At 66.8% G+C, this 43867-nt stretch carries 33 protein-coding genes and 4 pseudogenes; 24 read left to right on the top strand and 13 right to left on the bottom strand.

Translation table 11 applies throughout. From position 1 onward, the window contains the following. Positions 1 to 846: pseudogene (locus ABD993_RS32865) on the top strand (IS256 family transposase); the annotation flags it as partial. Positions 847 to 1686: 840 nt separating this feature from the next. Here ABD993_RS32865 and ABD993_RS32860 read toward each other — a convergent pair. Continuing rightward, on the bottom strand, positions 1687 to 2955 hold the full coding sequence (locus ABD993_RS32860; protein ID WP_345426945.1) for an acyl-CoA dehydrogenase family protein: 1269 nt from the start codon (positions 2953 to 2955) through the stop codon (positions 1687 to 1689). Positions 2956 to 2986: 31 nt separating this feature from the next. Beyond that, positions 2987 to 4105 carry an acyl-CoA dehydrogenase family protein gene (locus tag ABD993_RS32855; RefSeq protein WP_345426943.1) on the bottom strand — a complete coding sequence of 373 codons (1119 nt, stop codon included), beginning with the start codon at positions 4103 to 4105 and terminating at the stop codon, positions 2987 to 2989. 229 nt (positions 4106 to 4334) lie between these two features. Between ABD993_RS32855 and ABD993_RS32850 the strand changes: the two genes are divergently transcribed. From ABD993_RS32850 to ABD993_RS32800, 11 genes and pseudogenes are all read left to right on the top strand, one after another. Then, positions 4335 to 6755, top strand: coding sequence for a CaiB/BaiF CoA-transferase family protein (locus ABD993_RS32850; RefSeq protein WP_345426941.1), 2421 nt, complete (start codon positions 4335 to 4337; stop codon positions 6753 to 6755). Between the two features lie 291 nt (positions 6756 to 7046). Then, positions 7047 to 7850: an enoyl-CoA hydratase/isomerase family protein gene (locus ABD993_RS32845; RefSeq protein ID WP_345426939.1), complete on the top strand. Its 804-nt coding sequence runs from the start codon at positions 7047 to 7049 to the stop codon at positions 7848 to 7850. 62 nt (positions 7851 to 7912) lie between these two features. Further along, complete coding sequence (locus ABD993_RS32840; protein ID WP_345426937.1) at positions 7913 to 9133, top strand: acyl-CoA dehydrogenase family protein; 1221 nt, start codon at positions 7913 to 7915, stop codon at positions 9131 to 9133. Positions 9134 to 9948: 815 nt separating this feature from the next. Continuing rightward, positions 9949 to 11220 (top strand): cytochrome P450, encoded by a 1272-nt coding sequence (locus ABD993_RS32835; RefSeq protein WP_345426935.1) that lies wholly within the window; start codon positions 9949 to 9951, stop codon positions 11218 to 11220. A 252-nt stretch (positions 11221 to 11472) separates the two neighbouring features. After that, positions 11473 to 12720 carry a cytochrome P450 gene (locus ABD993_RS32830; RefSeq protein ID WP_345426933.1) on the top strand — a complete coding sequence of 416 codons (1248 nt, stop codon included), beginning with the start codon at positions 11473 to 11475 and terminating at the stop codon, positions 12718 to 12720. A gap of 80 nt (positions 12721 to 12800) precedes the next feature. Further along, positions 12801 to 13127, top strand: a complete 327-nt coding sequence (locus ABD993_RS32825) for a 2Fe-2S iron-sulfur cluster-binding protein (RefSeq protein ID WP_345426931.1) — start codon at positions 12801 to 12803, stop codon at positions 13125 to 13127. Positions 13128 to 13173: 46 nt separating this feature from the next. Beyond that, complete coding sequence (locus tag ABD993_RS32820) at positions 13174 to 14424, top strand: NAD(P)/FAD-dependent oxidoreductase (protein ID WP_345426930.1); 1251 nt, start codon at positions 13174 to 13176, stop codon at positions 14422 to 14424. Positions 14425 to 14886: 462 nt separating this feature from the next. Further along, complete coding sequence (locus ABD993_RS32815; RefSeq protein WP_345426929.1) at positions 14887 to 15792, top strand: alpha/beta hydrolase; 906 nt, start codon at positions 14887 to 14889, stop codon at positions 15790 to 15792. 205 nt (positions 15793 to 15997) lie between these two features. Beyond that, positions 15998 to 16699, top strand: a complete 702-nt coding sequence (locus tag ABD993_RS32810) for a Mu transposase domain-containing protein (RefSeq protein WP_345426928.1) — start codon at positions 15998 to 16000, stop codon at positions 16697 to 16699. Further along, positions 16699 to 16950, top strand: a complete 252-nt coding sequence (locus ABD993_RS32805) for a P-loop NTPase family protein (protein ID WP_345426927.1) — start codon at positions 16699 to 16701, stop codon at positions 16948 to 16950. Before ABD993_RS32810 ends, ABD993_RS32805 begins: the two co-directional genes overlap by 1 nt. A 307-nt stretch (positions 16951 to 17257) precedes the next feature. Then, a pseudogene (locus ABD993_RS32800) lies at positions 17258 to 18061 on the top strand (IS3 family transposase); the annotation flags it as partial. Between the two features lie 341 nt (positions 18062 to 18402). On the opposite strand, the gene ABD993_RS32795 reads toward ABD993_RS32800, so the two are convergent. Further along, the gene (locus ABD993_RS32795; protein ID WP_345426926.1) at positions 18403 to 19218 is read right to left on the bottom strand and encodes a crotonase/enoyl-CoA hydratase family protein; all 816 of its coding nucleotides are present in this window, start codon (positions 19216 to 19218) and stop codon (positions 18403 to 18405) included. 244 nt (positions 19219 to 19462) lie between these two features. On the opposite strand from ABD993_RS32795, the gene ABD993_RS32790 reads away from it, so the two are divergent. The 3 genes from ABD993_RS32790 to ABD993_RS32780 all read left to right on the top strand — a co-directional run bounded on the left by ABD993_RS32790 (position 19463) and on the right by ABD993_RS32780 (position 21540). Further along, on the top strand, positions 19463 to 20620 hold the full coding sequence (locus ABD993_RS32790) for a thiolase family protein (protein ID WP_345426924.1): 1158 nt from the start codon (positions 19463 to 19465) through the stop codon (positions 20618 to 20620). A 1-nt stretch (position 20621) separates the two neighbouring features. After that, on the top strand, positions 20622 to 21011 hold the full coding sequence (locus tag ABD993_RS32785; RefSeq protein ID WP_345426922.1) for a Zn-ribbon domain-containing OB-fold protein: 390 nt from the start codon (positions 20622 to 20624) through the stop codon (positions 21009 to 21011). Between the two features lie 82 nt (positions 21012 to 21093). Next, positions 21094 to 21540 carry a VOC family protein gene (locus ABD993_RS32780; RefSeq protein WP_345426920.1) on the top strand — a complete coding sequence of 149 codons (447 nt, stop codon included), beginning with the start codon at positions 21094 to 21096 and terminating at the stop codon, positions 21538 to 21540. A 300-nt stretch (positions 21541 to 21840) separates the two neighbouring features. Here the strand turns inward: ABD993_RS32780 and ABD993_RS32775 are convergent, their stop codons facing one another. Then, on the bottom strand, positions 21841 to 22467 hold the full coding sequence (locus tag ABD993_RS32775) for a TetR/AcrR family transcriptional regulator (protein WP_345426918.1): 627 nt from the start codon (positions 22465 to 22467) through the stop codon (positions 21841 to 21843). A gap of 764 nt (positions 22468 to 23231) precedes the next feature. Between ABD993_RS32775 and ABD993_RS32770 the strand changes: the two genes are divergently transcribed. Next, positions 23232 to 24068: a mycofactocin-coupled SDR family oxidoreductase gene (locus tag ABD993_RS32770; RefSeq protein WP_345426916.1), complete on the top strand. Its 837-nt coding sequence runs from the start codon at positions 23232 to 23234 to the stop codon at positions 24066 to 24068. A gap of 317 nt (positions 24069 to 24385) precedes the next feature. Here the strand turns inward: ABD993_RS32770 and ABD993_RS32765 are convergent, their stop codons facing one another. Further along, positions 24386 to 25018, bottom strand: coding sequence for a hypothetical protein (locus ABD993_RS32765; RefSeq protein ID WP_345426914.1), 633 nt, complete (start codon positions 25016 to 25018; stop codon positions 24386 to 24388). Positions 25019 to 25686: 668 nt separating this feature from the next. After that, positions 25687 to 26085, bottom strand: a complete 399-nt coding sequence (locus tag ABD993_RS37010) for an IS3 family transposase (RefSeq protein ID WP_425569219.1) — start codon at positions 26083 to 26085, stop codon at positions 25687 to 25689. Between the two features lie 977 nt (positions 26086 to 27062). Between ABD993_RS37010 and ABD993_RS32750 the strand changes: the two genes are divergently transcribed. Continuing rightward, entirely contained in the window at positions 27063 to 27212 is a 150-nt protein-coding gene (locus ABD993_RS32750) for a hypothetical protein (RefSeq protein ID WP_345426913.1), read from the top strand. A 347-nt stretch (positions 27213 to 27559) separates the two neighbouring features. Here ABD993_RS32750 and ABD993_RS32745 read toward each other — a convergent pair whose 3' ends face one another. Beyond that, positions 27560 to 29557, bottom strand: coding sequence for a molybdopterin-containing oxidoreductase family protein (locus ABD993_RS32745; RefSeq protein WP_345426911.1), 1998 nt, complete (start codon positions 29555 to 29557; stop codon positions 27560 to 27562). Positions 29558 to 29685: 128 nt separating this feature from the next. Between ABD993_RS32745 and ABD993_RS32740 the strand changes: the two are divergent. Further along, positions 29686 to 30384: pseudogene (locus ABD993_RS32740) on the top strand (IS3 family transposase); the annotation flags it as partial. Between the two features lie 71 nt (positions 30385 to 30455). Here ABD993_RS32740 and ABD993_RS32735 read toward each other — a convergent pair. From ABD993_RS32735 to ABD993_RS32715, 5 genes are all read right to left on the bottom strand, one after another. Beyond that, the gene (locus ABD993_RS32735; RefSeq protein WP_345426909.1) at positions 30456 to 32150 is read right to left on the bottom strand and encodes an FAD-dependent oxidoreductase; all 1695 of its coding nucleotides are present in this window, start codon (positions 32148 to 32150) and stop codon (positions 30456 to 30458) included. 138 nt (positions 32151 to 32288) lie between these two features. Beyond that, entirely contained in the window at positions 32289 to 33053 is a 765-nt protein-coding gene (locus ABD993_RS32730) for an SDR family NAD(P)-dependent oxidoreductase (protein ID WP_345426907.1), read from the bottom strand. Positions 33054 to 33232: 179 nt separating this feature from the next. Beyond that, on the bottom strand, positions 33233 to 33790 hold the full coding sequence (locus tag ABD993_RS32725) for a nuclear transport factor 2 family protein (RefSeq protein ID WP_345426905.1): 558 nt from the start codon (positions 33788 to 33790) through the stop codon (positions 33233 to 33235). 350 nt (positions 33791 to 34140) lie between these two features. Beyond that, the gene (locus ABD993_RS32720; RefSeq protein ID WP_345426903.1) at positions 34141 to 35511 is read right to left on the bottom strand and encodes an MFS transporter; all 1371 of its coding nucleotides are present in this window, start codon (positions 35509 to 35511) and stop codon (positions 34141 to 34143) included. A gap of 1093 nt (positions 35512 to 36604) precedes the next feature. Then, on the bottom strand, positions 36605 to 37522 hold the full coding sequence (locus tag ABD993_RS32715; protein ID WP_345426901.1) for a LysR family transcriptional regulator: 918 nt from the start codon (positions 37520 to 37522) through the stop codon (positions 36605 to 36607). A 105-nt stretch (positions 37523 to 37627) separates the two neighbouring features. Here ABD993_RS32715 and ABD993_RS32710 point away from each other — a divergent pair, with 105 nt between their 5' ends. The 5 genes from ABD993_RS32710 to ABD993_RS32690 are packed head-to-tail and all read left to right on the top strand — an operon-like array spanning position 37628 to position 42453. Then, positions 37628 to 38503, top strand: a complete 876-nt coding sequence (locus ABD993_RS32710; RefSeq protein WP_345426899.1) for an HTD2 family dehydratase — start codon at positions 37628 to 37630, stop codon at positions 38501 to 38503. A gap of 20 nt (positions 38504 to 38523) precedes the next feature. After that, complete coding sequence (locus ABD993_RS32705) at positions 38524 to 39702, top strand: CaiB/BaiF CoA transferase family protein (RefSeq protein WP_345426897.1); 1179 nt, start codon at positions 38524 to 38526, stop codon at positions 39700 to 39702. 29 nt (positions 39703 to 39731) lie between these two features. Further along, positions 39732 to 40886, top strand: coding sequence for an acyl-CoA dehydrogenase family protein (locus tag ABD993_RS32700; protein ID WP_345426895.1), 1155 nt, complete (start codon positions 39732 to 39734; stop codon positions 40884 to 40886). Further along, positions 40886 to 41719, top strand: a complete 834-nt coding sequence (locus ABD993_RS32695) for an HpcH/HpaI aldolase/citrate lyase family protein (protein WP_345426893.1) — start codon at positions 40886 to 40888, stop codon at positions 41717 to 41719. The genes ABD993_RS32700 and ABD993_RS32695 overlap by 1 nt, the downstream gene beginning before the upstream one ends. Positions 41720 to 41766: 47 nt before the next feature. After that, positions 41767 to 42453, top strand: coding sequence for an IclR family transcriptional regulator (locus ABD993_RS32690; RefSeq protein ID WP_345426891.1), 687 nt, complete (start codon positions 41767 to 41769; stop codon positions 42451 to 42453). A gap of 81 nt (positions 42454 to 42534) precedes the next feature. Here the strand turns inward: ABD993_RS32690 and ABD993_RS32685 are convergent, their stop codons facing one another. After that, positions 42535 to 43023, bottom strand: a complete 489-nt coding sequence (locus ABD993_RS32685) for an alpha/beta fold hydrolase (protein WP_345426889.1) — start codon at positions 43021 to 43023, stop codon at positions 42535 to 42537. 17 nt (positions 43024 to 43040) lie between these two features. Between ABD993_RS32685 and ABD993_RS32680 the strand changes: the two are divergent. Continuing rightward, positions 43041 to 43478 (top strand): annotated as a pseudogene (locus ABD993_RS32680) (enoyl-CoA hydratase/isomerase family protein); the annotation flags it as partial. Positions 43479 to 43867 lie beyond the last annotated feature (389 nt).

The raw sequence follows: 43867 nt of genomic DNA, 5'->3' as shown, positions 1-43867 counted from the left end.
CGAACCGCGGCATTCGAATCTCCCATCCTGGAGATTCGCAACGACCGATGGAATCCGCCCCGTCTACCCGGTGATCTTCATCGACGCCCTCTATGTCAAGGTCCGCGACGGCCGGGTCACCAACCGGCCCTTCTACGTGGTCATCGGGGTCACCGTCGACGGGCACCGCGACATCCTCGGGATCTGGGCCGGCGAGGGCGGGGAGGGTGCAGAGTTCTGGCTTCAGGTGCTCACCGAGGTCAAGAACCGCGGCGTCGCCGACGTGTGCATCGCCGTCTGCGACGGGCTCAAGGGCCTGCCCGAGGTGATCACCACCGCCTGGCCCCAGTCGGTGGTGCAGACCTGTGTGCTGAAACTGATCCGCAACACGTTCCGCTTCGCGAGCCGCCGCTCCTGGGAACAGATGGCCAGAAGACCTGCGGCCGGTCTACACCGCGCCGACCGAGGCCGCCGCCCTGGCCCGGTTCGACGAGTTCACCGACACCTGGGGCGGGACCTATCCGGCGATCATCGCGCTCTGGCGCAACGCGTGGTCGGAGTTCGTGTCCCTTCCTCGACTACGACGTGGAGATCCGCCAGGTCATCTGCTCCACCAACGCCATCGAGTCCCTCAACGCCCGCTACCGGCGGGCCGTCAAAGCCCGCGGGCACTTCCCGACCGAACAAGCAGCGCTGAAGTGTCTCTTTCTGGCCACCCGCTCGCGTGACCCGACTGGGAAAGGGCGGGCGAGGTGGGCGATGCGGTGAAAACCCGCCCTGAACGCCTTCGCGATCACCTTCGCCGGCCGTATCGTCCCCGGCAACGGTGACTGGCCATCACCGACGCCGGTTCCACCGTTCAGCTGACACTCTCCCGCCGACCCCTATCCTGACCACCACCGCCGAGTGGGGAAATCCGGTGAGCAAGTCCGACCAAGATCACTAAAAAGCACCAGCGAGAAAGGTGTGGGCGGTGAACAAGCACGCAAAGACCCCCGTTCCCGCCACCGGTGGCACCCAGGAGGGCGCCGGGTGGAAGGACGCTGACCTCGCGGTGTGCGCGATGCCGTCCCCTTTTGCTAGTGACCGTCGGATGCCGCGGCGTCGGGGGAGTGCTCTACCTATGAGCCCGATCGGAAGCACCGGGCCCCTGCTGAAGACTCAAGAGGGCATGCATCCACTTGGTCCATCTGCTCATCGCTGCAGCTGAGCCTGCAAAGTGTTCCGATAGTCGGCGAGCCATGGATATGACTCCGCGACCACCGGGCGACCGATGAATCGCGCGGTCTCCGAGTCACGATCCAGTATAGTCTGCTCGGCCGCCGGATTGACGGCCAGCGCAAGGATCTCACGGGCCCGGCCCGTGTGGGCGGAAATCACGAGTGAAGAATGTGTCCTCAAGCTCCTGGCCGCAGCGCGACACCATGCGTTCACCCTAAACGGCTACGATCCTGCGCTCGCCCGGCACCTCGTGGGCGACGAGGCGGTGAAGGTAGCGCGGGATATAATAAACGGCCTGACGTCGGTAACCCCGAAGGCCTTCCGATGGCCGCCACCAACACCGAGCAGAAACCGCCCGGGGGACGCTCGTCGAGATGGACGATCGCGCGAGTATGTCGGCGTCGGTCCTCCACGCGTCACCCTCCAGATGCCATTGCTACGCAGAAGGTCCGGTTCCCGGAAGTGGCTGACGGCACCGGGCGTGACTCAGCTCGAGATGTTCCGCTGGGCCGTGCCCTTCCTGATGTCGCGGAAGGGCACGCCGCGGTCGGGGGTGTGTCCTCTCGGCATGCCTAGCAGTCGCTCACTGATGATGTTGCGTTGGATCTGGTCCGTACCGCCGCCTACCGAGTTGGTGAAGGCGTTCATCATCTCGCGGTTGACGTCGTCGCCGGTGCGGTTGTCTGGGCCGTACAGCATGGCCTGGGGGCCGAGCATCTGGGCTTTGAACCGGCCCACGGAGTGCAGGATGCGGGAACTGGCGAGCTTGCCGAGGGCTGCCGCTGCGACCTGGCTCTGGGCACTGTCACTCGCCGATGACAGGCGCTCGGTCGTCCACTGGTGGACCAACCGCCATGTGTGCAGTTGGGCAATGGTCTGGCGGATTGCGGAGTCATCGGTTCTACCGGCACGGCGTGCAGCTCGAACGAGGTCTGCCGCACCGTCGGCGATGGGTGCAAGGGTGCGGCCGTCCTCCCCGGCGGCCTCCTTCGGGCGGCCGATGGACTCGAGGTACTCGCCCAGCCACTCGCGCTCGGCGGCGAGCACGATCTGGAGGATCCGCCATCCGTCGTTGACCTCGCCGACCACGTTCCCGGCGGGCACGCGCACGTCGGTCATGAAGACTTCGTTGAACTCGGAGTCCCCGGTGATCTGCTTGATCGGGCGGACCTCGACGCCCGGCTGCTGCAGGGGCACGATGAAGAAGGTGATGCCCTGGTGCTTCGGCACGTCCTCGTCGGTCCGCGCGAGCAACGCCCCCCACGTCGAATTGAGCGGCCCCGAGGACCAGACCTTCTGGCCGTTGACGATCCAGTGGTCGCCGTCGAGTACGGCTCGCGTCTGCAGTCCGGCCAGGTCCGAGCCTGCGTTCGGTTCGCTGTAGAGCGCCAGTCCGCCGTCGGCGTCGCCGACGAGGAGATCCCGTACGAACTCCGCCCGCAGCTCCGGGCGCCCGTACCGCGCGACCGCCATGCCGATCATCCGGACCCATCCGTCAACGACGCCGGGGCCGAGGTCCTGGCAGGATCGCGGCGCTCCGACCGCGGTGAACTCGGCGCTGACGACCTGCGCCAGGCTCTTGCTGAGGCCGAGGCCGTAGGCGTTCTCCGCGAACGTCGGCGCCGCCCAGCCGGCAAGAACGACTTTCTCTCGCCACTCACGATCGTCGACACCCCGCCAGTTCGTGGCGAGCCACTCGCGCACCTGAAGGGCAAGCCGGTCGGGGGTGATGTCGGGGGTCATGTCGATGGCCATGATCAACGCTCCTCTGCGTGGTCGGACCGGTTCAGATGCCGAGGCAAGACGCCAGCCGCTCACGGTGGTGGGTCGAGTCTCCGAGGAACACAGCCATCGACTTGGCCCGCTTGAAGTAGAGATGGGCAGGCATCTCCCAGGTGAAGCCCATCCCGCCGTGCACCTGGATGTTCTGATGGGAGGCGAGCTCGAAGGCGTCCGAGCAGTAGGCCTTCACCAGCGGAGCGACGGCGGAGAGCTCCGCGCCCTCATGCCCGCTGGCCGCCGCGAGACCCACATGCATGGCCGACCTGGCGGACTCCACCTCGAGCATGACGTCGGCGAGCATGTGCTTCAGCGCCTGGAACGCGCCGATCGGCTGGCCGAACTGGATCCTGGTCTTGGAGTACTCCACAGCCATGTCGAGGGCCGCTTGAGCGCCACCCACCTGCTCAGCGGCCAGCGCGACGACGGCGAGGTCGAAGACCTTGCTCAGGGTCGTCCAGCCGGCGCCTTCCGCTCCGAGCAGCCGAGCAGGGGTGTTCTCGAACGCGACGACGGCGACCTTGCGCGTCTGGTCCAGCGTCTCGGTCAGGCGCGCGTTCAGCCCGGGCGCACCCCTGTCTACCGTGAAGAGGGAGACTGAGTCGCCGGTGCGAGCCGCCACGACGATGAGGTCGGCGACGTGGCCGTCGAGTACGAAGATCTTCTCTCCGGTCAGGCGATACGTGTCCCCGTTCGCCGAAGCCGCCATCTCGATGCCGGCCTCGTCCCAGCGACCAGAGGACTCGACGAACGCGAGCGTGCCCACGACGTCGCCCGTGGCGATGCCCGCGAGGTACTCCTTCTGCGCGGCCTGGTCTCCGCTCTGCAGCAGACATGAAGCGGCGAGGACCACGGTGGAGAAGTAGGGCGCGCAGAACAACGCCCGGCCCATCTCCTCCAGGACGACGCCCAGTTCGACCCAGGTGTATCCGGCGCCGCCGTGCTCCTCCGGCACGATCAGGCCCTGGAGGCCCAGCTCCGACGCGATCTGCCGCCAGACGTCGCGGTCGTACCCCTCGTCGGTGTCCATGAGACGGCGCACCTCGGACTCCGGTGACCGGTTGGCGAAGAAGGCCCGCAGGGACGACCGGAGGCTTTCGTGTTCCTCGCTGAAGACCGACACCATGATTCCTCCTGAGGCGCTCATCCGGGAGCGCGACCGTCGAGCCCGCGACTAGAACGCCTCTGGAGGGTAGGTGCGCCTCTCGGGGGGGTCAAGCGAGCGATCGCTAGGGACAGAGCTATCGCTCGTTACGTCGCTCAGCTAGGGTGACTGACGGCACGTTGGGGTGTTCTGTCATCCGCGTCTGATGCCCATCGCTGCCACAGTCTTGTCTCGTGGATGGAGTTCGCTCATGACCAGCACGTCCGATCGTCGTCTCCCGCTCGCGGGCGTTCGCGTCGTCGAGATGACCGATGGGTTCCTGGACATGACGGGGCGCCTTCTGGCCGATTTCGGAGCCGACGTCATCAAGGTCGAGGCCGCAGGCGGCGCCGAGCGCACGTCCGGTGTCGACGAGGCAGGCGTCCGTTACCTCATCGAGAACTTCAACAAGTCGGGCGTCGTTCTGGATCCGTCCGATGCGAGCGGGTCCGAACAGTTATGGCGCCTGCTCGAGGTTGCTGACGTCTTGATCTACGCGGATCGGCGCGGTGGTGGGCAGGCGCTGGATCCGGAGGAGGTGCACCGCCGACTCCCGCACCTCGTCGTCCTCGCGGTCAGCGACTTCGGGCGCACCGGCCCGTACAAGGACTTCGTGGGCACGGACGCCGTGCACCTCGCCCTGGGCTCCCAGCTGGGCCGGTCGGGGTTCTGGCCGCGTGAGCCCTGTCTGATCCCCTTCGACCTGGCCTACCAGTCGAGTGCTGCGCAGGCCGCGTGGGCTGCCCTGGTCGCGTATTACGACCGGCTGGAGTCGGGGCGCGGCGACCTCATCGACTTCTCCGTCTTCGAGGCAACGATCGAGGTCGTGGATCCGCCGTTCGGTACCGCCGGGACGGCGACGGCCGGGACTAAACAGGTTCAGACGCCGGCGGATCCTTATAGCTCCGAATGGAGTAGGCCGCGATCGAAGCCTTATCCGATCTACCCATGCGTCGACGGCTACGTGCGCTGCCTGGTCCTGGCTCCCGGCCAGTGGCGAGCCATGTACGGCTGGCTCGGTGAGCCGAGCGAGTTCGCGGATCCCAAGTACCAGACCATCCTGGGTCGTGACCGCGAGCAGGAGGCACTGGAGCGGGCCTACGTGCAGCTCTTCCGTGACAAGACCAAGGCCGAACTGGCTGTGGAGGGTCAGAAGCGGGGCGTTCCGATCGCCCCCGTACTGAGCCCGGCGGAGGTGGCCGCGCAGGAGCACTTCGTGCAGCGTGGTGCCTTCGTCGACGCCGAGATCCGGTCCGGGGTCCGGGCGGTCATCCCATCGGGGTTCCTCGAGATCGACCGAGAGCGCATCGGCTACCGGCGGCGTGCTCCCGAAGCGGGGGAGCACAACGCTGTACTGTCCGACCTCCCGACCCCCTCTGCGGCTGAGTCGCCAGCGTCCGAGCCGGCGGACGACGCCTCGGGTCGGGCGACATCGGTGCCTCTGTCCGGTCTGCGGGTCATCGACTTCGGAAGCATCGTCTTCGGCGCCGAGGTCGGTCGGCTCTTCGCTGACCTGGGTGCAGACGTCATCAAGATCGAGAACGCTGCCTTCCCCGACAAGTACCGCGGTGGCAGCGAACCGGGCTCGCTGATCGCCAAGAACTTCGCTCTGGGCAACCGCGGCCGCCGGAGCTTCGGCGTCGACACCCGGACCGAGGCTGGACGCGATCTGGTGAAGGGTCTCGTCGCCTCGGCCGACGTCGTGGTCTCCAATTTCAAGCCCGGCACGCTCGAACGCCTGGGTCTGGGCTACGACGAGTTGTCCGCCGTCAACCCGAAGATCGTGTGGATGTCGTCCAGCGGTTTCGGCGACACCGGGGCGTGGGCGTCCTGGCTGGCCTACGGGCCCGCCGTCCGTAGCGCCTCCGGGCTGACTCACCTATGGCACTATCCGGACGACCCGGGTGGCTTCGGCGACACCACGACCGTCTACCCCGACCACGCCGCCGCCCGGATGGCCGGTTTGGCCATCCTCTCCGCGGTGATCCGCGGCCGGGCCACCGGGAGGGGCGCAGACATCCGGGTGTCGCAGGCAGAGGTCGTGCTGAACCACCTGTCGGAGGAGTTCGTCCGGGACTCCCTGGGACTGACGTCGTCCCCCCAGGGTGCCCCCTGGGGTGTGTACGAGTGTGCAGGTGACGACGAGTGGTGCGTGATCTGTGTCCGCGACGACACCGACTGGACCAACTTCTGTGCGGCGTTGGGCAACCCCATGTGGTCCGCGGCCGACGAGTTCGCCGACGTGCGTTCTCGGCTCGCCAACCGGGAGTCCCTGGACCGCCACGTCCGGGACTGGAGCAAGGGCCGCGAAGCCGACTCGATCATGAGACTCCTGCAGTCCCGCGGGGTGCCGGCTGGAGTCATGAAGCGGTCGCCCGAGCTGCTCGCCGACCCTCAGCTCATCGCGCGGGACTACGTTGCGCTTCAGGACCAGCCCGGCTTCGCCGAACCGCTGAACACGGTCCGGCGCCCGTTCCTCGCTCGCCGTATCCAGAGTGCTCCGGTGCGGCCGTCCCCGGACATGGGGCAGGACACCGCCACGATCTGCTCCGAGCTCCTCGGGATGAGTAGGGCCGAGATCGATCGGCTGTTGGGCGAGGGCGTTCTGCAGATGGCTGATGTCAAGCGATAGGGGTTGGGCATTCATGCAGACCCACCGGCTCAAGGGGCCCGGACTCGGCCTTGACGGAGAACCCCTGCGAGCGGCACGATGAATCTATCGATCGCTAGGAAGATTGCGAACGCGCCGATGCCATTGTTGATGTTCGTGGGTTCGGACGATCCCGGCGTGTCCGACCGTCGGGCAGGACGCTGGAGCCGCGTACTCATGCCCCGGGCCGATACGGCCGAGCGCATGTCGCCTCGTTGCCCGGGGGCCTCTTCCGCCCGACGAGTGACCGACACGGCAAAGGAGGCTCTGTAGATGGACTACGGCGATGCTCTGAAGACGCTGCGGATCACGCGCGATGGCGGGGTCGTGACGGTCACCTTCACTCGTCCCGACGAGATGAACAGGTTCGACGAACCGCAGGAGGCGGAGTTCGTCGAGGCGCTGAAGTTCCTCCGCCGCGCCGACGACGGTGTGCGGGTGATCATCCTGGCCGCAGAGGGCAAGGCGTTCTCCGCCGGAGGAGACGTGGGGACGGTCTTGGCGATGGCCTCTGATTTCGCCGCTCGCAAGCGGGCGGTGGACATGGGGCTCGCGCTCATGTCCGAGTTGCTGTCGTTTCCGATCCCGATCGTCACCGCCATCCAGGGAGCCGCGATGGGTCTGGGTGCCAACGTCGCGTTCGCCACGGACGTCGTCGTCGCCTGGCGAGGGGCCCGACTGGCCGATCCGCATGTGCGGATCGGCGTCGTCGCGGGGGACGGAGGCGCCGTAGTGTGGCCTCTGTCGGCCGGCATTCTGCGCGCCAAGCGATACCTGTTGACCGGCGATCCGATCACGGCGGAGGACGGCTACGCCTTCGGCCTGGTCACCGACCTGGTCGACAGCCCTGAAGACGTCCTACCCCGGGCGCGTGTGCTTGCCGACAAGATCGCGGCGCTGCCGCCCCTCGCCGTCCAGGGAACCAAGCGTGCTCTCAACCGGCTCCTCGGGCAGCGCGCCGGGGAAGTCCTAGAACTGAGCCTTCAGCTCGAGGCCATGACCATGGCCACCGATGACGTCGTCGAGGCGACGACTGCCTTCCTGGAGAAACGCCCTGGCGTCTACAAGGGCCAATGAGGCCCAGGACGCCGGCATCGGTCCGCTCGACCACCATCCCGACCAACGGAGGTCACACCATCATGACGACCATCATCGACGCCCCGCAGCAGACCACGACGCAGGCGGCGCCCGACGTCGCGCAGAAGTGGGTCGAGGTCGCCCGTTCGCTGGCCCCCCTGGTCGAGTCCGAGCGCCGGCAGGGGGACGAGGACACCGTCGTCACGACGAAGCTCGTCCAGGCGTGGAGGCAGGCGGGCCTGTACCGGCTACTCCAGCCGAGCCACCACGGTGGCGAGGGTTTGGACAACGTGAGCTACCTTCGGGTCGCCGAGGAGGTCTCCCGCCAGGACGCTTCTGCGGGTTGGGTCTTCGGCATCCACATCATCGGCACCCTCTTTCCGGGGATTCTGCTACCTGCAGACAGCTACCGTGAGTTGGTGGGGTCCGACGGCGGCGGTACCGCCTGCGGTTTCGCCTTCGGAAAGATCCCCGGCACCGCCAAGCCTGTCGACGGCGGCTACCTCGTGCAGTCCGAGCCGATGCCGTTCGGCTCCGGCACGCAGCGCGTCGACCGGGTGGCGAGCGCGCTGTACCTGCTCGACGAGAACGGCGACAACGTGCTCGACGAAGCCGGGAACCCTGTCGTAGTAAACGCCTACATGGACCCCGAGAACATCGAGTGGCTGAACAACTGGCAGGCTGCTGGCCTGAGGGGTTCCGGCTCTGGTCACTACCGGGTCAAGGAACATGTCCTCGAGTCCAAGTGGCTCTCCAACGCCCCCGGTGAGAGGCCTTCCGGTGCGATCTTCGCAACGGGCTTCTTTCCTCTCGTGCACATGCACCACACCGGTGTAGCTCTGGGCGTGGCGAAGCGTGCGATCGAAGAGATCGCCAAGATCGCGAAGGGGCGGCGCCGCGGGGACATCGCGTCCCTCGATGAGCACCCCGTCTTCCAGCACGAGTTCATCCGGGTGGACGCGGAGTACCGAGCGGCGCGAGCCCTGGTGTTCCAGGCCTACCGGGAGATCTGGGCCGCGGCGGAGGAGGGGACCGTGACCGAGGTGCACTCCGCCCGGGTCGAGCAGGCGGACTTGCACCTGCACCGAGTGCTAAGAGAGATTGTATCGACGGTGTCGGTGTGGGCCGGATCCGAGGCCATCCCCGATGGCGGCGTGATCGCACGTCTCAACGCCGATACCTCAGTCGCGGTCAACCACCTCGCGCTCAGCCCGCACCAGTCTGGCAAGATCGCCCCGCATCTGCTTGAGGCGGCCCGGGTCGAGTCGGCGCCCGGGTCCTGACCCGCTGAGCTCGCACCGGTCGGGCGCTGATGGCGTCGAGCTACGGCGCCCTCGCCCTGTTCGGGGTTCTAGTGGGGAAGATCATCGCTCGGTCAATGTGCAACAGCTAGGAAACTGGCCGCGGCGGGCTGAGGGCGGGCGATCATCGCGGTGCGCCGCAGGCGTCGGCTCAACGGCTCGGGGCGCTCCTTCGTGGGATCCGATCCCATCCTTCGGCGGTGGCAGAACCCGTGATCCGAGCAGACGTCGTCGATGCCGTCCATGCCGCAAAGCACCCATCTGCGCTGATCTCCGCTCGAGGGAGGGACCCCCAATCCGCGACCGGCCATCATGCGTGAGGCTTCGGCGCTGGCTGGCATCGTCTCCTCGGGGCCGGCGAGCCGACCCGACCTCGACGGTCTGCCGAGCCAGTTCTCGAGCGTGACCCTTGTAGATGACATCGCGGCCGGGCAGGCGCGAGGGGCGGGTGGAGACCTCGGGTCCCAGGGGGCGATGTGACGGCGGACAGAACCCTCCGCGGTAGCAACCTATCGAGCGCTAGAGCTTGACAGTGGCTGCGGTCACTCGGACACTTGAGTCAACGAACCGTGGCTTCGCGATACGCGATGCGCTCGACAATCGGGGGACTCATGACTGCGGCCCATGACGCCCCTGCGGGCGCGGTTCCGCGGCGAACGGGTCCAAACCGCTCTCGGGTTCATGTCTTGCGGTGAACCGTGACTCATCGAAAGATCGCGCTACATCCGCCGTTGACGCAGGTTTCGAGCGCCGGTTGTCGGCCTGCCCGCGGTCGTCATAGGAAAGGAAGCTGGGACGTGAGCCTGGAGATCGCCGCGAACGCAGATGGTCGGCTGGTCTGCCCCTTTGATCACCACTCGAGGGAGTACGCCGAAGGACATCGTGAGATGTTCGAGGACCTGCGCAAGGCCGGCCCCGTCGTATGGAGTGACGCCTATGGCGGATTCTGGATCGCCACCGACTATGTGCATGTCCGTGAGGTGCTGAAGGACTCCGAGACGTTCACGGTCGAGACGATCGACGGCGCGCGCGAGGGTGGAACCCTCATCCCAGCCCCCAGGGGTGCTGCGTTCCTGGCCCCCGACACGACTCTGTTCAACTTCTTCGACGGGCAGCGCCACGACACCGCGCGGGCCGCGTTGAACCCGCACTTCAGCAGGCGGCGAGTAGCCGAGTTGGCTCCGCTGATCAAGGCGACGGTGGACCGCGTCCTCGATCGGGTCCTGAAGCAGGGCGAGTTCGACATCGTCTACGACCTGGCCGCCCCCATCACAGCGGGCATCGTCAACGACCACATGGGCTTCGGTCTCGAAGACCCGGCACCGTTCTTCCGCGCCGTGTTCTCCCTGAAGCGAGCTGACGAGGCTATGTCCGGCGCGGGCAACGATCCCGTGGTCACGACGTACAAGGAGGGCTGGGCTTATCTCGGCGAGGTCGTGCGCGCGCGTCGAACCGAGCCGCGAGACGACGTCATCTCGGCCCTGGCGCAAGCCAAGGACGGGACGTTCACCGACGACGAGATCCAGGGCATGTGTATGAACGTGATCTTCGGCGCGGCTGACACCACCGCGGCCTTCACTGCGCACACGCTCACGTTCCTCGCCGACCGGCCCGACCAGCAGGCCGAGCTCCGTGCGGACCCGAGCAAGATCCCGGCTTTTATCCGTGAGGGGCTGCGCTACTTCAACGTGGCTATGGGGGTGGCGCGAACCGCCAGGCGGGATGTCGATCTCGGCGGGACGAAGATCCGCAAGGGAGATCGCATCTTTGCGCTCATCCCCTCGGCCAACTTGGATCCGGCCCTGTACGACAATCCCGGGGAGTTCGACATGGCGCGGCCCGCGTCGCAGCACCTGGGGTTCGGTGGCGGCATCCACTCTTGCTTGGGCGCGTCGTTGGCTCAGGCCATCGTGGCAGCGGACATCCGCGGCGTATTGGAGCGGGTCGAAGCCTACTCGATCGACCCCGAGAACCTCGTTCGGAACTCGGACCTCTCCTTCATCAGCCTCTTCCTCAAGGCTCCCATGCGTATTAATGGGATGCAGAACCGTCGTGCGGCCGCACGATGAGAAGAGCGGCGCCAGCTATCGCGTTTGGGCTCCGAGCGTGAGCGATGCGCAGCCGCTGTTCGGCCGTCGCCTAGGACAGGCGGCTCACGGCTTCTGGGTCGAACGAGCAGTTGGTCGCCCTGGCCCAGCGGGCGCAGGACAACTATCAACCTCGTGATCAGGCTGATCAACGGATCACGGAAAGGGTCACCGCGCTAGCGGGGGCCTAACGAGGCGGGGAGTCCATCCACGTGAACCGAAAAGGAGACTGCGGTGACCATTACGACGGAGTTGAGCGACGTACCTGATCTCGGCGATCCGGAGACCTTCAGGGCAGGTGTTCCGTACGACGTCTATGACAGGCTGCGTGCGCTGCCCGGGCTTGTGTGGCAACCCGCCGACTATGGCACTCTGACCGGGGGCTTCTGGTTGGTCACTCGGTATGATGACGTGGCCGAGGTGCTACAGGACCCAGAGCGGTTCAGCTCACGGTTCGGTTCGGTGTACCCGTTGCTGAATCCGACGGGTGACGGGCCGCTGAGTATGCAGATCGTGCACCAGGATCCGCCCGAGCACAGTCGCGTGCGTCGAGCAGCTGCGAAGTCCTTCGGTCCTCGCGTTGTAGCCAACTTCGAGTCGTGGATTCGTGAGGTGGTCGTGCAGACCCTTGACGATGCACTTCGACGAGAGCGTTTCGACTGGGTTCTCGAGGTCGCTCGGTTCATCCCGTCCCGGGTCATCGCCCAGGTACTCGGCGTCCCCCTCGACCGCCGCACATACATTGTCGACGCGACGATCGAGATCTTCAAAAGCCAGTCCCTCGACGATGGCGGTGCGACCTTCGTCGAACAGTGCATGAAGGTTGGCGAGTACCTGACCCAGTTGGGGAAGGAAAAGCTGCTGAATCCGGCAGATGACATGACTACCGTCCTCGCGCAATCGCTTGAGAATGGGGAGATCGATCTCCCCGAGTACCAGTTATACGCAGTGTCGCTGCTCATCGCCGGGTTCGAGACCACCCACACGACAATTGCGCATGTTGCACACCTCCTGGCGACGGATCCGGCTATTCGATCTACCGCGGCCCGCGCGCTCGAGGAGGGCAAGGCAGGGGCACTGGTCGATGAATTCCTGCGATACATCACTCCTGCCATGAGGTTCGCGCGTGTCGCCACCCGTGATACCGAAATCGGCGGTCAGGCCGTCAAGCAAAACGATGTACTGCAGGTCGTGTTCTCGGCTGCGAACCGCGACCCTAGTGCCTTCCCGCGTCCGAACGAGTTCGACCCGTTCCGGGTGGACCCCAAGCCGGCTGCCGGCACCGGGGGCGCAGGAATGGTTTTCGGGGCCGGTCCTCACCGGTGCATCGGGCATGTGCTCGCCAAGCTGGAGATTCGCATCCTGCTTGAGGAGTTGCTTGCACGCAAGGTCACCCTCAGTATGGAGGGCCAAGCAGTGCGTGGGGCGAGCGGAGTAGTGAACTCCCTCACTGCGCTACCGGTTTCCGTGGCAGTCGGCTGATCCGGTCGATTCATTGCGGTGGTGATCATCGGTTTCTCAAGAGTTTGCAGGCGTTTACTGATCATCCTAGGAAGTCACAAATGAGCGGAAAGTCGAAGGTCGTCTTCGTCAGGGGCGGTCATCGGACAGAGGTCGAGGTGCTCGTCGGTACCTCGGCGATGCATGCTGCTACAGACAACTTGGTAGGTGGCATCGTCGGAGAATGTGGCGGCGACCTTTCCTGCGCCACGTGTCATGTGTTCGTCGATCCGGACTGGTTCGACCGGTTGGCGCCGGCCGGCGCTGACGAAAGGGACATGCTCGAGGCCACGTCCGAGGAGCCCACCGAGTTCAGCCGGCTGAGCTGTCAGGTTCCGTGCACGGCCGAGACCGATGGCATCGTGCTACACGTTCCCGAGAGCCAGTGAACGGATGCCGACTGCCGACAAGCACCAGGCTCTGGACACTGTGGGGGTGGTCGACCACGTCGTGATCGTGGGCGCCGGGCAAGCGGGCGGCGACCTGGCGGCCAGCCTGCGCGAGCTGTCTTATGCCGGTCGGATCACTATGGTCGGCAGCGAGGATTCCTATCCGTACTCGCGTCATCCATTGTCGAAGTCCTACCTCCTAGGAGGGAAGCCGCGATCCGAGCTGCTCATCCGACCTGAAGAGACGTACCGGCGCTTCGACATCGAGTTCGAGCGCGGTGTGCGTGTCGTGGCCATCGACCGTGATCACAAGCACGTGATCCTCGATGACGGTCGAGACGTGGGCTACGACGTCCTCGTTCTCGCCACCGGCGGTTTGCCGCGCACCTACCCCGACGCGGCCCTGGACCACGCCTCGAATGTCTTCTATCTGCGGGTCGCCGAACACGCAGATGCCCTGCGTAAACACCTCGTACCCGGTGCTCGGCTGACCGTGGTCGGGGGTGGATACATCGGGCTCGAAGTGGCTGCCGTTGCAAGGGGCCTCGGTGTCGAGGTGACGCTGGTGGAACGAGAGGAGCGCTTGCTTGCGCGCGTGACTTCGCCCGTCACCTCTGCCTTCTTCGCTCAAGTTCACGACGAGGAAGGCGTCGTTGTCCGCACGGGTTCTTCGGTCAGCAGCTTCGAAGTCGGTGCGGATCGGAACGTGACGGGAGTGGTGCTTGACGACGGCTCCACCATCCAGACAGACGTCTGTCTCATCGGCATCGGCCTCCGGCCGAACACCGACCTGGCGCAGGCAGCAGGTCTAGACGTCAGTGATGGTGTATTGGTCGATTCCGCGTTGCGTACCAGCGATGTATCGATCTTCGCCATCGGCGATGTCGCACGCTATCCGTGCCGCGACTCCGGGGACACCAGGCGACTCGAATCCATCCCGAACTGCACGGAGCAGGCGCGCGCCGTGGCACGCACACTCACCAGCGTTACCGAGCCATATGAGGCGGTGCCGTGGTTCTGGTCCGATCAGTATGACATGAAGCTCCAAGTCGTCGGCCTGGCGGCTCCGAGCGACGTCGTGGTCGTGCGCCGGGATCCTGATCGTAAGCGTAGTTTTGCGGTCTTCTATCTCCGCTATAACGAGGTCTGCGCGGCAGAGATCGTCTCTAGTCCGCGGGACTTCGCTATCGCGAAGAAGTTGGTTCATCAGAGGGTTGTCGTCGATCCCGACAAGTTGGCAGACGCCGCCGCTCCGCTCAGGGACCTGCTCCCCAGGGCGCCCTCGTCGTCCCGGTGACCTGCTTCGGGGGTCGACGCCTGTAGGTGTAGCTCGGGGGGACGGGCACACGCGGCTCCGAACGCAGACGGCTGCTTCGGCTCCTGATCACCTGATCTGTGTCGTACGAGCACGCCCCTTCGGGTCCATGGAGCGCAGCGTGGAGACGGCGTTGTGGCCTCAGTCGATTGCCCGCTTCAAGTCACTTGGCTGTCGTCTTGAAGTGCCGGGCAGAGGTGCTGTCCCTCCACGGAGGAGGACGATCGGCCCCTGACTTGTTGGTGTTGACGGCTCCATGCGTGATGAGGTTAACATGCGTGCCTAGCGATCGCTCGAAATAGACCCTACTAGCGGTGCCGTGTCGGGACGCCCATGATTCGCAGTCCATCGCGAGGGCGTATCAGCTGTGCAGAGTGACGAACGGGGCCCGTCGACCCGGCCCCAGCCCCAGCCCCAGCCCCAGAATGACAAGGAGAGTCAGAGATGGCCAGTGCGGCTGCAGAGAAGCTCGACGCAGAACTGCGGGCCTGGACGGCGAGCATGACCGACCAGAACCCGACCATTGAGGATCTTCGCGCCGGCGGGGAAGGAATGGGGAACTTCGGAGCCGAGCGCACCGATGTGAAGGTCGAACAGATCGACATGGGCGGGCGGCGGGCACTGGCCCACATTCCTGAGCAGGTTGGCAGTGGCGTCATTCTTCATCTGCACGGTGGGGGGCTGTCCCTGGGATCGCCGGAATCGCACACCCGCCTCGCCGCGCATCTGGCGGCGCGCAGTGGGATGACCGTCTACAACCTCGACTACCGACTGGCGCCCGAGAACCCGTTCCCAGCCGGACTGGACGACACCGCGGCCGCCTTCCGGTGGCTCGTAGAGCAGGGTGTGCCGACGGAGCAGCTCTTCCTGAGCGGCGATAGCGGCGGCGCTGCGCTTGCCCTCACGACGTTGATGGACCAGGCCCGCGACGGCGTCCGGTTGGCTGGTGGCATCTTCATGTCGCCTTGGGCAGACTTCCGACTCACGTCGGGGTCATACGACTCGAACGCGACATCGGACGTGATGTGCTCGCATCCGATGATGGTCCCGCTGCGGCAGAACTACTGCCCGACCGGCGACTACGAAAATCCTCGAGTATCGCCCGCGTTCGCAGGGGACTTCGCCGGACTCCCGCCATTGATTGTCCAGGCGAGCGCGGCGGAGGTCCTCGTCGACGACGCCAGACTCATCGCCCGTCGTGCCGAGGAAGCGGGTGTTAACGTCTCCTATCAGGAGTTCGACGTCGTTCCCCACGTGTTCCAGCTCTTCGCTGGGAATCTTCCGGAGGCGGACGAGGCCCTGCAGGCTATTGCCGACTGGGCGGGACGAGTGGCAGCAACCCCAGCCTGATCCATTGCCCACCGCCGTGCCACGTTCCCGTGATGCTGGAGCGAGGAGAGGGCGGCTCCATCATCCTGACCAGGTCGGCCGCTGGTATCTCCGGCATCGGCAACACTGCCCATTGAAGTGCCGCCAAGGCTGGTCTTGTCGGGCTGATGGAGTCGTTCGCTGTCGAGTCGGCACCGCACATGACTGGGTTAGTACTCGGGGGCTGGTGTGGGACAACGAGTCCGCGATCGGCTCGTGGCGCGGCGGGCGCCCGCAGCTGACCGATGCGAGGAACAGCTTCCGCGGCGCACTCGGCATCCGGGTGGTTCAGTGCAAGCCCGGCGACCTGAGGCCACAGGCCTGGTCGAGCGCGGCAACCGCTATCTGGAGACCTCGTTCCTGCCCGGGCGCCACTTCGCCTCACCGGCGGATTTCAACGCCCAGCTCGGGGTCTGGCTGGCCCGGGCGAACACCCGCCAACACCGCAGACTCGGGTGTCGCCCGGTCGACCGGTGGGCGGCCGATCACGGCCACATGCTCGTCCTGCCACCTCTGGGCGCTGGTCGGCTGGGCGCACTCGCCGTGGCTGCCGCGCGATCACTACGTCCGCCTCGACGCCAACGACTACACCGTCCAACCCTGCGCGGTCGGACGCCGGGTCACCGTCACCGCCGACCTCGACTACGTGCTGGTGTCCTGGGACGGGCGCCGCGTCGCCCGCCACCGCCGCTGCTGGGCGCGGCACCAGACCCTGACCGACCCCGCCCACGCGGCCGCCGCGGCCATGCGCGCCGCCCGATCCGAACAGTTCCAGCGGTCGAGCTCGCCGCGTGGTCTCGAGGTCGAACAGCGCGCGCTCGCCGACTATGACCGCATCCTCGGCCTCGACGAATCATCAGACGGGCTGGGCGAGAAGATGTCGGCCTGATGGCGGCCAAGACCGGCACGATGACGAGTCCCGGCGGGCGCAACGTCGCATCGGAGATCGCGTTCCTGACCCGGGCGCTCAAGGCGCCGTCGTTGGGGGCGGCGGTGGAGCGGTTGGCCGAGCGGGCCCGCTCCGAGGGCTGGACCCATGAGGAGTTCCTGGCGGCCTGTCTGCAGCGTGAGGTCGCCGCCCGCGAGGCCCACGGCGGCGAGGGCCGGATCTGGGCGGCGCGGTTCCCGGCGCGGAAGTAGATGGAGGAGTCCGACTCAGACCACCAAGGTCGGGCTACATCCCGTTCGAGGCCGAAGCGGCGTAGCTGTTCTTCCAGCTCGTCTCGTCTGGCTACGAGCGCGCTAGCCTGATCGTCACCCCTACATGCCCTTCGGCCGCGGGAGCGAGGGGGAGGCCCAGGGTTCGGTTGACTTCAGACCTGTGAGGACGCGCTCCTCGCTGGAGGGATCGTCATCGTGCCCAAGCCGTTCCCGAAGGAGTTCCGCCGCGACGTGATCGCTGTCGCCCGCGAGGGCGACCGGTCCGCCGCCGAAGTGGCTCGCAGCCCTGGGCTTTAGCAAGCAGGCCTTCTACAAGTGGCGGGCCAGACCCGTCTCCGACCGCGACTACGACGACGCGCACCTGATCAACGCCGCCGTCGATGTGCACCACGACGACCCCGAGTTCGGGTACCGCTTCATCACCGACGAGCTCACCGGCGCGGGCTGGAAAGCGTCGCGCAACCGCGTGAACCGGCTCTGCACGCTCCAGCAGCTCTGGTCGGTCCACGCCCGCAGACGCGGCTCGCAGCGCCGGCCAGGGCCTCCGGTGCACGACGATCTCGTCGGCCGCGAGTTCACCGCGCATGCCCCGAACCTGTTGTGGTTCACCGACATCACCGAGCACTCCACCCGCGAGGGCAAGCTCTATCTCTGCGCGGTCAAGGACGCCTGCTCCAAGCGGATCGTGGGCTACTCCATCGACGACCGCATGACCTCGCAACTCGCCGTCCACGCGCTGCGCAACGCCATCACCCTCCGCGCCCCGGACGCGACGGCGATCGTGCACTCCGACAGAGGCAGCCAGTTCCGATCACACGCCTACCAGCGGGTTCTCCGGGAAGCCCAGCTCCGGGGCTCGATGGGACGGGTCGGGACCTGCGCAGACAACGCCGCCATGGAGTCGTTCTTCAGCCTGCTGCAGAACAACGTCCTCAACCGACGGCGCTGGACTACCCGCACCGAGCTCCGACTCGCGATCGTGTCCTGGATCGAAACCACCTACCACCGCCGACGACGCCAAGACACCCTCGGCAGGCTCACCCCCGTCGAGTTCGAGACACTCCTACAGCCAGCCGCTCACGCGGCCTGACCACCTACCCCAGACGGGTCAACCAGACCCTGGGCAGTCCCAGATGTTCGGAGACAACGTCGTCGCCGCCGCCATGATCGACCGCCTCGTCCGCCACACCGAGGTAACTTACGGGCGACAGCTACCGTCTCAAGGAACGCGTTCCCGCAGCCATCAAGGCCGAACGACTGACCGCGGGAAGAGGGGTCCGTTTCGGCTGTCGCCAGGGGGCCCAGACTCAGTCGCCGTTGACAACCGTCGACGATCCCGCGCTCTCCGTGCAGGGGGCCGCCGTCAAGAGCCTCGGGCGGACTGGCAGACGAGCACGTAGCTTCAGTACGGTGGTTCAGGGGTGCATCTCACTAGCGGCCCTGCCACTCCGGCTGACGCTTCTCAGCGAACGCCCGCGGTCCTTCGCGGTAGTCGGCAGTTCTCCTGATGTTCGCGAACTCACGCCCGGACCGTTCCCAGCTCGCCGCCTCGGAGGGGATCTCGTCCCCGTCGATACCCAGGGCGATCCGCTTGGTCGCCTGGACCGCGAGTGGCGAGTTGAGGCTTATTCGGTCGGCGAGTTCGAGGGCTGCATCGATAAGTTGGTCTCGCGGGACCACGCGGTTGACCAGGCCGAGTTCGAGTGCCCTCTTCGCGGTCAGCACGTCACCGGTGAGGAGTAGCTCCATGGCGATCTTCTTGGGAAGATGCTGCGGCAACCGGAATGCGCCGCCGGCGCCGGCGAGGAGCCCGCGCTTGACCTCGGGGAGCCCGAACGTGGCCGAATCGGCAGCCACCACCAGGTCGCTGGCCAGGGCCATCTCGGTTCCTCCGCCGAGGGCGAAGCCGTTGACCGCTGCAATGACGGGCTTGCTGATCACGTGCTTGACGAATCCCGCGAAGTGCCACTTGTCGAACTCGTCCTGCGACGCGTGGGTCGGCTCCCCGCGCGCCGCCGCCTTAAGGTCTACCCCGGCACAGAACGACCTGTCTCCTGCGCCGGTGACGATGACGACCCGGATCTCCGGATCATCTGCCGCCCGCTCGAGCGCGCTACCCATGGCTCCGGAGAGTGCCGCGTTGACCGCGTTCAGCGCGCGGGGCCGATTCAGGGTGAGGATGACGTTCTGTCCGCGTCGCTCCTCGAGCAGTACCCGCTCTGAACTGGACTCGGTCTGAGAGTTCAACTTCGGTCCTTCCGCGAGGTCCGGCTCCTGGCACCGGAGAAGGCAGTGAGCGCAACATTCAGCGCAGCTTGCTATCTATCGTACGCTATGGTGACGGGCAGGTCGCCCGGTACGATCGGCGGCGGCGCTTGACACGATCGAGGACAGGTGAGCGCCAGCGCGGTGAGACCGCGCTCGAACGTCCGCATCGCTGCGTCGCGAGAGGGGGCCGAACGGTGTCCACGGTGGTGAAGGAGCGGCCCAGATGAGCGCCGCGGGTGCGATCGCGGGTCTGGGGATGACGGCGATGGGCAAGGTCTACGGCAAATCGGCGGAGGACTTCGCTGACGAGGCCGTGACCCGGGCGTGCCAGGACGCCGGGCTTGCGCTCGCCGACCTCGATGGTCTGCTGGTCAACGCGGGCGCCATGAAGGGGGTCAACCTCCGCCTCTCCAAGAGACTGGGGCTGCGTGACCTGCGACTGGCGGCGGACGTACAGTCTTTCGGGTCCTCCGCGGGCGTCATGGTGCAGACGGCCTGCCTCGCGATTGCCGCTGGTATGGCCACTGCGGTGGCGTGCGTCTTCGCCGACGATCCGCTCAGCGAGGGCGTCTCCACCGGCGCGCGGTACGCCGGTAGGTCCGACCAGCTGTCGGGCTTGGGGGCCATGCCGAACGCCCTGGGCCTTCGGGGTGCCGTGGCCGGGTACGCCATGGCCGCTCGGCGGCACATGTCCGTCTACGGGACGACCAGCCTCGACTTCGCAGAGGTGGCGGTGTCCGCCCGGTCGTGGGCGGTAATGAACCCACATGCGCAGATGGACAAGCCGTTGACCGTCGAGGACCACCAGCAGGGGCGCATGATCGCCGAGCCGTTTCGTCTGTTCGACTGCTGCCTGGTATCGAATGGCGCCGTCGCCGTCATCGTCACATCGGTCGACCGGGCGCGGGACCTTGCCCAGCCGTTGGTCGCGATCGAGGGGATGGGTCAGTCGCATCCCGACTACCCGATGGATGGCCGTAGCAGGTTTGGGCTCGTGACCGGCGCGGTCGAGTCCGGTCGACAGGCATACGAGATGGCGGGCGTCAGGGCCGAGGACATCGCATTCGCCGAGCTCTACGACTGTTTTACCTTCACGACCCTGGTCAGCGCCGAGGACTACGGCTTTTGCGAGAAGGGCGAAGGGGGCGACTTCTTCCGGTCTGGGGCAGCCAGCCCAGGAGGCCGGTTACCGGTCAACACCGGAGGGGGGCACCTCTCGGGGTACTACATGTGGGGCATGACGCCGCTCTCCGAGGCTGTCATGCAGGTCCGCGGCCAGGCCGGTGAGCGCCAGGTCCCTCGTCACGATCTCGCGCTAGTCAGCGGAAACGGCGGGACGTTCGACGACCACTCGACCCTGATCCTGGCAGACAGGAGATGACATGAGCTTGTTGCCACTCCAGCGGGACACCTGGTCGGCTGCTTTCTTCGATGCCGCGGCACGCGGCCAGCTGCTGATTCTCCGGTGTGGCGCCTGCCAGCAGTTCTCGGCGCCGCAGGTCCGACACTGCGCCTTCTGCTCGTCCGGAGAACTCGAGTGGGTCCGGTCCATCGGCCGCGGCGAGATCGTGACGTGGACGGTTCCCCACCGCCGCGAGAACGGGACCACGGAACCGGCCTACGTCGTGGCGATCGTGCAGCTGGACGAGGGGCCGTGGATTCACGCCCACGGATCCTCGGACGTGGCGCTCCGAGCCGGACGGCCGGTGTCGATCACTTTCGCTCCTGTAGACGGGGGCGAGTTCCTCCCCGTCCTGGCGGTCTCGGCGTAGTCGCCTCGGCGAGCGACCGAGAGGTAGCCGGACGATACGCCGCACCGGCGATCAAGAACCGCGACGACCCTAGGGAGTCGGCATGAAGATGACACGTATGGAATTCGTCGGTGTGGTCGTCGACGACCTTGAGGTGGGAATGCAGCGGTTCTCAGAGGTGTTCGGTACCGACTTCGAAATCCTGGACATGGCGGACCTGGACATCGAGACCGAGGAGGGTGTCGTAGTCGATGCTCGGGCGCCCCAGTCGAACATGCGGGTGGCTCTCGACTCGTCCGGCATTTTCGAACTCGTCGAGGTGGCCGGCATGGAGGAGGGATTTCGTAACATTCATTTCCGAGTGGACGACATGGATGAGGCGATCGCCCATCTATCCAGTAGAGGAATGCGCCTCGTTCGCCATTTCGTGGTCGGCGGCATGAGGGAGGCCATCTTCGCGGCCGAGGACCTCTACGGGATCCGTGTGTGCCTGCTGGAGTACGCGGGTGACAGCCTCGGTGCGGCGATGCGTGCCGAGCCCTCGGCGTAACCGACCGCCATACATATTGTGTGGATCAAGACACTTCCCGGTCGTTTCAGCTATATTCAGCGAATAGTCTTCATGCGCGGTCAGCAAACGCTGTCCGGGGATCGTTCAGTTGCCGGGTCTCACCCAAGACTTGTCGTTCGGCGGTGGCGAGCGGGTTCTTACACGCGCTCGGCGCCACCGGGGCGGCCATCCGCGGTGGTTGGCTGGATATAGGGGGGCGTCCGGACGGACGCCGAGCCCGGCCGACTGCGCCTCACCGCCCGTGCGGAGAATGTGATCAAGTACTCCTAGGGCGCGGGGTCAGGCTGCAGGGGGCTTCAAGACGAGCCGAATGGCGTAGCGGGTGTAATGATCGGCGATCTCGGCAGGAGACAGGGGGCCCGTGGAGCGGTACCAGTCGAGAATCCCTCCGAGCATTCCCAAGAGCGCCAGCGCCGTGAGATGGGGGTCCTCGACGCTGAAGATTCCTTCGTTGTTGCCGTCCTTAATCAGAGTCTCCAGCACCTCCGCGACGAGATTCCTCTTTACCAGGTACTTAGCGCGGAAGTCGGGGCCGAGAAATCGAAACTCGTCATGCAGCATGGCCAGGTCGCGACGGTGCGTGTAGTGCAGTCCGAGTGAGGTGATGAAGTTCTCGAACCTCTTCTGGGTGTCGCCGGCGGCATCCTCGAGGCAGGCGTCGCCGTGGGCCCAGAAGTCATCCATGGCGGCGTCCAAGAGGGCGAACAGAATTCCTTCCTTGTTGCCGAAGTGGTAGTACAAGGTCGGCATGGTGAGACCCACCTTGGTCGCGATGTTGCGCACCGTGGTGCCGTGGTAGCCCTCCTCTTGGAAGTAGGTGAGCGCTGCGGCGAGGATCGGGGGAAGGGGTACGTCGGAATAAATACGCCAGTCGAACCCCGTGGGTGTCTGGTCCACTGTGGTCATTGTGACTCCCCATCCGAGTAGCAGCTGCAGCGGGTAGTGGTGACCGCGTCTACTGAGCGATCGCTACGGCCACGGTCAATCCTATCCCGTGCCAGCGCTCCGACGAGCGTGCGGGGCATCTTGATTCGCACGGCGTTGGGGCTCCTGGCGGGGGAGGGGGGCACGAGTCGGCCCACGTGAACCGGACATAGTGCTGCGTCGTCCGCGATTGGCCTGAGCTGCGATAGTGCTACGCCTGCGATGCAGTCCTTCGGCATCGCCACGTCGGAGGAGCTGCACACACGACTCGCGCTTACCCGTCCTGGCCAGTTGGCGCCGGTTCGATGCCAGGGTCGAGGCGAACTGCTCGGCGGTCACAGTCCGAGCGCAGCCGACGACAGAGACAGCGGTACCTTCGCCACCGTCACGTTGTCGCTGACAACGGTCAGGTTGGTCCTGCAGCGCTTGTTCAGGCGACGTTCGGATGCGGTCGCTGGCGGGCCCTGCGTCGGACGTCGCTTGAGGACGGACTGTGCATCCCCTTGACGACCTCGGCTGTGAGCGCGATAACATTGCCTAGCGATCGCTCGACAGAGGGCAGCGCACGGCCCGGGTGAGGTCGACCGATGCGTCGACCACAGCGGGGAGACCTGCTAGGCGTCGGCTCGTTCCGAGCTGCGCACCCCCGTCGAAGAGAGAGCAAACATCGAGGCCGGCAGCCGGATCTCGGGCGTCTCCCGTCAGATGTTGCGAGCCGGCTCAGGCACTGCCGACAGGAGGCATTCATGCCAGGACGTGTTGAAGGCAAAGTCGCATTCATTACCGGGGCCGCTCGCGGGCAGGGTCGCTCGCATGCGGTGCGGCTGGCCCAAGAAGGCGCCGACATCATCGCCGTCGACATCTGCGAACCGATTCGTAACGTCGCCTACGACTTCCCCACTGAGGCGGATCTGGCGGAGACTGCTCGGTTGGTGGAGCAGCTGGACCGGCGGATCGTCACTCACAAGGTCGATATCAGGAACTATGACGGTCTCAAGGCCGCGGTAGACGACGGGGTGGCGCAGCTGGGGCGGTTGGACATCGTGGCTGCCAACGCAGCCATCGGCGTCAATCAATACCGGGCATGGGAGGTGCCCGAGGAGGAATGGCAGGACATGATCGATATCAACCTGACGGGTCAGTGGCGCACCTGCAAGGCGGCTATTCCGCACGTGATCGAGGGTGGTCGAGGCGGATCGATCGCTCTGACCAGTTCTATGGCTGCGCTGCGCACCTACCCTGGCATCGGCCATTACAGCGCCGCCAAACACGGGGTGGTCGGCTTGACCGCGACCTTGGCCGTGGAACTTGGTGAGTACAACATCAGGGTCAACTCCCTACTTCCGACCCAGGTCGACACTCCGATGATCATGAATGAGGCTATGTACCGGAACTTCCGCCCGGACCTGGAGAGTCCGGGTCGGGAGGACATGGCCGGGCCGTCCAAGGCTGCGCACGCCCTTGACCTGCCGTGGGTGGAGCCCATTGATGTCAGCAATGCATTGCTGTACCTGGCTTCCGATGAGGCTCGGTACATCACGGGTGTCAATTTTCCCGTCGCAGCCGGTGCCAATATCACCTAATGCGACTGTCGTAGCATGCTGAACCGCCCGGGCGTATCCGGAGAGCAGTTGACGTCCTCGAGAGGGGCGATCTCGACCTGCTCGACAGTCCGCCAGGGCCTCGGGGTTTAATCAGTTTGTCTTCGACAGTCTGATCGAGGGATCGGCGAGGGCGTTGACGCTCCTGCAGTCGCCAAGCGGCGAGAGACAACTGTTTGGTCTTTTTATGGGGTGCGACGAGGACCCGGTACTTGTCTCGAGCGATGTGGCGCTTGAGGCAGCCCAGGATCTCCTTCGTCGTGCGGCATTCCCGGGGACGGCGTTTTCGACGGAGGCGATCATGCATTGATGGAAGCGCATGCGGACGACGAGGAGATGGTTCCGGTGCAGCGTGGCGTTGCCCCCCCGGCGGTGCCCACCTCGATCTGAGCCGGTGGCGGCTGGTCTTGCCGGAACCGGCCGGGATGGGGCAGGCGCCGCCGAGCTTGGCCAGGAGCGGTCGGCGAGCGCGCGCAGGGTGTAGTGGGTGGCGTCTTTGAGTCCGTCCATCGACTCGAAACGCAGGCGCGACACGCTTCGAGGGGCTCCCGGTCGTTGAGACGCCTGAGGGCCTCGCATAGTTCGGCGGGCGCGTTCACCAGGACCATCTCGAGGGTGACGATGGCCTGGAAGCGGGCATTGGTCGCGGTGTCCTCTTGCGATCTTGACTGGCAGATCATCGCGACGCGGGCGGTGGTCTCGGCGCCGATGGTGGCGTCCTTGCCGCACGGATGCGGCACCGTGCGGTCACCCCGGTTGACCCCGATGACCTGGTCGCCGGCGCGGCTTAGGAACGAGGCCAGTCCGGCGACGTAGGAACCGGTGCCCTCGACCCGGAAAACCACCGGCGTCCCGGCGGCGAGTTCAGAGGTCCAGTAGCGCAATCGGGCGTAGCCGGCGCGGTTGACGGCGATCGTGGTCAGGTCCTGCACCGTTCCGAGTTGGTCAAGCGCGACGGCGACATGGACGTTCTTGTGGGTGTCGACGCCGAGGTGCGGCCGGTTCTGCGCGAACTGCTCATCGGTGACTGCGTGTCGTCTTCCCGGGGGGTCGTGGTCGACAGCGCGCCGGGTGGGCGGGACAGGACTGCGATGGGACCTGCTGGGACCAGGTTCCAATGAGGCCACCACACCGCTCGGTGCGGCCACCAGCGGCGGTGTCGCCCGGCGCCGGACAGATCAACGCCAGGGACCCCGAGAGGGCGAGTCGTAAGCAAGGGTCAGACTGCCCGGGCGACGAACACCAGTCTCGCAATCGTAGGCGTCACCGACGGTGCCGACCGAGGGGTGCTGCGCCAGCCATGGCGAGGCGCTCGGTGTAGGCGATGCAGGTGTACTGCCCTGCTGGGCGCGGGCCCAGACGGCGTGGTCAAAGGCGTCGAGGACCAGCTCGGTGCGCATGCTGGGGGCTGCGGCAGTACTTCCCGAAGAAGACCGACCTCCTCCGGTTCAGCGCCGCCGACCTCGTCCTCGTCCAGGACCGGCTCAACCGCCGCCCGCGAAAGCGGCGTGGCTGGGACACCCCCGCGGAGGTCTTCGCCCGAGCTCTCCGAGAACCTGCTCTCTGACCTCGGGTGTTGCGACGATCATGCGAATCCACCTTAGAACCCGCCGTCCCCAGGGGGGTCAATTCTCAAGATCCGTTGACAGTCGGCCAGGGTGGTGCGACCTTGTCGTCTTCGGCATGCTCCGGCATGGCCCTGGGCGCGCATGAGCCGTTCAACAACGCAGCGCGCCACCGCGATGCCCTCGCGTTTGAGCGGGGCCCAGACCTTCCGGGCGCCGTAGACCCCGTAATCCTTCGCTTGGACTCGAGTCACCTGCGGCGAATTGCTCGTCTCGGACCTGCGCAGCAGTGGGCGTCGCCGCCCTCCGTGCGACGTAGCAGGTGGATTGCGCGATCGGTGCGCCCAAATCGGCGATCTGGGCACAGACTGACCCCCGACACTCCATCGCCACCCACCGGACTGGTGGGCGGCGCACTGGTCGATGGACCCCATCAGCGCCTGTGCGTTCTCGGCGAGTCCCTATGGCAAGCCACCGCCGCAAGATCGTCACGACCGTCAGTGGCCGTTCCGGCGGTGGCGGCGGTGGCCGGCTCGTCGACGCGCAGGGCGGCGAAGACGGCGTCGGACAGTCGTCCGCGGAGCAGTCGGAGCGCCTCGGCCTTGGTCTTGCGGGCTGCGGTGAACTTATCGTCAAGGGAGACGACGGTGTGGGGTGCGCTTGTGTGAGTCGGTTCCGATCATGACCGAGAGACTGCGGACTCCTGACGTTCGAGCCTTCGGTCCTCCGCATCGCCCGAGAACGGGCATGCCTCAGTTGGGCCGAGCGCACGCTCCTATCAGGCCACGCGCTCGGGCGATCCGGACGCCTGGCGGGGCCGCACATCGCCGGAGAAGTCACCCGCGGTCGACCACCGCGGCGGCACCGAAGAAAGGAGCGAACCCCGCCAGACATGATCATCGTGGCACTGACGCGAAGAAGGCCGAGGCAGCCTTGAGAATGTCGTTGGCGCGCACGATGTGTTATGACTCCATCTTCTCAGACGAGGAAGTCTTCGGACGCACCGGCGCAGTTCGAGTGTCCGAAAGCACTTGTGAGTGTTGCAATAAGGCTGGAGAACCGCCCCGTCGCGCCTGGGAGCCAGGGTGAGCCGCCGTCGACAACTGGACGACCACGCAGTCTAAGGGAGTATGCGCGGCCGCCCTATGTCGTGTACCCGCGCAGCTACCCCATCGTCTGAGCAGTACCCCCTTCTGCTTTGCTTGAGGCAGAGCAGACCCAACAGTCGCCCTTGGTTGTCGGTGACCGCCATCCGTCGTTCACCGGTCCGGTCCAACTGCGATGTGACGTCCGAGATCGGCATCGATGCCCGAGTCGTACGGCCCGCCAGACGCCCAACGTCGACCGCTCTTGCAGAGTCTGGAACCGACGAGGACAAATCCGAACGTGTGATCGTCGTCAGCAGGCGACGATGCTCGTCGACGATGAGCACGATGTGAACGTGGTCGTCGACCAGCTGCCGGCGAACAGCTCCGACATCCGATTGTTGGTCGAGCGTCTTGGGGATGGTCACCATCGCGTCTCGTGCGGTGCCGGGCTCGCGGACACCCTTCGGCGCTGATGGCAGCAGAGAAGCGAACTGCGACGGGGTGCCCATATTGTCTCTCCTTTCCTCTCTGTTGTCTCTCGGCTTCGAGCTCACTGCCTTCCGCCCTCCGAGAAGCAGGCCGGTGCGAGTGCGGAGCACATGAGCAGCGAAGAACACTCGCCGTCAGCGCGGCCGAGGATGGCACATCTGCGGAATCCAGCGCCGAGCCGCGACGACCTCCAGCTGACTATGTCCCCACAACTCGCCCAGCGGCCGAGACGACGTGGGTCCAGAGCTCGCGTGGGATCGACTTGGTTCCGCATCCGCCTGAACATCAGATTCGGCTCCCGCCACCGGGAACCTGATCACGACGCGCGGCACTAGGAACCGATGTGTTCGAGCCGCACAGGGATGCCGGTGAAGACGGGCTGCAGTGTCAACACATCCGGCATCCGGTCGATGATCCGGTTCACGTTCTGTTCCAGCCACCCGTGGTTGATCCACACAGACGCATCACCAAGGGTCGCGTCGACCTCGACGCGCCCCTCGACGGCGCCCGAGGCCGTACTAACCCGTACCCGGTCCCCTGAGGTGATCGCGTGATCACGGGCGGCCGCGGCACTGATGGCGATGGGCGGTGCTCCGTCTGCCCCTGCGTAGATCTTGCTGTTAATGCTGCCCATCCTCCGCCCGGCTACGAGCCGCAAGCCGCCGCTGTCCAGCTCCATTGCGGCAGCAAGGCGATCAACGAGGATGCGCGGCGCGAGCCGCCAACGTCCGCCGGGCAGCGCCTTCTCGTGGATCCACCCGATGCGCGTCGGGACGGGTGCGCCGTGCGACCCCCCCGCGAATACCTCTTCGGCGAAGTCGGCCCTCTGCCGAGCGAGATGACGCACCACTGTGTCGTCGTCGGCGGTGTCGGGGTCCAGTCCATCGAGCAGGTCGATCTCGAGTCTGCGTGCCAGCTGGGCGAGGATCCACCAGGACTGCTGCCGTTCTCCGCCGGGGGGCACGACGGCGGGACTGAGGTACGAACGGTCGATGCCCTGCAAGGGCTCGTGGATGAAGCTGGTCCGTTCGGTTACCCAAGTGCACGGCATGGCATGGGTGGCCATTTTCGTGATCTCTACGTCGAACGGGTCGATGACCACGAGCAGATCCAGCTTTGCCAGCGCAGCGCGCATCCTGTCTGGATCAGGTACTGAAGTCATGGGGTTGCCACCGAAGACGATCAACGCCCGCACCTGTCCGGATTCGATCTCGTCCGGCAGGGTCACGCTGGGGAACTGGCCTAGTAGACCGTCGAGGTCGGGGCGGCTGGCCGGACCCGGAGAGACACTCCCGTCCTCGGGTGCGTGACCAGGGAACGGCGGCCCTTCGAGCATTCCATTCCCGGCAGCGAGGTACTTGAGGCCGCCTTCGCAGTCGAGCGATCCGGTAATGATCATCGCTGCCAAGGCGAGCCATTCGGCCACGACACCTTCGGGCTGAAACCCAAGGCAGGTGCCGCCGAGCAGCACTACCTTGCCGTGGCGCCGAATCGCCGCGAGGAGTTCGATCAGGTCATCAGCCGCAAGGTCGGTTCGTTCCGCGACCCTGTCGAGGGTGAAGGGCGCCACGGCGGCGCGCAAGCGCTCCACATCGGCGGGGTCACAGGCCGATGCGAGCTCCAGTGCATCGTATCCATGGTCGAGGAGCTCGCGCACGAGCCAGGCCAACAAGAAGACATCGGTGCCGGGACGGGGGGCAAGGTGGCGGTCAGCCCGCTTTGCAGAGGACGTCCGTCGCGGATCTACTACCCAAAGCTCGCCGCCGCGTGACTGAAAGCCACGAAGACGCTGCGGCATGTTACTGCGTGCCGACCCGATCCAGCCACCCGAGGTCGTGGGGTTCGTTCCAAGCATCACGCAGAGTGTCGGACCCTCCTCTGGGAACCAGCTCGGATGCAGGAAGGGAACGCCGGTGACCAGTTCCGCTGCGCGCAGTCTCGGGGCGACGTCCAGGGTCATCGGCGAGTACACCTGGTTCGATCCGAGCTGGGCCAGGAGGTCGAGCATCGGGTACGCACCGCCACTGAAGGCCTGACCGGTTGCGTAGTATCCAGCCACGCTGTTTGGGCCGCCCTCGGCGATGAGCCTTCGGATCTCCCTGGCCACGTCGTCGAGAAGGGCATCCCAGGCGACCCGCTCGCCGCGCAGCCGCGGAAAATCGAGCCGTGAGCTCCCGTGGTGGCGCTCGGGCAATGCCCGACCCTTAGTGCACGTGTAGCCGGCCGACGCAGGGTGGTCGCGATCTCCCTTGACATCGACGAGGCGCCCGTCTTCGACACTCGCGATCATGCCGCACATGGCCATGCAGAGCTCGCAGTTGAACCGCACCGTCCCAACCACAGCTGCCTCACCTCCGTAGACATCCGCCTGGAGATCAAGATCTGAACCCAGGGCTAGCGCTAGTTATAGTGACCTAAGTGTGATTCCCACCGCAAGGGCGATGCCGAATTGGAGTAGCGAGACGGACGACGCCGCGCGCCGCGAAGGGCAAGGAGACCGGTCAGCGGGTCGCGATCGGCTGGGCGCGTGCGGGGCGGAGAGCACGAGCGCTGCCCGCCCGTAAAGAGATCCGCCGTCGCCGCGTCCGCACCACCATCCCCGAGCCCGCCGACACCACCGTGCCCGACCGACTCGGACGCGACGGCACCGCGCCCGCCCCGAACCGGGTCTACGTCGGCGACATCACCTACCTGCCCCTGGCCGACGGGCGGAACCTCTACCTGGCCACTGTGATCGACTGCCACTCCCGCCTGACAGGGTGGGCGCTCGCCGACCACACATGCGCACCGAACTCGTCGCAGACGCCCTCCGAACCGCTGCCACCAACCGCGGCGCTCTGACCCGGGCGATCTTCCAGTCAATTCACGGTCTACACCAGTCGCTCCTACGCCGAGTTCTGCGACCGCCTCGGCGTCCAGCAGTCGATGGGTGCGGTGGGGTCCAGCGCCGACAACGCCCTCGCCGAGTCCTTCGACGCCACGCTCAATCGAGAAGTGCTGCAGGACAACATGTTCTGGCCCGACGAGACCACCTGCCGCCGGGAGCTGTTCCGCTGGCTGACCCGCTACAACACCCGCAGACGGCACTCCTTCTGCGGCTATCAGACCCCGAACACCTACGAGACGACCTTCGCGGCTACCGTCCCGACAGCTGCGAAGTCCACCCCGTGTCCACCTTCCGGGGGCAAGGCCCTTCAGACGTTGCCCGGGATGTGGCGGTCAGCCTGTCACCGCATAGCTGTCCTGGCCTCCGACAGGTTCGCGGCAGTAGCGAGCTCCACCAGACGCTTGCGGTCGACGACCTTGACCCGCGGCCGGCTCGCGCCGGCGTCGAGGGCCCGTTCAAAACGATCGATCGCAAGCCAGCCCGCCCACCCGAACCCCGATTCCGGCTTCACCTCGTCGAGGGGCACGACCGGGTCTGGGAGGACGCCGTCGACGAAGTCGTCGACGATGGCGTCACAGGTCTCGGCCGCGCAGGTCTTATTCGTTCCGACTACGCCGGAGGGCCCGCGCTTGATCCAGCCGGCGGTGTACGCGCCGGTGATCGGGCGAAGCGTCCGGGCGTCGACGACTCGCCCTCCGACGTTCGGGATCGTGGCCGTCGGCATGTCAAAGGGGACCCCCGGCACGGGCCCGCCCTGGTAGCCGACCGACCGCAGAACCAGACCGCAGGCGAGGTCCTCCCACCCCTCCGTCGCGACGGCTCGGGCACCGCCTCCGTCGGCGGGCACAAGCTCGTTATGCGCAAGCCGGATGCCTTTGACTCGGTCGGTGCCGAGCACAGCGGTCGGCGAGGAGAGGAAGCGCAGGCGAATCGCTCGGTTCCCCGGGGTCCGTTCGGCTGTGGCGTACCCGGCAACGACCGCTAGTTTGAACCGGACGAGCGCGTCCGGGTTGCCCTGAAGCTGAGCCGACGTAGCGGGGTCGAGGTCGACCTGGGCGGGATCGGCCAGCGCGTCGATCCCCGGAAGCTTGCCGATTTCCAGCAATTCGGGAGTGGTGAAGGACGCCTGAGCAGGGCCACGGCGCCCCACCACCACTACTTCCTCGATACGGCTGGACGCCAGTGCCTCTAAGGCGTGATCGGCAATGTCGGTGGTGCGGAGCCGGTCGACCCCGGACACTAGGATCCGGGCCACGTCCAGGGCGACGTTGCCGTTGCCGACGACGACGGCCCGCTCCCCGGTCAGGTCGAACTCGTGGTGTGCATGATCGGGGTGGCCGTTGTACCAACCCACGAACTCAGCCGCGGAGTGGCTTCCCGGTAGGTCCTCGCCCGGCACGCCCAGACGGCGATCCGCCGAGGCGCCCACGGAGTACAGCACCGCGTGGTAGCGGTCGGTCAGCCATTCAACGGTCGGGTTCTGGCCGACGAGGGTGTCAAACACGAATCGTATGCCGGGTCGGGCGGCGGTTCGCTCGAACTGCTCGACCACGCGCTTGGTGCTCTGGTGGTCGGGAGCGATGCCCGCCCGAGCTAGCCCCCAAGGCGTGGGAAGACGCTCGAAGATGTCGATCTGAACGGCTATGTCTCGTCGGGAGGACAACGACTCAGCGGCGTACATACCCGCGGGGCCTGCGCCGACGATCGCTACGCGCAGCGGACCCCGCTCAGCTCGGACGGCGGCCGTGCCCGGGGGCATCGCATACCGGTCCGGGTAGGTGTGGTCGGCGAAGTGCAGCGCGTTGAGGTCGATGTAGGTTTTCGACGGGCCCGTGAGTTCGGTGTCCATCTGAATAGCGTCGACCGGGCACACTTCCACGCAGGCACCGCAGTCGACGCACGACTCCGGGTCGATATAGAGCATCTCAGCGGTCGCGTAGCCGGGTTCGCCGGGCGCGGGATGGATGCAGTCGACCGGGCAGACAGGCACGCACGCCGCGTCGTTGCAGCACGACTGGATGATCACGTGGGTCATGGGTATCTCCTATTCGTCAGGCGGTCCTCGTTGCGCAATCGAGGACTCAGACACGGCGTGGTGATTCGGCCCAGACGGCCGCTTCGAGGTTGTCGGCCCGGTAGATCGCTGTCACCGGGACCCACGCACGGTTGCCGATCAGACGACGCTGTAGCCGCCGTCGACCATGAGCGCGGCACCAGTCATGTATGAGGAGGCGTCCGTCGCCAGGAAGATGAGCGCAGAGTCGATCTCTTCCTGGCGCCCCAGACGGCCAAGGATGCTGTTCTGCTCGACCATCGCCCGCAGCGGGCCGATCGCCTCGCTGGTCATCTCCGTCTCGACGTACCCAGGGCACAGCGCGTTGACCCGGATCTCGCGGCGCATCGACCACTGGCTCGCGAGGTCGCGGGTGAGGCCGAGCACTCCTGCTTTGCTCGCTGAGTACGCTGCCTGGGGGAACCGTGAGGCCGTCAGGCCGTGAAGACTGGCGATGTTGACGATCGCCGATCCAGGGCGCATCGCAGCGGCCGCCGCCTGCGCCATCCAGTAGGTCCCCATGAGGTTCACATCGACGACGGCGCGGAAGTGCTCCGGTGGTTCCTTGTGGCTGGGTATCGAGCCACCGACACCGGCGTTGTTGACGAGAATGTCGAGTGAGCCGAACTGATCGACAGTGGCTCTCGCCAGTTCCTTGCACTGTTCGGGATCCGTCACGTCCATGACGACGGGGTGGGCCGTGATCCCGTCAGCCTCCAGAACACAGCACAGGTCATCGAGGCGCTGCCGTCGCCGCGCGGCGACAACGACAGACGCCCCTATCGAGCCCATCGCCCGAGCGAAGCCGAGCCCGAGACCGGAACTGGCTCCAGTGACGACAGCGACCTTGCCGTCTGCGCGGAAACGCTCAAGGTATTGACTCATTAAGCTCCCACTCTCGATGGCGCCAACTACGGTCCCTCAATCAACGACCCAGCACGTTAAGGCCCGTCGACAATGCGGTTGGGGGTGAGGTCGCAGGGGTAGAGTGCAGATGCTCACCTAGTGGGGTTCCCGCTGGCAGCGAATACGACGCTCACCTCTGCGAGTTGTTCGAACTCGCGCTACCACCTATCTTCGTACGTGGCATCAAGGGGCTCGACTGCGCCTCGGTTGATCCCGAGGGGGATGTTGAAGCGCTCGAAGGCGGGAGCGTATGGCCCCGAAAGGGTCCAGTCGTAAACGGTCACTCGGCGGAGCACCCTCCACTCGCCGTCGCGCTTCTCGAAGAGATCGCGGTAGCGGCCGGCGTTAAAACCAATCGTGGCTTCTTCGATCGTCCCGATGTTGTCGTTCTGTCCCGCGCCATAGACGCCGGCGAAGAAGAAGTAGGTCTCGACCTTTGCCTGTGCACCATCCTGTGAGAGGATTCGGGGAACGCCGACCAGATGATGCCGGGCTCTGTCCTTGTCGTCTCGTGCGTTACGTGCCCGGTCGAAGAAGCCGGCAGCACTCCCGTCATACATTCCGTGGTTATCGGTTCCCTCCGGCCAGAAGATCGAGTCCATCAGGTCCGAATCGGCGCGATCGACCGCTCGGGCATAACGGAGCATCACCTCTTGAATCGCGGAGACCTCCAGCAAGCGTCGGAGCTCAGCCACTTCATTCTCAGAAAAGTCCATAGTATCCCACAGTAGAGCGAAGACTGATCGTGCGCTAGATAGACGATGGGATGGATCTCGCGGCGCCTCGAACCGGCGCAGTAGGCTTCAGCGGCGCTGCTTCTACCTCAGAGGGTATGTGCTGCGGTGGGGCTGGTCCGCTGCGGCGACGCTTCCTGACATGTCAGGCGCCGAGTGCCAGACCGCACGACCGGGTACTACGGTGTGATCACGTGGCGAATGGCGCACCGCCATCCTGGTCCAGGGTCGACGCGCTGCTGTACCGGTGGCAGGCGTAGGGAATCCACAAGTCGAGAGACTCGGTCGACGTTGCTCCGTCGAGTCGTTTCCGATGCTGAAGAATCCTCGCCCTATGGGAGATCTCGAGGTGATTTGGCTCGGACCGCCAACTCTGCAGGCTGCTCGGCCATCGGTCCCCGGGACCAGCGGTTCCTCCCCACCACCAGTATCGCGGCAGCGATCAGAGTCCCACAGCCCAGATAGGTAATACCCGCGGACGTGCTACCAGTCGCGCCCGTGAGTAGGCCGAAGATGTACGGCGCTAAAAGGCCGCCCAGGTTGCCGATCGTCGTGACCATGGCAATGGCGACGGCTGCATTCGGACCTGCGAACAGCTTCTGTGAGATGGTCCAGAACGGTGCCGCATACGCATTGAGAGATGCCGTGCCAAGAGCCAGGAGGAGAAATGCAACAACATTGTTGTCCGTGATGAAGGGGATACTGATTAGTGCCAGTCCTGACACCAGGGGGCCGGTCGAGGCATGGAACGTGCGCTCGCCCGTGCGGTCAGAATGAACCCCGTTCCCGTACATGGCCGCGGCAGCCAGCAGATACGGAATCATCACCAACAGGCCAACCGCAGTGGCGGTCACCTCGCCGGAGAGCCCTTTCACGATCTGGGGGGACCAGTAGGACAGGCCAAATCCACCACTGACGATCAAGAACTGGACGAGGCCCAGCAGGACGACGCTCGGGTTGCGAAGGCTGGCGAACAGGGCGTTCCCGCTGTGCTTTGCGGCGCGCGGCTCCTTCGCGATCGCGTCGATCAGCCACGTGCGTTGGTCGTCAGTGAGCCAGGTTGCCTCGGCGGGCCGGTCGGTCAGTCTTCTGTAGGTCAGGATGCCCAGCAGAACGGCTGGAATACCGGTGAGGATGAAGATCCAGCGCCAAGAGGAGAGCCCGAACCAATCCACGTGGTCGAGGATGACGCCACAGATGGGTCCCGCGACCGCGGCGGCCAGCGGAGAGCCGAGGAAGACCACGGCGTTCGCCTTGGCTCGGTGTGCTGCCGGAAAGAGCCGCATGGCGAAGAGCACCACGCCAGGGGCCAGACCGGCCTCTGCGGCCCCCAGGAGGAACCGCGCGATGATCAGCTGAACGTCGTTCTGTACGAAGCCCGTGAGGATCGTGACCAGACCCCAGGTGACGCCGATGCGTGTCATCCAGATCCGGGCGCCGAACCTGTCCAGTGCGACCCCGCTCGGCACCTCGAGCAAGATGTAGCCGGCGAAGAAGATGCCGGCTGCGAGGCCGAACATCGCCGGATCGAGCGCAAGCTCGGTGCCCATGCGCAGTTGCGCGAAGCCCAGGCTGATCCGGTCGACGTAGGCGACCAGGTACAGCAAGAACATGATCGGCAACACGCGCCGTGAAACCGCCCTGATCGTGCTGCGCTCCAGGGCTGCGGAATCGGCCGCGCCCGGTGGCTGAGTTGTGCTCACGAGTGCTCCTAGAGTTCGGGCGCCGGTCGGTTCCTGTGCCCTTTGGTCGCCTTGCCGGGTAGTGCCTTGCCGGGTAGTGACTGGACTGCGCGCCTGCGAGGCAACGCCCCGGGCTGCGGCGTCCCGGGTTCTCGCCGACGGCGCGGGTACCAGAACGAACCCGCAGCCCCCGCGCGCCAGTCGAGGGCACGGACAGGGCGAGCCAAGACACGGGGCGGGTCGACGACATCGATATAGGTACCGCGAGGGTTACCGGTTCTCGAAAGGACCGTGACGCGGTCGAGTCACACGGTCCGACCGGCAACTGATGTCGATCGGGTTTGACGGCATCTCGCGGTCGCCGTGCTAGGCCGAGAGGGTCGGTACACAAGCGGTTCGCAAGGGGCCGCAGGGCGCGATAGTGAAGGAATTGCTTGGCTCGTGGACCGCGGCGATGGGGTGTGTCGCCGGGGCACTCCGGGGGAGACGCGGCTCGGGAGGTGGGGCCCGTGTCGGTGAGCTCTCGGACCAGGTTGTGGACCGTTCCGACACAGGTGATTCAGCCAGGTCGTAGCCACTCGCCCACCCTCGCTCGCAGGGATGTCCACGTCGACTCCTCGCGTTACGGCGTTCTCCCACCGGGGCGTTGCCGGGTGTCGGCGCCCGACGGTCGTGCAGTCCCTCATCTCGGAGAGCCGACTCCTTGAGTATGTGTACTATCCGCGTGACCGTCAAGCACTAGCGCTCGCTAGATTCACCGCGAGGATCGCGCGTGCCGCAGCTCCGACCCAGGACGGTGCGACGTGGGGTCGAGCATGACAACTGCCGACCGTTCACGCCCGGCTCACGGTCCTTGACCCGCAGCGCGTGAGGGAGCAGGTCGGGTCCCTCCGATATGAGGTGGTGGGAACCATCGAAGCGGCGGCGGCGCCGCCGTCGCCTTTGTCGCTACTCTCTCAGCTTCAGAAGTGTCCATCGGGGTCGACTGCGGGGGATGCGTCGTCCTGGATCTGATCCGTGCGGTCGCGTAGATAGCAGCCGAGTCCGAGGTGGCGGTGGCGTCCGGCGAGTTGCTCGCACCTTGTGCTCAATCCATGGATCGTCCGCCTCCGGATCAGAGGCTCGCCCACTCTGCGGCGACGACGAACAGCCGGAACCTCTCCACGACCGGCGACTCCGGTCGGGAAAGCGGCCAGACGAGCCCGAGGACCCGCTGTGCGGCATCGTCGGTCAGCGGGATGTAGGCGGCGTTCGGGTCGGCTCGGTGTGGCCGGGGCCTCGGTACGACCGTCACGCCGAGCCCGGCGGCGGCCAGGCTCTCCATGGTCGGGATCTCCGCGCTCTCGAAGGCGATCGTGGGCTCGGCGCCGACCCGGGCGAGGAGTTCGTCGGTCAGCCGGCGCAGGCCGAAGCTGCTGCCCAGCATGATGAACGGCTCGTCGGCGGCCTCGGCGATGCCGACCCGGTCGCGGTCTGCGAGCCGGTGATCACGCGGGACGACCAGGCACAGCTCCTCGCGGTGGATCTCGTGCCAACCGAGGTCCGGGTCGTCGGGACGTGGCCCGGTCACGGCGAGGTCGACCGCGCCATCGGTGACCAGTGCGGCCAGCTCGTAGGACGCCGCCTGGGTCAAGGTGAACTGCACCTGGGGCGCGCGAGCGCGGAAATCGCGAATCAGCTCCGGGGCAAGCCAGGTCGCGACGGAGTGCAGAAAGCTCAGCCGCACGGTCCCACGGTCGGGGTCGCGCAGCGACCGGATGTGATCGGAGGCCGAGCGCAGCTCGAAGAGGCTGCGTCGGGCGTGGATGAGGAGCACCTGGCCGGACTGGTTGAGGCGCAGCCTTCGACCGACCCGGTCGAACAGCGGTGCCCCGATCTCCTGTTCGAGGCGGGCGAGGCTCCTCGAGAGCGTGGGCTGGGTGGTGTGGAGACGCTCAGCGGCACGCGTCATGTTCTGGGTGTCGGCCAGCGTCACGAACCAGTCGAGATCGTCGAGGCTCACGCTCCGATTATGCACGTTCCGTATCGACACGATGAGGATGTTTCATTTCCGGTATCGACCGCTGGCGGCGACGATGACAGGCGACGCAGCGGAGCCACCCAAGGCCCGAACCCCCATCGACGACGAGGGAGCAGCATGACCGTGCCTGCCGACACCGGACCTCTGGCAGAAGCCCTCCGCGGCTGGCGGCCACCGGTCGTCGAGTCCGCGAGGCGGGTCGACCCGTGGCAGTCCGCCGCCTTCGCGGCCCTGCTCGACGCGCCCGCGCCGACCGACACGCTCCCTCCGTTGTGGCACTGGTTCACGCTGCTCGACCACCCCGCGCAGTCCGAGATCGGCACAGACGGGCACCCGGCCGCGGCGCCATTCCTTCCGCCCATCTCCGGGCGGCGTCGCATGTTCGCCGGTGGCCGGTTCGAGCAGTGGGAGCCGGTCTACTACGGCAGCGAGCTCTCCGCACGGTCATCGGTGGCCGACGTGAACCTCAAGAACGGCCGCAGCGGCGAGATGGCGTTCGTGACGGTCCGCCACGAGCTCTCCGCCGACGGGCGTCAGGTCGCGATCGAGGAGCAGGACATCGTCTACCGGTCGGAGCCGGACGGCACTCCCGTCCGCACCATGGCGCGGCCCCAGGGGGGTGAACCGGAGCTAGACGGGCAATGGCGCGCCACCCTGCCGACCGACCCGGTGCTGCTCGCCCGCTTCAGTGCCCTGACCTACAACGGGCACCGGATCCACTACGACCGGCCGTACGTCACGGATGTCGAGGGATACCCCGACCTGGTCGTGCACGGCCCGCTGCTCGCTCTGCTGGCCCTCGAGCTGCCGCGCCGGTTCGCGCCCGAGCGCGCAGTCGAGCGGTTCTCCTACAGGCTCGTCCGCCCGGCCTTAGTTCCCGCAACGGTCGTCAGCGCGGGGATCCCGACCGATGACGAGGTGACGGTCGCCGTCGCCGCCGAAGGCGCGACGCCGTCACTGACCTCGTCCGTCCACCTCGCGCCCACCCGATGACGTCGACTGAGAGGTTCCCCATGACCCCGCCTTTACACGGCATCACCGTGGTGAGCCTGGAACAGGCCGTCGCCGCCCCGTTCGCCACCCGCCAGCTCGCCGACCTCGGCGCTCGGGTGATCAAGATCGAGCGGCCGGGCTCCGGGGACTTCGCCCGCGGCTACGACGAGGCCGTGCACGGGGACTCCAGCTACTTCGTCTGGCTCAACCGCGGCAAGGAGTCGCTCACCCTGGACCTGAAGTCGGCCGAGGGCCGGGCGGTGCTCGGCGAGCTGCTCGACAAGGCGGACGTAGTGGTGCAGAACCTCGGCCCCGGTGCGGCCGGGCGACTCGGGGTCGACGCGGCATCACTGGCGGTCAGCCACCCACGGGTCATCCCGTGCACGGTGTCGGGGTGGGGGACCACCGGACCGTGGGCGCACCGCAAGGCCTACGACCTGCTCGTCCAGTGCGAGACGGGGCTGCTGTCGATCACCGGCACATGGGACGAGATGGCGAAGGTCGGCATCTCCGTGGCCGACATCGCCGCGGGCATGTACGCCTACTCCGGCATCCTCACCGCGCTGCTGCGGCGCGCCACCTCCGGCGAGGTCTCCGCGGTCGAGGTGTCGCTGTTCGAGGCGCTCGCCGAGTGGATGGGCGCCCCGGCGAACTACACCCGCTACGGCGGTCGCCAGCCCTCCCGGGTCGGCGCCCAGCACGCCACCATCGCCCCCTACGGCCCGTACGACACCGCCGACGGCCGGATCCTGCTCGCTGTGCAGAACGACCGCGAATGGCGCGCGCTGTGCGCGGTCGTCCTCGGCGAGCCCGAGATCGCGTCGACCGCGCGGTTCGCGTCGAACTCGGCTCGGGTGGCGCATCGGGAGGAGCTCAACGAGCTCATCTCCAGCAGGCTCGCCACGCTGGACACCACCGCGGCGGGCAAGCTGCTCGACGAGGCCGGGGTTGCGAACGCCAGCATCAACCGGATCTCCGACTTCCTCGACCACCCTGTACTGGCGGAGCGCGGCCGATGGGCCGAGATCGCCGCTCCCGGCGGCCCGATCCAGGCCTTGCGGCCCCCGGCCGACCTCGGCGGCGTCGAACCGGTCATGGGCGACGTGCCGGCTCTCGGCGCCCACACCGACGACATCCTGCGCGAGCTCGGCCGCACCGACTCCACGGTCGCCGACCTGCGCGCCCGCGCCGTCGTCTGACCACCACACGTCTCGAGAGGACCCACCGCGTGAGCACCCTGAGCAGTGAAGAGCAGTACGTCGTCGACACCGTCCGCGAGTTCGTCGACCGCGAGGTCAGGCCGGTCGTGCAGGAGATGGAGCACGCCGACGAGTACCCCGAGAAGATCATCGAGCAGATGAAGGAGCTCGGGATCTACGGCCTCGCCATCCCCGAGCCGTGGGGCGAGGCGCCGGTCTCGATGCCGTGCTACGCGCTGGTCACCGCGGAGCTAGCCCGCGGATGGATGTCGCTGGCCGGCGCGATGGGCGGGCACACGGTCGTCGCCAAGCTGATCCTCGCGTTCGGGACCCAGGAACAGAAAGACCACTACCTGCCGCGGATGGCGACCGGGGAGCTCCGCGCCACCATGGCGCTCACCGAGCCCGGCGGCGGGTCCGACCTGCAGGCCATGTCGACGAACGCCCGCCTGGACGGCGAGGACTACGTGATCAACGGGTCTAAGACGTGGATCTCCAACGCGCGTCGCTCCGGGCTGATCGCGCTGCTGTGCAAGACCGATCCCAAGGCGGAGCTTAAGCACCGCGGGATCTCGGTGCTGCTCGTCGAGCACGGCCCCGGGCTCACGGTGTCGAAGGACATGAAGAAGCTGGGGTACAAGGGCGTCGAGACCTGCGAGCTGGTGTTCGAGGACATGCGAGTGCCCGCCTCGGCCGTCCTGGGTGGCGAGCCTGGCAAGGGGTTCGGGCACATGATGAAGGGCTTGGAGACCGGGCGGATCCAGGTCGCGGCGCGGGCGTTGGGGGTCGGGCGGGCCGCGTTCGACGACGCCCTGCGGTACGCGCAGGACCGCGAGTCGTTCGGCAAGCCGATCTGGCAGCACCAGTCGATCGGCAACTACCTGGCCGACATGGGTACCAAGCTGACCGCGGCGCAGCAGCTGATCCTGTTCGCCGCGGAGAAGTTCGAGGCCGGCGAGCGGTGCGACATGGAGGCGGGCATGGCGAAGCTGTTCGCCTCGGAGGTCGGGATGGAGGTGGCGCTCAACGCGGTCCGCATCCACGGCGGCTACGGCTACTCGACGGAGTTCGACGTGGAACGCTACTTCCGGGATGCTCCGTTGATGATCGTGGGCGAGGGCACGAACGAGATCCAGCGCAACGTGATCGCCGCGCAGCTCGTCAAGCGGGGCGGGCTGGGCTGATGCCCGAGCTGCGCGGCCCGGCACTGCTGTTCTGCCCCGGCGACCGGCCCGAACGCTTCGACAAGGCGCTCGCGGCGGCGGACTCGGTGGTCCTCGATCTCGAGGACGCCGTCGGTCCGGAGCACAAGGACCTGGCGCGCGCCCACGTCGTCGAGGCCCTCGGTCGCCTCGATCGGGATCGGGACCGGGTCCTGGTGCGCGTCAACGCGCCCTCGAGCCCCTGGCACGCCGACGACCTGCGGGCGCTGGCCCCGTTCCGCGAGGTCGTCGTCATGCTGCCGATGGCCGACGGCGCGGCCGCGGTCGAGGCGGTCCCGCACCCGGTGGTGGCGCTGTGCGAGACCGCCCGCGGCGTGCTGTCCGCCCAGGAGATCGCGGCGGCGGGCAACTGCGTCGGGGTGATGTGGGGGAGCGAGGACCTGGTCGCCGATCTCGGCGGCCGCCCGGGCCGGGCACCCGGCGGCGGTTATCGCCCCGCGGTCGAGGAGGCCCGGACCCGGATCCTATACGCCGCCCGCGCCGCCGGTGTGACGCCGATCGACACTGTGCTGGTCGACATCGCCGACCTCGACACCCTCGCCGCCGACAGCACCGCGTCGGTCTCCGCGGGCTACGCGGCCAAGGCCTGCATCCACCCGAAGCAGGTCGCGGTCGTCCGGGCGGCGTTCCGTCCCTCCGACGCCGAGGTCCGCTGGGCCGACGCGGTCCTCGCCGCCGCTGAGACCGAGAGCGGCGTGTTCGTCGTCGACGGCCGCATGGTCGACGCCCCGGTGCTCGCCCACGCCCGCGAGGTCCTCCGGCAGGCGGGCGTGGCGGTGGCGGGCCCGCAGTGAGTTCCGCTGGGCTCGGGCGCGCGGGCAGAACCCCTGTGCTGCAACGCGTGGCAGACATCCTGTCCGCGGTGGAGGCCGAGAGTGGACTCAGCGTCCGTGACCTCGCCGAGCGCACCGGACTCCACCGCTCCACGGTGTCGCGGCTCTCCACCGGCATGGTCAACCACCTCATGCTGGCCCGGACCGCGGCCGGGTTAAAGCTCGGACCTCGGTTCCGCCGAACGGAGCCCGATCGCCCCGACACCGTGACACGGCGGCTGGTCTTCGAGACGCTGCAGGACCTACGTGACGTCACCGGCCGGACCGTCCGTCTCGCCCGGCTCAGGGACCGATCCATCGTCTACACCGACGTCCTCCGCGGACCCGTCGACCTGCCACGCCCACCGACCATCGGGACCGCCCTGACCGCACGATCGACGGCGGCCGGAAAGGTAATCCTCGCTCACATCCCCGGGCCGGCCACCGGCACTGAGGACCCGACGCTGCGCGACGAGTTGTGCGAGATCCGAACCTCCGGGCTCGCAGTGGAGTGGGGTGCAGCGGCGGCCGGATCGGGGTGTGTCGCCGCGTGCGTGATCGTCGACGACGCGGTTTTCGGCGCGATCTCCGTCGCGCTCGCCGACGTCGAGGACGTCGACCGGGTGGGTCTGGCGGTCCGCACAGCAGCCCGCGGTCTGGCCCGGCGGCTGGCGACCGTGACGGCCTCTCGGGAGCGGTCGGAAGCGTCGTCCTGAGGGGGTCGCCTGGTTCGGGCGGCGAGGTGATCACCGCCCGAACCTGACACCGCCAGTCCGATGCGGCTGCAGCGGCTGCCTCTAGGCCTTGCCCAACCGGGTGATGGCCTCGACGACGCGCTCAGGGTCGGTGACGTGCGGCGAGTGCCCGCAGTCCCATCGCTCGAAGGTCCACGACGGATCGGCCTCGACGTGGGAGATGGTCGGCTCCCCGTGGGCGATCTGGAATCCCTCGCACCGGATGTAGTGCTTGACCGGTACCTTCTCCCAGGCGCCGGTGAGCTCGGCCGGATCGGTGAACGCGGCGAGCGGGTGGTCCGTCATCCGACGGTTGACCCACGCCGCGTCGTCCGGGTTCTCCCCACCGAAGCCCGCGGCGTCGAAGGGTAGCCCCGCTGGGACTCGCCACCCGTCGCCGGACTCGGTGGCCTGCGAGCGGAACAGGTCCGGGATGCCCTGCGAGTCGCCCATGAAGTCGAGCATCGACTGCCCCTGCGTCGGGAGCGACGCGTCGAGGTAGACGGCCGCGCGGAGTCGGTCCGGCGCCCGGTCGGCCACCGCGGTGATCACTCACAGCGGCCGGTGGCGGGCTCGGCGTGGCGCTGTCCGGCGACATCGTGCTCGCGTCCGACAAGGCCAAGTTCGTGGCCGCGTACACCGCCGCCGGGCTCACCCCGGACTGCGGCGCTTCCTGGCTGCTCGGCCGGGTCGGGACCGCAGTCGCCCTGGATCTGCTACTCACCAACAGACCGTTGCCCGCTGTCGAGGCGCAACGGCTGGGCCCGGTCAGCCGAGTCGTCGCCGCCGACGACCTGGTCGCCGAGACCGAGAAAGTGCACGCCCTGCTGGCCACCGGCTCCCGCTCGGCGTACGCCGCTACGAAGGCGCTCGTCCACAAGTCGCGTGCAGACCTCGGCGCCCAACTCGCGGCGGAGGCGGCCGCGGTGTCCGCGTCGGTGGCCTCGGCGGACGGCAGGGAGGGGATCGACGCCTTCCTGGACAAGCGTCGTCCCGTGTTCCCCTGACGAGGCGCGACTGTTCGTGCAGCCGTGTGGGGCCCTGCAGACGTTGCAGCACCGATGATTGATCACGATTCCTCGGGAGAGAGCATGGCAGCGCGGTGGTGACGTCGCGCGGCCCGCGAAGCCCGGCGGGTGGAGGCGGGCCGTGGAGCCACTCGTGGTGCGAAACCCCGTGCGTGGTGCGAGTCGTGGAGGCTGGAGAGGGTCTTTCTGGCAGCGTTGTCGCTGGTAGGAGGCTTGTGAGGGGAATCGTGGAATCCTGGCATTCAAGGGGTCGGCTTCTCGATGAAGGTCAACCCCTAGCCGAATCATGGGGTGAGATCGGTCGCCTAGGGTCAAGTCCGCTGGCGTGGTGTGTGACGACTACCGCGTGATCTTCTCGTTCTGTCAGG

This window comes from Pseudonocardia xishanensis (assembly GCF_039541715.1).
Classification (GTDB): domain Bacteria; phylum Actinomycetota; class Actinomycetes; order Mycobacteriales; family Pseudonocardiaceae; genus Pseudonocardia; species Pseudonocardia xishanensis.
The sequence above is the reverse complement of the archived record's forward strand: the minus strand, read 5'-3'. Positions and strand labels throughout refer to the sequence as shown.

Bases quoted from the DNA above. Each gene is read 5' to 3' on its own strand.
- ABD993_RS32840 (WP_345426937.1), top strand. From the start codon at position 7,913: ATGACGACCATCATCGACGCCCCGCAGCAGACCACGACGCAGGCGGCG.
- ABD993_RS32775 (WP_345426918.1), bottom strand. From the start codon at position 22,467: ATGACCACAGTGGACCAGACACCCACGGGGTTCGACTGGCGTATTTAT.
- ABD993_RS32730 (WP_345426907.1), bottom strand. From the start codon at position 33,053: ATGAGTCAATACCTTGAGCGTTTCCGCGCAGACGGCAAGGTCGCTGTC.
- ABD993_RS32725 (WP_345426905.1), bottom strand. From the start codon at position 33,790: ATGGACTTTTCTGAGAATGAAGTGGCTGAGCTCCGACGCTTGCTGGAG.
- ABD993_RS32770 (WP_345426916.1), top strand. From the start codon at position 23,232: ATGCCAGGACGTGTTGAAGGCAAAGTCGCATTCATTACCGGGGCCGCT.
- ABD993_RS37010 (WP_425569219.1), bottom strand. From the start codon at position 26,085: ATGGGGTCCATCGACCAGTGCGCCGCCCACCAGTCCGGTGGGTGGCGA.
- ABD993_RS32855 (WP_345426943.1), bottom strand. From the start codon at position 4,105: ATGGTGTCGGTCTTCAGCGAGGAACACGAAAGCCTCCGGTCGTCCCTG.
- ABD993_RS32825 (WP_345426931.1), top strand. From the start codon at position 12,801: ATGAGCGGAAAGTCGAAGGTCGTCTTCGTCAGGGGCGGTCATCGGACA.
- ABD993_RS32860 (WP_345426945.1), bottom strand. From the start codon at position 2,955: ATGGCCATCGACATGACCCCCGACATCACCCCCGACCGGCTTGCCCTT.
- ABD993_RS32750 (WP_345426913.1), top strand. From the start codon at position 27,063: ATGCTCGTCGACGATGAGCACGATGTGAACGTGGTCGTCGACCAGCTG.
- ABD993_RS32705 (WP_345426897.1), top strand. From the start codon at position 38,524: ATGACCCCGCCTTTACACGGCATCACCGTGGTGAGCCTGGAACAGGCC.
- ABD993_RS32780 (WP_345426920.1), top strand. From the start codon at position 21,094: ATGAAGATGACACGTATGGAATTCGTCGGTGTGGTCGTCGACGACCTT.
- ABD993_RS32850 (WP_345426941.1), top strand. From the start codon at position 4,335: ATGACCAGCACGTCCGATCGTCGTCTCCCGCTCGCGGGCGTTCGCGTC.
- ABD993_RS32710 (WP_345426899.1), top strand. From the start codon at position 37,628: ATGACCGTGCCTGCCGACACCGGACCTCTGGCAGAAGCCCTCCGCGGC.
- ABD993_RS32805 (WP_345426927.1), top strand. From the start codon at position 16,699: ATGGCGGCCAAGACCGGCACGATGACGAGTCCCGGCGGGCGCAACGTC.
- ABD993_RS32790 (WP_345426924.1), top strand. From the start codon at position 19,463: ATGAGCGCCGCGGGTGCGATCGCGGGTCTGGGGATGACGGCGATGGGC.
- ABD993_RS32815 (WP_345426929.1), top strand. From the start codon at position 14,887: ATGGCCAGTGCGGCTGCAGAGAAGCTCGACGCAGAACTGCGGGCCTGG.
- ABD993_RS32695 (WP_345426893.1), top strand. From the start codon at position 40,886: ATGCCCGAGCTGCGCGGCCCGGCACTGCTGTTCTGCCCCGGCGACCGG.
- ABD993_RS32785 (WP_345426922.1), top strand. From the start codon at position 20,622: ATGAGCTTGTTGCCACTCCAGCGGGACACCTGGTCGGCTGCTTTCTTC.
- ABD993_RS32845 (WP_345426939.1), top strand. From the start codon at position 7,047: ATGGACTACGGCGATGCTCTGAAGACGCTGCGGATCACGCGCGATGGC.
- ABD993_RS32735 (WP_345426909.1), bottom strand. From the start codon at position 32,150: ATGACCCACGTGATCATCCAGTCGTGCTGCAACGACGCGGCGTGCGTG.